The following is a 56,883-nucleotide window of genomic DNA, read 5'->3' on the forward strand; positions in this document are numbered from 1 at the left end:
TTTCCGAGCCGAAGTCCTTGGGAGCGCAGATTGATTCTGGGCACCCATTGATGCAGGCGGGAAGCGGGTATGATCATTTCTATGTGCTGGACGATTCAGCCCGGTGGCCGCAGTATGCGGTTCGCGTCCGGGCACCGGAATCGGGCCGGGTCATGGAGATGCGGACAACGTGTCCGGGTTTTCAGCTGTATTCGGGAAACCACATCCCGAAAGGGCTTTTCGGGCGGGGCGGTGAGGTGTATGGTCCCCGCCTCGGCTTTTGCCTGGAGGCGCAGGGATACCCTGATGCACCCAACAGGCCGGAGTTTCCGTCGGTGGCATTGGCCGCCGGCGAGGGCGTTACGCATGAAACCGAGTATCGTTTCGTATCCGTTGGCGGAGCGGGCGACTCAAACGATCACATGAAGAACAGGTAGAGCACATGGCCAAAGTCGAACTTGCCAACGTGAGCAAACGGTATGGGGACGTCGTCATCGTTCCCGGCGCGGATCTCGAAATCGAAGACAATGAATTCATCGTGCTGGTTGGGCCGTCCGGGTGCGGCAAGTCCACCATACTGCGCATGATCGCCGGTCTGGAACCCATCAGCGGCGGCGAAATTCACATCGGAGACCGGGTGGTCAACAATGTTTCGCCCAAGTCGCGCAACGTGGCCATGGTTTTTCAGAACTATGCGCTGTATCCGCACATGACCGTGCGGGACAACATGGGGTTCAGCCTGAAGATGGCCAAGCGGCCCAAGGCCGAGGTGGACGAGGCCGTGAACCGCGCCGCCGAGGTGCTGGAACTGGGCCAGTTGCTGGACCGCAAGCCCTCGGAGCTTTCCGGCGGCCAGCGCCAGCGCGTTGCCATGGGCCGGGCCATTGTGCGCCAGCCCGACGTATTTCTTTTTGACGAGCCGCTTTCCAACCTTGACGCGCAACTGCGCACCCAGATGCGTCGCGAGCTCAAGAAGCTGCACATGAAGCTTGCCACCACCACCATCTACGTGACCCACGACCAGATCGAGGCCATGACGCTGGCCAGCCGCATCGTCATTCTCAAGGATGGCGAAATTCAGCAGGTGGGCACTCCGGTCGAGGTTTTCGAAAAACCCGCCAACGTATTCGTGGCCCAGTTCATCGGCAATCCGCCCATGAATATTCTTGAAGGCGTGTTCGAGACCTCCGGCGGTTCAGCGTTGGTCCGTGCTGGCGGTTCCGTGTTTCCCGTGCCCGAAGGCCGGGTGCCCGATCTTGCGGACGGCGCGCCCGTGCTGGTGGGCCTGCGGCCCGATTCCATCAAGATGGGCGAAAGCATCGAGCGCCTGCCCAAGGAATGGTGGTGCCGCGGGGAAGTGGTTGTTTCCGAGATTCTCGGCGGCCAATCCCTGTTGGAAATCGTGGTGGACGATAATGAGCTGATTGCCGAGGTTGAGGGCCGCGTTGAAGCCCAGCCCGGCGAGACCGTGCCTATCGGATTCGAGTTCGACCGCATGGTCCTGTTTGATCCCGAAACGACAAAAGCCGTTTCCTGATTCTTCGTTTTTACGGGAAACGGATTGTTCTGTGTGAGGAGTCTGTCATGGGTAAAAGGACAACTAGGAGGTTCCTATGAAAAATTCCCTGGCGAAATTGTTGTTTGTCGTGGCTGCGGTTGCCATGCTGGGCGCCCTGCCTGCGCAGGCCGCATCCAACCTGAGCGGTGACTTGGAGATTTTTTCCTGGTGGGCCGGAGACGAAGGTCCGGCTCTTGAGGCCCTGATCGATATCTACAAGAAGGAAAACCCCAACGTTAACGTCATCAATGCCACGGTTACCGGCGGTTCCGGCGTGAACGCCAAATCCGTGCTCAAGACCCGCATGCTGGGCGGCAATCCCCCGGACAGCTTTCAGGTCCATGCCGGCCAGGAGCTCATCGGCACCTGGGTCAAGGCCGACCGCATGGAAGACCTGACTCCCATCTTCAAGGCCAACGGCTGGATGGAAGCCTTCCCCAAGGGCCTGATCAAGCTCATCGGCACTGACAAGGGCATCTGGTCCGTTCCCGTGAACATCCACCGCTCCAACGTGATGTGGTTTGTCCCGGCCAACCTGAAAAAGTGGGGCGTTGAAGCTCCCAAGACCTGGGACGAATTCTTCACTGTTGCCGAAACCCTGAAGGCCAAGGGCGTGGTTCCCCTGGCTCTGGCCCAGAACTGGACCGCCAACCACCTGTGGGAATCCGTTGCGTTGGCCGCTCTCGGTGCGGACAAGTGGGACGCTCTGTGGTCCGGCGATTTGGCTTTTGACAGCGCCGACGGCGTGAAAGTCTGGGAACTGTTCGGCAAGGTTCTCAAGTACACCAACTCGGACGCCACGTCCCTGTCCTGGCAGCAGGCCACCGACATGGTCGTTGACGGCCGTGCAGCCTTCAACGTCATGGGCGACTGGGCCGCCGGTTACATGGCCACCACCAAGAAGCTGGCTCCGGGCAGCGGCTTTGCATGGTCCGCATCTCCGGACACCACCGGTGAATTCATGTTCCTGGCCGACTCCTTCGGCCTGCCCAAGGGCGCGCCGCATCGCGACAACGCGGTTGCATGGCTCAAGGTTCTGGGTTCCCTCGAGGGCTCCGATACCTTTAACCCCATCAAGGGTTCCATCTCCGCGCGTCTGGACAGCGACCTGTCCAAGTACAACGCCTACGGCCAGTCCGCTGCCGCCGATTTCGGCAAGGACCGCATCGTGGGGTCGCTGGCACACGGCGTGACCGCCAACGAAGGCTTCATGAACGACTTCGCTTCGGTCATGGAAATGTTCCTGAAGTCCAGGAATGCTCAGGCTGCGGCCAAGGCTTCCCAGCAGATCGCTGTCAAGAACGGCATCGCCAAGTAACGATTCAAAACGGTCCGGCCCGCCGGAAATGTTCCGGCGGGCCTTCGGGCCGCAAGTGCAAGAGAGTAACCGATGCGGGAAGTTTCACGGGACAGGATGAAGGCGGTCATTGCACTGCTGCCGTCCGTCATTCTCATCGGGGTGTTCGTATACGGGTTCATCGGCAACACCGTGTGGATATCCCTGACGGACTGGCGCGGAGGAGCTGCGCTTTCCGAAAATCCGGTCAAGAATTTCGTGGGGTTCGAAAACTACGTCGAACTGTTCACCGGTTTTCTGGACGGCCGTTTTCGTCAGGACTTGGTCAATGCCGTCTATTATTCGATTCTGTTGCTGGCCGGAGCCGTGGGCATCGGCATGTTCATTGCCATCCTGCTGGACCGCAAGCCGCGCGGCGAGGATTTTCTGCGCACGGTGTTCCTGTATCCCATGTCCCTGTCCTTCATCGTCACCGGCACCATCTGGCGCTGGCTGCTCGCTCCGCAGGGAGGGGTGAACATCCTGCCCACCTATCTGGGCGGCGAGCCGCTTCATTTCCAGTGGCTTTCGAGCATGAAGACCGTGCTGGTCTTTGACTGGCAGAACCTTTTTCCCATCATTCTGTATGCGGCGGCGTTCGTGTTCATCGTTCTGGGGCTGGGCAAACTGCGTCGCGATCCCGGGCGCGCCTTCAAGCGGTACCTCGTGCCGGGCGTGGTGTTGGGCGCAGTGGTCTGGCTGTTCGGCGACCTGCTGCCCCGTGCGCTGTTCATGGAGGAAACGCACGGCTTCAACCTGGCCACGTTGGGCATCATTCTGGCCACCATCTGGCAGTATTCCGGTTACACCATGGCCCTGTACCTTGCCGGGTTCAACGGCATTTCGCAGGACCTCATGGACGCGGCCCGGCTGGATGGAGCCAGCGATTTCGACTACTACGTGCATGTGGCCATCCCCATGCTCAAGCCCATCACCATCAGCGCGGTGATCATCCTTTCGCATATTTCGCTCAAGATGTTCGACCTGATCTTCGCCATGACCGGGCCGGACAACGCGGCAACCGGGCATCCCGCCCTGAACATGTATCTGACCACGTTCCGCGCCAACGACTTTGCCAAGGGCGCGGCCATTGCCATCGTGCTTTTCCTGGTGGCCGGGACATTCATCATCCCCTATCTGGTCGCTTCGTACAGGCAGAGGAGGAACGCACGATGACCCGCAGGATTTCCTACGGAACAATTCTTCTCTACCTTGTGCTGACCGTGCTGGTGGTGGTTTACCTGCTGCCCGCGTACATGGCGTTGGTCACGGCCCTGAAGCTGCCCGACGAGATTACCCTGCCGCGCGCATGGGAGCTGCCGACCGCCATGAACTGGGGCAGTTTTTCCGAGGCTCTGGCCCTGCTCAAGCCCAATCTGGTCAACAGCGTCATCCTGACCATCTGCGCCACGGCGTTGTCCACGGTGCTCGGCTCGCTCAACGGCTACGTGTTTTCCAAGTGGAAGTTCAAGGGCAGCGAAGTCATCTTCACCCTGTTCCTGTTCGGCATGTTCATTCCCTATCAGGTCATTCTCATTCCCCTGTTCCAGACCTTGCGGGCCATGCACCTCTATGGCGGGCTGCCGGGCCTGATTCTGGCCCACGTGGTCTACGGCCTGCCCATCACGTCGCTCATTTTCCGCAACTTCTATGCCCAGATTCCCACCGCGCTCATCGAATCCGCGCGACTGGACGGTGCGGGCTTCTTTTCCATCTATACCCGCATCGTGTTCCCGCTTTCCATTCCGGGTTTCGTGGTCACCAGCCTGTGGCAGTTCACCCAGATATGGAACGAGTTCCTGTGGGGCATTTGTCTGACGCGCCATTCGGAAAACCCCATCACCGTGGGGCTGGCCCAGTTGGCGGGCGGACAGGCCGTGAGCTGGAACCTGCCCATGGCCGGGTCCATTTTGGCGGCCATTCCGGTGCTGTGCATCTACATCTTCCTCGGGAGGTATTTCATTCGCGGACTGCTGGCAGGATCGGTCAAGGAGTAGTTTGCGCCGGTCCGGTTTTCATTGATTTTCCAAAACAGCAAAAAAAAGATCCCGAAGTCGTTTCGGGATCTTTTCTTGTTGCATGTGTAACGCTTTGTGATATCGTTACGACGTAATCAGTGAAGGCTTCATTGATATTCGTTTGTGCATTTTGCACATGCGGCAGTGACGGAGGTTGCACCTTTTGCACGGATAGATCGAATGCATGATTGTTGATCGATTCTGTGAGTGTGTCGTTTTTATATATATTCAAAGTGCTTGCGAAGCCAGCGGTATGCGAAGGGGGAACGGCACGGGGATTGCTACATCATGGTCAGGAATTCGCTGTTTTGCGAATCAACGTTGTGCCGCATGCGGTTCGGCAATCGTGTCGGAACCGAGCACGGCAGGGATGGTAGGTATGATGAGCATATTGGAAAACGGACGGAACAAGCGCGCGGCGCATCCGGCGACCCCGGGCAGGGGGATTCTGGAGCGTGAGGAAATCCGCGCCCTGCTGGGTGATGCCGGAATCGGTCTCGCCTTTGAAAGCGATGCGCGGGATTCCGGGCGGACATCGTCCGGGAGCGCCCTGTCTTCTGGCTGGGAAGTGATTTCCCGTGAGGTGTACGGCAATGTCGGCCAAAGCGACGGAACCGTAGTGGAAACATCCATCATGCACGTCAATCGGCTTGGTTCGCTGGTGCGTTGCGTAACCTATCCTGACGGCGCCCCCTCCAGAGTATTGAATGTTGTCATGGAATTCGTGCCGGGATCCAATGCCTTGACCTGCGCGGGCAGGGCGTGTCGGCTGGATTGATCCCTCCCCCTTGCCTCCATCCCCAAAACGTGCAATCCCTGCCTTGAACAACAGCAGGGAGTGCGCATGGTTCATGATTTCTGGTTCACTTATCTCGTCACCATGTTCGTGGCATCCATCATCCCCGGACCGAGCATGATGCTGGCCCTGACCCACGGCATGCGCCACGGAACATCGGCCGCTGCGGTTTCCGGCGTGGGCAACGTGGTGGCGTCATTGATTCAGGCCGGTGTTTCCATGGCCGGGCTGGGAATCCTGCTGACCACGTGCGAGCCTCTGTTCATGGCGGTCCGCTATGCCGGGGCCGTCTATCTCGTGTGGCTGGGCATCGGCCTCTGGCGCAGCGCCCCGCCGGACATGGCACCTGCGTCCCTGTCCGGGCCGCGTTCAGCGCCCTTGCGCAAACTCTGGCTGGATGCCTTTCTTGTGGCCATGGGGAACCCCAAGGCCATCGTCTTTTTTACCGCTCTTTTCCCCCAATTCATCCATTCGGACAGCATAACCGTTCGGGAATGCACTTTTCTTGCGGGCGGACTTGCTGTCCCGGCCTTTGCCGCGTGGATGATCTATGCCCTGTGCGGACGGCGCGTTGCGGGCATGTTTTCCGGTTCCGGTATTGGCCGCTGGGCCAACAGGGTTTTGGGCGGAACATTTGTGGGCCTCGGCGTGGGGCTGGCAACGAACAGGGGGTGACGCAAATGGTCAACGTCGAGATCAAGGCTCGTATAACAAATCCCGAACGGATTCGGGATATTCTCATGGCTGCCGGGGCCGAATATCATGGGTTGGACAAGCAGTGCGACACCTATTTCAACTGCCCGCAGGGCCGCCTCAAGCTGCGTGAAGGCAACGTGGAAAATTCCCTGATTTTTTACCGCAGACCCGACACGCCCGAGCCAAAGGTTTCCGAGTACGAATTGGAACGGCTCGTTCCCGGACACGGCATGGTCCCGTTGCTGAGCGCCGCCTTTGGCGTGAAGGTGGTCGTGGAAAAGGAACGCGAAATATACTTCAAGGACAACGTCAAGTTTCACATCGACCGTGTGCGCGGGTTGGGTCGGTTCGTGGAGATCGAGGCCATTGGCGAACATGCCGGGGAACTGGATACCCTGCATGGTCAGTGCAGCGAGTGGCTTGAGTGCCTTGGCATTTCCATGGAACAGTTGGAACCGTCGTCATACAGCGATATGTTCATGGCCCTGGATGTTCCCTAGCCGTTACCGAAAAGTGACGTGCGTGCGTTGATCGGAGTGTGCGCGATTTTGTATCGTAAGGCCGTATGCTGCGATCGAGAGATTTTCTTAAATCCGATATCCCCGTCATTTGCGGGTTTCCCCGCAATCCACAGGAATTGTTTCATATGTTCCCGGCAGCGACTTGGCCGCTCACCCCGTTGCAATTGGCGCGTTCCGCCGATTCCCGGCACGGGTCCACAGTTGTGGATTGTGACGAGGTGGTGGCGGGATACGCGAACTTTGTCCGTTGCGTTCCCGGCGATGTTTGCGTCATCGGCAATGTCATCGTGAATCCGGCCATGCGCAGGCAGGGCGTGGGCACGTTTCTTGTTCGGGCCATGGCGGCCCGTGCGGCCGCGGAATACGGGGCGCACCGCGTGCGCCTGCGTTGTGTTGCCAGCAATGAGGCGGGGCTGCATCTGTATTCGGCCGTGGGATTCCGGCGCGTGGGAGTGCGTACCCGAATGGGGTTGGACGGAGCCGTCTGGCCGGTTCATGTTTTGGAGATGCCCCTTGATCCCGGGATGGTGCGGGATCGGCAGGATATCGTTGAGGCGAGGGCTGTTGCCCTTGTCTGAGAATGGTTTGGCCGCACGCCGTCAGACGATGCCCACCGTGCTGGCCAGCGTCTTGAGCAGGGTGGCCTTGGAAACGGGCTTTGCAAGGTAGAAGGTGCAGCCCGCCTCAATGCAGCGTCCCCTGTCTTCGCTCAGGGCGTTGGCCGTGACCGCGATGATGGGAGTGGGCTGCATGCCCGTTTGTCTTTCGTGTTCCCTGAGCAGCCGGGTGGCCTCGAAACCGTCCATGACCGGCATCTGGATGTCCATCAGGACCACGTCGTAGGTCTTTTCCTTGAATTTGTTCACGGCTTCAAGGCCGTTTTCTGCAAAGTCGATTTCACATCCCGCATGAGCAAGGTAAAATTTCAGCAACTCACGATTGCTGTCCGAGTCCTCGGCCAGAAGAATGGAAACAGGGCGTTGCCGAAGCATGTCGGTCAGGTGCCGTACCTCTTCGCGTGTCGCCTCGGCCCCGGATTCCGGAGCCTGTTCCGGCAACGGAAAACGGAGCGTGAAACTGAAGGTGGTTCCCCGTTTCGGGCTGCTGTTCAGACGCAGGGTTCCGCCCATGATTTCCACGAGACGGCGCGAAATGGACAATCCCAATCCTGTGCCGCCGTATTGGCGTGTCGTGGAGGAATCCGCCTGGGTGAAACGATCGAAAACCCTGCGCTGCGCCTCGGGGGGGATACCGATTCCGGTGTCCGAGACCGAGAAGACGATTTCACCCTCAATGCCCGACGGAGCCGGGTGCGCTTCAATGGAAACACCGCCCTGATGGGTGAATTTGATGGCGTTGTCCACAAGGTTGGTGAGTATCTGGCCGATGCGTATGGGGTCGGCCATGATCCGCTTGGGCGTGCCTTCGCCCACGACCACCTTGAGCGAAAGCCCCTTGTCGTCTGCCTTGGTGCGGTAGAGAAGGTGTATTTTATCCAATACATCGGAAAGCGTGGTGTCGTGTGTTTCAAGGCAAAGCTGTCCGGCCTCGATTTTCGAAATGTCCAGGACATCGTTGATGATGCCCAACAGGTGGTGGCCTGAAGTCTTGAATATTTCGATGTATTTTCGCTGCTCCGGCGTGGGGTCGGTTTCCAGCATGAGCTCGGCCATGCCCAGAATGGTGTTCATGGGGGTTCGTATTTCGTGGCTCATGCCGGCCAGAAAATCGCTTTTGGCCTTGTCCGCGGATTCGGCCGCCTCCTTGGCTCTTCCCAGTTCCCGTTCCGTGCGGATTCGTTCGGCGATTTCCTTTTCGAGCGCGGCATTGGTCTGTTCCAGTTCCTGGGTGCGGTGGGTGATTTCTGCCATCAGCGTGCTGGAGAGTTCCACCGATGTTTGAATTTCGTGCATTTCCCGGAGCCGCGCCTCGGGCAGGTCGATAGGGGCGTGGGAATCGCGCGCCCTTGCCATGGCCTGCACTGTTTTGGAGATCGGCGTGAGCACGTCCCGTCTGACCAGCACGAGCATGAGAATCATGGTGGATATGGCGATGATCAGTCCGGTCAGTCCGCCGTTGAGGCCCGCTGATGCTTCGTCCGCGATGGTGGTGAACCTTTGGGACGCCTCGATTGCCGCGTTTGCCGTGAGCGATGCGGACAGTGTCTCAAGGTCACGGTTCACTTCGTCCCACGTCTTGTTGCAGGCCATGTCCATATTCAGGATTCGGCGTTTGGTATCAATTATCGCGCTTTGGCTGATGGTTGTGCCGTTCCTGGCAAGCCGGGCATCAAGGCGTGCCGTATCAACCTTGTTCGAAAGTTCGTTGACCGTTTTGACGGTCTGCTCCAGCCCCTGATGGGAATTTGAGGAAAGTACGTGGAGCAGATGGATGAGCAGGACGCGTTCGGCGCGGTTCATTGCTCTTTGCCGGGCCGAGGCCTTGGGCGAACAGGGCTGGAGGGATGCGAGATTTTCGCGCAGCAGGGATTCATCTTCATCAAGCCGTTTTTGCAGCACATCCTGTCTGCCGCGTATGATGGCAATGCGTTCCATGGCCTCATAGCAGCGGCTGACCTTGCTGCGGATTTCCGGGTTGGCGTCAAAGGCTGTATCCTGCGACAGGATTTTTGCGGCAAGCCTGAACGCCCGGCGTTTTTTGGGGTCGTCGGCTTTGTGGATGATCAGGGCAAAGCGCCCCAGACGTTCGAGGTTGATGGCCGTTCGCTGCCGGTCGAAGATTTCGGGCAGCACGCTGTCGCGTGTGTTCTCCGCAAGGTCTCCTATGGTGTTCAGCGCCTTGCCGACAATGACCCCCAAACCGCTCAGAAGAATGACCGCAATGACCGCATACATTGACAGAACCGGGATCAGTGCCGGTTTTTTGTGCCCTGTCGGCGGCGGAGCGGGAGGCGATGGGCGGTCTGTTTTTTCGGGCATGAATGTCCTAGTAGACGCTGAAAGGGAAGTACCGGCGATTGATGCGTTCGTATATGCCGTTGAGTCGCAGTGTCTGCAGGGCCCTTTCGAGTTTGTTTTTCAGTTCGTGGTCGCCTTCGCGAACGGCGATGCATGCTTCACTTGATGGATCGTTCGTATTCAGGGGTTGGCCGATATAGTCGAACGGTTGTCCCGGCTCGGTCTGCAGGAATTCGTAACCCACCAGGCTGTCCGTGAGAACGGCGTCGGCCTCGCCGCGGATCAGGGCGTGAAATGATTCGGCAAGGGTATCGAAGAGCACGATTTTTGCCACACTGCCATAGTGTTTTATCAAATAATCGGCCTGAACCGTTTTGTTCTGGGTGGTCAGGATTTTGCCCTCGAGTTGTTCCGGCGAGGATGAGGAAAGGTGGGCAGGATTGCCGATGAAGTTGGTTCGGGAACGATAGTATGGTGTCGTGAAGTCGATGAGTTTGTCTCGTTCTTCGGTTCTGGCCATGCTGGCCACAACGAAGTCGTAGCGTTTGTTTATCAGTCCGGTGATGATATCGTCCCAGGGTACGAGGATGATTTTGCATTCACCCTGCATGGCCTTGCAGAGTTCTTTGGCCAGTTCCACATCGAATCCGGCCGGTTCGCCGTTTTTCACGTAGTTGAAAGGCGGGTATCCTCCTTCGGTGCCGACACGGTAGGTTGTCTGGGCAAAGGCCGGCTGGAAGAGAAGGACCACTGCAATGAAAATGAAAACGAGGCTTGCTGGGCGCATATGATTCCCTGGGTATTGTTGATACTGTGGGGTCTGATGTATGCTTATACTTAATGTCCGATCGTATGCAAGAGCATGCGAGATAAAATCATATGTGCTAACGAGATGGAGAGGCGCGTGGATTATCATGGGCAACAGGGGGTTGCACGTGTTGATATCGCTGCATGCGGGTAGCTCAAGCTGAAAACGGAGTTGAACCGGTGAACAGGAAATCCAGACAGTCCGACAATAGCCGTGGGCATGGCGAGACGCTTGTCCCTTTGCTGCTTTTGGGTGCGGGGCTGCTGCTCGGTCTCCTGTTCCATTCGGTTGCCCGGCAATGGGAGAGGGGAGGAACCGTTCACGCGCTTCAGGCCGAAAGCGAGCTTGTCCGCCATGATGTGATGCAGGCATACCGCCGCATCCGGATTATCGGCGCCGCCATGCATGGCTTCATGAATCAGGACCGCGCCGTGAGCAGCAGCGATTTTGTGTCGTTTGTTCGCCCCCTGCATCTTTTTGCCGATGGCGTGCTGGCCATGGAATGGGTGCCGCGAGTAACAGGCGACGAGCGGGCAGAATTCGAACGGGCCATGCGTGAGCAGGGAAATCCCGAATTCACGATTCGTGAATTGCAGCCGGATGACACCCTGATTCCGGCCAAGGACAGAAGGGAATATTTTCCTGTGTCGTATGTGTATCCGCAGCGGGAAAATCGTGTGGTCAGCGGCCTTGATTTGGCAACGAGCCCGGAAAGAAGGCAGGCCCTGTTACAGGCCAGCATGACGGGCTTGCCGAGCCTGTCGAAACCGATACGGCTTGTTCAGGATACCGGCGTGGGGCGTGGGCTGGTGTTCTTTTCGCCGGTCTTTGAGGAACTCGAAGCCGGCATCGGGGTGGCGGGATTTGAGCGCCTCAAGGGAGTGGTTCTTATTGTCCTGCGCACGGATGCGTTTTTCGGCTCCGCACTCTCCGCGAGTGAACGTCCGGACCTTGGAGTGCTCTTTCATGACGTAAGTCCGTCCGGACAGGAACGTTTTCTGTTCGGGCACAGGGTGTCGCAGGCCGGGTATGCGAACCTGCCCGAAGGCGGATACAGTCAATTCGATCTAGAAGTGGGACAGCGATTGTGGCGGGTCACCTGCGTGCCGCTTCCCGGATTTGTCGAGCGTCTTGATACCCTGCTTCCGGTTGGCGGGGCGATGGGTATTTTCATGGTGGCAAGTCTTGCTGCGCTTTTTTTGTACATGTCTTCATTGCATGGCAACAAGGCCCGGGAACGGCAAAACAGGGAAACGCAGGAGTTGCAACGCACGGCGTTGCAACTGGATTGTCTGTATGCCGTCTTTAACCTGACGGATCGCCCCGGAGCCGATGTCATGACCGTATTGCGGCGGGCGGCGGTGATTGTCAGGCCCGTTTTTGCAGGATTCGAAGGGGTGTCGGTAACCATCCATCACGATGGACATGTTTTCGGCGACAGGCCGCCGGAGGGCGCCGAGCCTTTGCTCGAGGAGACCATTCATGGCCCGGAAGCGATCGGGCGCATCTGTATCTATTGTTCGGAAGAAAATGATGAATCCGTCGGCCGGGAGCAGGAACGGTCCTTTTTGCAGAGCATTGCCGCACATCTCGGGGCTTTTGTCGAGCGCCGCCGCGGCGAGCAGGTTCTTGTTGCCGCTCGTGATCAGGCCCGTAAGGCAGCCCAGGCCAAAAGCGAATTTCTTGCCAATATGAGCCATGAAATCCGCACCCCGCTCAATGCCATTCTCGGGCTTGGGGAATTGGTGGGCAGGACCGGCCTCAGTCCTCGCCAGATGGACTATTTCAACAAGATCACGGGTGCCTCCCAATCCCTGCTGGGCATCGTCAACGATATCCTTGATTTTTCGAGGATTGAGGCGGGCAAGCTGGAATTCGACAGGCAGCCATTTGAATTGTCATCGGTGCTGCTCAAGATTCTGGACATTTATTCGCCGCGCGCTTCGGCCAAGGGCGTGCGTTTCAATGTGGTTGTCGAGCCCGGAGTGCCTGCGCGATTGGTCGGTGACGCCCTGCGTTTGGAGCAGGTTTTTGCCAATCTGGTGACCAACGCGGTGAAATTTACGGAAACCGGCGTGATCGAAATGGGGGTTGCGCCCGTGGCCGTCGGCTCGGAGCATGTTCGCATACGGGCCTGGGTCATGGATACCGGAATAGGCATCAGGCTGGAGGAACAGCCCGGGCTGTTCGAAGCGTTTACCCAGGCGGACGGTTCCTACACGCGGCGTCATGGTGGAACAGGATTGGGGCTGGCCATCTCTCGGCAACTGGTGAATCTCATGGATGGGGATATTGAGCTGACCAGTGATCCGGGTAGGGGAAGTACCTTTGCCTTTGAGGCGCAATTCGATGCGGCAGAGCCCGAGCCTGGTTTGGATTTGTGCGCCGAGTTTGCAGGAAAGACCGCGTTGGTGACACTCCGGGATCCTGAACAGGACAGGGCTGCCCATGCCCTTGAGGAGCTCGGCTTCCGGGTGGAACGTCTGGACACGGCGGGGCGGGCGTGGCGAAGGCTGCGTGATCCCGGACAGGATGCCGTGGATTTGATCTGGCTCGGCTGGGGCCTTCCGGATGAAAACGGTCTGGAGTTGGCCCGGCGCATACGCCGTTCGGATGAACCCTTCAATTCCGTGCCGCTTGTTTTGTGCACTGGAAATTTCAATGAAGAGTTGCGAAGGATTGCACGGCAGATAGCTGATGCCGTGATTTTGCGCCCGGTGAGCGGCAGGGGCGTATTCGATGCCGTGGCCCGTCTTTTCGAAGTGGAGGATTCCATTGCGGGGCCCCGTATGCAGAAGCCGGGAGCCGAACATGATGTCTTGATCATTGTGGTGGAAGACAACTCTGTCAACCGTCAGGTTTTGCAGGAAATACTGGAAGGGATCGGTGTTCGGGTGCATGTTGCCGAACATGGGCGGCAGGCCGTGGACATGGTCCTGCTCGGTGATGATGTGTACGATGCAGTGATCATGGACGTGCAAATGCCCATCATGGACGGATTGAGTGCCACCCGGGCCATTCGGGAACGTTTTTCCGCCGCGGAATTGCCCATTGTTGCGCTCACGGCTCACGCCATGGTCGAGGACCGGCAGAAGTGCCTTGATGCCGGCATGAACGATTATGTGACCAAGCCGCTGAACGTGGACATTTTGCTCACAACACTCGGGCGCTGGGTGCATGGCCCCGCGTGGGTTCTCCCGGCCCGAACCGAGTCGCCCGAACCGGAAAACGTGCCCGCGGACCTTCGCGACCTGCCCGGGCTGGACGTTTTGGACGGGCTGAAACGGTTGGGGGGCAATGCCGATGTGTACAAGCGGCTTTTGCTGGAATTCCTGAATGACCATGCGGATGTTGGTGATCGTGTGCACAAGGCCCTTGACCGCAACGACATTTCCGAAGTCCTGAAGCTCGTGCACACCATCAAGGGAGTTGCGGGCAACATGTCTGCCCTGGAGTTGCACGACGCGGCCATGGAGCTGGAGGACGCCCTGAAGCTGGGTGAGCTCTATGATCGTCCATTGGCCGATTTCGAGTCCCGGCTGAAGCGGGTCATGGAACCCCTGAAGCGTTTGGCCGAGGGCGAAGCGGACAACGGCCCCCATGCCCAGTGCTCCGGTGGCGCCGTGGTTGACGAGGACCATCTTCTGGATTTCAGACAGCTTGTGGAAAATCATGATTTTCGGATAGTGCAGGTTTTCGAGACGTTGAAAAAGAATCTTGAATGCCAGATGGAAAACGAAGATTTCCAGCGACTTGCCAAGGCTGTCAGCAGTTTTGATTTTGAAAATGTGGCAGAGTTGCTGGGTTCCGTGGATATCAAGAATCGCGTGAACACGACGGAGTAAATACATGTACGAAGCCGAACGACGTTCCCGTTTGCTGGTTGTGGATGATTCCGCACTCAATATCAGCGTTCTCGGGGAAGCTCTGGTGGGGGATTACGATCTGACCGTTGCCAAGAGCGGCGAGGAAGCGCTTGAGATCCTTGGCGGAGACAATTTGCCGGATCTTATTTTGCTCGACATCATCATGCCGGGCATGGACGGGTTCGACGTGTTGCGGCACATCAAGGAAGACGATGCCACCAAGGATATCCCCGTGATCTTCATTACGGCCATGACCGGTGAAGATGACGAGGCCCATGGGTTGGCCATGGGTGCCGTGGACTACATAACCAAGCCGTTCAGCATCCCCATTGTCAAGGCCAGGGTGCGCACGCATGTGCAGCTCAAGAGGAAATCCGACATGCTGCAGCGCCTTTCCGACATGGATGCCCTTACCGGCATTCCCAACCGGCGGCGTTTTGACGAATGGTACGACAAGGAATGGCGGCGTGCCATGCGCGAGGGGGCAGCGGTCTCCGTGATCATGATGGATATCGATTATTTCAAGAAATACAACGACAATTATGGCCACGGTGAGGGGGACATCTGCTTGCGCACAGTGGCTCAGGCGCTCCGGGGGTGTCTGAACCGGAGCACGGACATGGTCGCCCGCTACGGCGGGGAAGAATTCATTGCCATGCTGCCTGCCACAGAAGGACCGGGCGCCGCGGTCATGGCCGAGACTATGCGCAAGGCCGTGCTCGGACTGCAGTTGCCGCATGAATTTTCCGAATGCTCCGAATACGTGACGATAAGTGTGGGAGTTGCCACAGTCATGCCCGCCATGGGCATGAGCCGGGACGAATTGGTCCGGACGGCTGATGAAATGCTCTACAAGGCCAAGGAAGCTGGCCGTAACCGGGTGGAACGAACCATCCTCGGCTGATGCTTCTTGCGATAGTATTGGCGGCCCATGTCCGGTTCGGATATGGGCCGTTTTTCAGTTCACGAGGTTTTGACGACGCGCGCGCCGGACCTGCATGATGCTGTCGGCCGAGTAGATGGCCAGACCTGTCCAGATCAGGGCGAATGTGGTCAGGTTGGCCGTAGTGAACGGTTCGCGATAGACGAAGACACCCAGAAGAAACGCTATGCTCGGGGCAATGTACTGGATGATTCCCAGAGTGGTGAGGCGCAGTCTGCGTGCCCCGAACGCAAAGCCGAACAGGGGCATGGATGTGGCCACACCCGCTCCCATGAGAAAAAGGTTGGTGGAAATGGCGGCATGGCCGAACGTGCCCTGTCCCGTGTATTCGAGATAGAGGACGTAGCTCAGTGCCAGCGGTGTGATGATGGCTGTTTCCACGGTCAGCCCGGGCAGGGACTCCATGGGTGCCGTCTTTCTGAGCAGCCCGTAAAGGGCGAATGTCACGGCCAGGGCTAATGCCAGCCACGGGAAATGACCCAGGCTGACAATGGAATTGATTACACCGGCCGCAGCAAAACAGATGGCGAACAGCTGGAGCCGGGACATTTTTTCTCGGAGCAGGGCAAATCCCAGCAGGGCGTTCATGAGCGGGTTGATATAGTATCCGAGACTGGTGGCCAGCACCTGGTCGTGGTTCACGCACCAGATGTACATGAGCCAGTTGCTGCCCAGCAGCAGGCTGCTCATGGTCAGCATCCCCAGCGTCCGTTTTGACGAGAGCGGGGCAATGGTTTCGCGCCAGCGTCCTTGTATGGTGACGAGCAGGCAGGCGAAGACGAGCGACCATATTATTCTGTGGCAGAGGATTTCCATTGCCGGAACATGGTGCAGCTGCTTCCAGTATATGGGCAAAAGCCCCCAACCGATGAAGGCACCAAGCGCGGCCGTGAGCCCGGAGGCGGTTCGGTTGTCTTTTTTATTTGTCATTACAGTTGATTATGTCGCATGTGAAGGTGGGTTGAGGGTCAAAATTACACCTGCGGTGTAGATAGGTAAAGCACTATTTTCGGGGGGATGGCGCATTTTTTTAATGCATCCTTCTGTTTTTTTCTTGACCGAAAACCTTCTGCAGGGCTACCGATCAAGATGGAAGGTCGTAGGGTATGGTTTTGTTCGCAGGCGTGATCTTCCCGGGCGATGCCTGGCTGGCGGGCATTTCAGGGCCTTTTTGACGGATTGCATGGTGGAAATGTCGGAAGATGCTTCCGGTGCGATCCGCGGGCCGGTTTTTCAAGGAGTTGTATTGTGGCTAAGAACATTTATGTGGGGAACCTGCCGTGGAGCTCTTCCGAGGACGAGGTTCGTGATGCCTTTGCCGTGCATGGCGAAGTGATTTCCGTGAAATTGATTTCCGACCGTGAAACCGGACGCCCCCGCGGCTTTGGTTTTGTGGAAATGGAAGACGCAGGAGCAGAAAAGGCCATCGAGGCACTGGATGGCGAGGATTTCGGCGGTCGTCGCCTCAAGGTCAATGAGGCACGCCCCCGGCCCCAGCGCCGCTGGTAGTCATCGTGTCGCCCCGGCCTTTTGTGCCGGGGCTTTTTTTATGCGGTTTCCGCTTCGCCCGGAATTTCGAAAATGAAACTGCTCCCCTGTTCGAGCTGTGATTCCACCCAGATGCGTCCATTGTAGTGGCTGACGATTTCCCGGCAGATGGCCAATCCGAGTCCTGCCCCTTCCCTGATGTCGGCCAGCGTGTCCCCATGTTCCCGTTTGTGGAAGCGTTCGAATATTTGCGTCTGCTCGGTTTCGGGTATGCCGACCCCTGTGTCCGTGACAAAAAAACGCACGGACTTGCCTGCGAGCCGGGCGCCTACGGTGACGGTTCCCTTTCGGGTGAATTTGGCTGCGTTGTGCAACAGGTTGATCAACACCTGCTGTATGCGGTCCGGGTCCACATGAATCGAGGGCAGGCCGTCGTGAATATCCATGTCGAGCCTGAGGTCCGTTGTTGACGCGAATTGTCCGGAAACGGCGTTGTGGGCCAGTTGTACGAGCTTTTCCGGGCGAGTCGACTGGTCATTCCATTGCATGTGTCCGGATTCGATCTTGCTGAGGTCGAGGGAACCGTTGACCAGCCGGGTGAGCCGTTCCCCTTCGCTTTCCACGATCTCGAGATTTTGCACGATGCGTTCGGCACTGCTCTGCCGCTCTGTGGAGCCGTCGTTGTCTTGCGCGAACTGACGCTGGAATTCCTTGCGGATCAGCTTTGCAAAACCGCGGATGGAAGTCAGCGGCGTGCGCAGTTCGTGGGAGATGGACGATATGATGGCCGACTTGAGCTTGTCCAACTCCTGAAGGCGCTTGTTGGCCGTTTCCAGTTCCCGGGCCTTGTCCCTGAGTTGGCGCGTGCGTTTGAGCACGATGGACTCAAGCTGCTCGTTGAGCACAAAGAGTTCGGATTCCGTGGCTTTTCGTTCAATGGCCAGCGCCACCTGTTCGGAAATGGCGGTCATGAGCTTGATGTCGGCGTCCGTGTAGTGTTCCGTGTTGCTGTAATGCTGCACGGCCATGGCGCCGATGGGCTTTCCCTTGATCGAAAGCGGGACCCCCAGCCAGACTGCGGCCGGAGTGCCTATGCTCTGCAATGTTTTTTCCGATTCCTTGCGCTCGATTTTTTGCCGGGTGATGAACAGGGGTTTGCCGGACTGGATGACCTGCAGCGTCAGGCTGGGGGAAGACAGGCTTTTGATTTCGACAGTTTCGAAGTGGACGTCGTATTCATCGCTGAAATACGGGAAGGTCATTTGTGTCCTGTCTTCATTGAGCAGGGCGATATAGAAATTGGTGGCATCGATTTCCTTGTTCAGGATTCCATGGATGGTCGTAAAGAGCTCGTCAAGGTCACGGGTTCTGCTGACCGCATTGGAAATGTCATACAACACGCGCGATGTGCGCTCGTTGGCCTTTCGTTCGGTTATATCCTCCACGAATCCTTCATAGCGGGTGTCTTCCCCAATCCGCATCAGCCGTGAAGATTCCGAGGCCCAGATCACGGTGCCGTCCTTTCGCACCAGCTGGATTTCATGCTTGGTCACCTGGCCGTGTTGCTGCAGTTCATTGCGCAGCCGGGCATATTCTTCCGGAACGGCGTAAAGCTGTGAGCCGACGTCCTGAACCGTGTCCATGAGTTCTTCTGTCGAGCCATATCCCAGTATGTTCGCCAGAGACTGGTTCACCGCCAGAAATTTTCCGTCCGAGGAGGCTTGGAAGATTCCTTCGATGGCGTTTTCAAAAAGGGACTGATAGCGGCTTTCTGCCTCAATGCGGCGCGAGATATCCCGGATACCCGTGACCCGGGTTTTCCTGCCCTTGAATTGGAACACTTTGCCCTGCAGTTGCACATTGAAGGTGCTGCCATCCTTGCGTACACCGACGACCTCATAGGGCTTTTCATAGTCGTTTTTGATGTTTTGACGTACGATTTCACGGTGTTCAGGGATGACGAGGTCGTGCGTATGCTGGCCGATGTATTCGCCGTGTTCATAGCCGAACAGGGCGCTGGCCGCATGGTTGGCAGCCAGGATACAGCCGTTTTCAGAAATGGCTATTCCTTCGAATGCGGCGCGGGAGAGGGCACTGTGCATTTCCTCGCTTTCCCGCAATGCATCTTCGGTTTTCTTGCGTTTGGAAATGTCCGTGTGCGTGCCGGAAATCCTGTACGGCCTGCCGTTCTTGTCCTTGAAGTTGCCACCGCGCGCGAGTATCCAGCGCCATGAGTTGTCCTTGTGGCGAATGCGGTATTCAACCTGAAATTGGTCCACTTCACCCTGTTTGCATTTTCTGACCTCTTCGATAACTGCGCTTTTGTCATCGGGATGGATCATGTCCTGCCATGCTTCCGGGCTTTCGGGGAAATCGTCCTCCCCGTAACCGAGCATGGATTTGTAGCGCGGAGAATAGAAGCGCTCGCCGGTGCGCAGGTCGACGTCCCATATGCCGTCGTTGACTCCCTGGACCACGAATGCGTACCGTTCTTCACTTTTTTTCAGTGCTTCCTGTGCCTCGCGCATTTCGGTGACATCGAGCAGAATGACGCGGATGCGATCGTTTTCCAAGAGTTGCGGAAACGGCCGGTAAAAGAAATGGGACCCGTCCTTGCGAAGCCCCTGAATGATGGTGGTTTTGACCGGGGCGTTGCGGGATGTTTTCTCAAGGCATTTCGTGATGTTCGGCAGGTCGTGCTTGCTCACGAGCTGCGTGATGTCCGCCAGCTTCCGCATTTCATCAGTGGAATATCCGAACAATTCGGCAAAGGCCTTGTTGTAGCGCCAGATCATGCCCTGGATGTTTGTTTCGTACACGGGCAGGGGGGAATTCTCGAATACGCTCCATTCAAGGTCGGGCGAATATTCCGCTGGGTTTGACATGGCCTTGCCGGGGTCCTTTGCGTGTGTTTTGGGACGTGGGGATGATTTCATCTGGTGTCCCTCGATGCATATCGTTTACCGAAAAGGCGTTCAAGCGAGTCCGCATCCTGTGGCTTGGAGACCATTTCTCCCTGAATGTATTCGCATTCGTAACGGATCAGCCTGTCCATCTGTTCACGTGTATTGACCTCCGTGGCGACAACGGGAATATCGAGCGCCTTGCCCATCTGAATGAGCGCCTGCATGAATTCGGGGCGGATTCGGGTTGTATTGTTTGCAGGCGCAGTGAACACGGTGTCCAGCAGGAGCAGCGACGGAGCGGCTCGCTGGATGATTTGAATGGGTGGGCTCTGGTGCCCGAAACCTGTCAGGGCGAATCGAACACCGTATTCGTTCATGCTGTCGCACAGGCGCAGAGCCCTTTCCGGAGCGACGGTAAGGCCGCGTGCGGGGATTGCGAGTATGATTTTCCCGCGGGCCACACCCTGTTCGTGCAGCGTGGCACATGCCTTGTTGACGATGGCGGTGTCTGCAAAGCTGCCGGGAGAGAGCCTGTAGAGGATGGCATCAACGGCGCCTGTGTTTTTTTCGATTTTACGGGCAGTGCGGCATGCCACGCGCAGGGCCTGCAGGTCCAGGGCATGGGACAGGCTTTGTCGCGACGGGGTAATCCGGTTTTGCGGCATGAATTGTTGTTCATTGCCAGTGGGGTGCAGTTCGCAGGAAAAACCGCAGATGCGTTTTTTGCCGGTATGCAGGATGGGCATGAACCAGTTCTTGAGTCGTCCGGTTTCCAGTGCGATTGAAAGGGTTGATTCCTGTTCAAGGTGATTGAGCAGGGACTGGTTGTCCGTATCGGAGTACATGGCAAAGCGCACTGTGTCCGAGGGATGGACTTTGGAAAGAGCCATTTCCGCCTTGCGGATGATTTCCGTGGGATCGGAGCTGTCATGAGGATAGAGCGCCATGCCGAAACGCATGCAGGGGCGTTGCGTGTTCATATCGATGGCAACGGGGTCTTCAAATGCTTCGAGAATGCGGGCGGCCAGAAGGCGAGCGTTGGCCGCGACTTCGATATCTTCGCAGACCATGGCAAGGAGGGTGCTGTCGATGCGGGCCAGCGTGTCGCTGTCGCGCATGATTTCCCTGAGCCGTGCCGCGGCCAGTTGCGTCATGATGTTGATTTGTTTTCTGCCCAGATGAGGCGTGTCCGCCAGGCCGTTTTCCATGGAAATGAGCACTACTGCGGCAATGGACTTCCTTCTGTCCGTTCCGGCAAGGGCATGTTGCAGTCGTTCCTGAAACAGCAGGTGGTTGGGAAGGTTTGTACGGGTGTCGTAAAAGGCTTTCTGGGCCAGCCGTTGTTCCATGCTCTTGTGTTCGGTGATGTCCAGCAGTGAGGCAATACTCATGGAGGTACCCGGGAACATGGACACCATCAGTTCGACGATGCGGATGTTGCCCGATGCGTCGATGAATCTGGTTTCGTATCTCCGGGGAAGTCCGTCTTCGTCCACGCGACGTTGTTGATGGTATTCCAGCATCCATTTGACATCGTCGGGGTGAAAGCATTCGGTCCAGCGCAGGCCGTTTTCGATTTGTTTCCTCGTATATCCCGTCAGCCGGTAGAATTCGTTATTGGCCATGGCCACGGTCGTGTCTTCATTGACGATGACACTGGCCGTGCCCGTGTTGTTGAAAATGGTGCGATACCGCTCTTCGGATTTTTCCAGTTTGGCGCGAGTGGTTTCCAGTTCCGTGATGTCCACAAAGGATTCCAGAAGGTATGAGGTTCCGTCCCGGGTTATGGGGGTAACGGATTTGAGCACGGAAAGCTGTTTTCCGTCGGCACGCAATAATGTTCTGGTTTTCAGGTCGTTCGGTTGTCCCAGATCCAGTACCGGACATGATTTTTCTTTGTTCGGACAGATGAATCCATGGCATTTTTTGCCCACGATGTCCTCGCAGGGCAATCCCACCAATGCGCATGCATGCGGGTTGGCCTCCACAATGATCCGCGTGTCCACAGCGATGAGAAAAATGCCCACCTGAACGGAGCGCATCATGTTGTCCAGAAAGCGTTTTTCTTCTTTGATTTGATGCACCATGCTGTTCACATCCCGGGCAAGGTCCGTGATTTCATCTTGTCCCGGAATGGAGATGTCGTATGCCTCATTGGGCGTTTGGGAGATGGCATTAACCTGTCTGGCCAGCATGAATATGCGTCTTGTGATTTTTGATTGCAGCAACAGGAGCGTGACGCCGCCCATGAGCAGGCAGGCCGCCCCCATGACAGCGAAATTGATCATGATCAGGTTGTCGCCGACCTTGCTGATCGTCATGGACGATTTTGTCGTGAAAAGCATGGCAGGAACATTGTTCATGTCCCTGAGCACACTTCTGGCCTCCACCCCGTCATCCCTCGACAACACCATCGGGAATTCCCTGGTGGCTACGGCTTCGGGCGATTCAACGATGTGGGCGGTCACGTCCAGGCCGTTTGCCGCCGCCCATTGCTCGATCTTGGCCGGGGTCAGGACCATGCCCATGAGCAACCAACCCCGCGCAGGCCCTTCTTTGTCGGAGGTCAGGATCTGTTCACAGGCCAGCAGCAGGGTCATGTCTCCCACCGTCACCAGCCCGTTGAATCCGGTGCCGCTGTAGTCCTTTCCCCATGGGGCGATGCGTTTGAAGACAAAATCTTCAAATATCCATGGCACGGGGGCCAGCTCTTTTGCTTCCCGGAGATGGTACGCGCCCCAGACCGTTTGTCCCATGGTGTCGTAAAAGGCTATGAGGTTCAGTCCGGTGGACGTGAATGTGGACAGTGGCAGATTGGCCTTAATGTATTTCTTGTTGCGGTTCTTCACGAACGCATAGGTGTCGTCCCACCATGCCCAGTCCTTGGTCAAAACCGTGATGGTTTGGATTTTGTCCGCAACAAGTCGCTTTACCTGGTGAACGTCCCTGAGAATTATCTGGCGTTCCAGTGCCTGAAAGCGCGGCTGCAGGGTTTGCACCGAGGTCGTGTATATCAGGAATACGAGAATACCAAAAACGAAGAGGATGATGAGGGACGTGGCTCTTCTCAATGGCATCTGCATGTGGTTCGGTCCGGATTGATGGTGTTCTTGTTCCCATGAATTTACGTTCGGGAAAAGGGAGAAACAATTATTACTGATATATTTTATACTTTTTTCATAATTGATTAGAGCATGGATTGCATGTCAGAAAAGATTTTCTGCTTGTTGAACAGGTCGGGATGGGCATCTTCCAGTTCGGGAAGATAGGCAAGGAATTCCTCCCATCCCACTTTCTCCGCGATTTTGCGTTTGTCCACGAAGACCTTGAACACCGTCCCTCTCGGGCATTTGGTCATGTTCAACTCGATCACGCCGTGGGGGGTGGTTTCCGCCCAGAAAGCGGACCATGCGGTGCGATCTCCCTCGGTTTTCTTGTATTTTTCGAAAAATTGTTCAAATATGACCTGAATTTGATCATGGTTCATGGCCTGCTCCTTTTGATTGTGAGCATTGCATGAATCGGACGGAATACACAAGAACGCCCTTGTTGTTGTCGGCAGTTTCCTGTCCTTTTGCACTGGAGGGAAGATGAAGGACAAGGCTTTCAGATTTGTTTCTCGTTGGACGGTCCCGCCTCGGTCCCGTTTGATAGCATTGGTCAATGCGGGGCTGGAGGCGTATACCCGCATGGAAGGGCAGTCTGTTGAACGCTCGCTGCGCCTGCAGGTTGCCGTGGAAGGCGTGTATGCATATTGTGTCCGAACGTTGCGCGCCCACGAATCCGCAGAAAAAATATCCGTGGAATTGTACCGGGGCAGCGGCCGCCTGCGTGTATGCGTTACGCACTGCGGACCGGGGGGGGAGTTTGACGCCATGCTTGCCGACGGCAGGATCGAGGAAATCCGACGCACGAGTTTCGAGGCCCTGGGACTGGTCATTGCCGGTGAGATGGTAGAATCGTTGACGTTCGATGCTCATTTTGACCTGGGCTTGGGCGAGAATCGAAAAAGGTTCCAGTTGGAGATTGCCGTATAGGGGAGGCGCCTGCTAATGCGCTTGAACTCTGTCGGCGGGTCGAGTATTCGATCAACGCGGGCACCAGTTCGCATCAACGCAGTGCCATGTGAGGGGCAATGGGAGAGAAAAACGAACGGGAGGTGCTTGGGGTCTATTCCCATAGCACCAAATATCAGTATCAGTTCGGTGAGCGCGCGTCGCGATATCGGCACGGCACGTATTGGTTCGTGCGCAAGATCAACGACCGCAACTATGAAGTGCAGCCGCTCAACGGCAACAATATCCCTTCGGGCGTCCGCAAGATCGTGGACAAGGAAACCTTTCTCAAATACTACACGCCGGAACTTGATTTCTACCGCGAATACACCCTGCCCTGTCTGGAAAGTCTGCAAAAGAAGATAAAGCTCGGCAGGCGCTATTTCAATCTCGGTCGTCTTGACGATGCGGAACGGGAGTTTTGCGAGGCAATCCTGCTCAACGATCAGGATGTGGACGCCAACGTGGGCCTTGGCGGCGTGTATGCCGAGCAAAAGGAATTTTCCAAGCTCCGACAGGTGTTGGACAAGCTCATGTCCAACGATGAGATATTTCGCGAAGAACAGCGCCACAAGTTTAACGCGTTCGGCATTGATCTGCGCAAGCGGGAGTTGTACGAGGATGCCGTGCGGTTCTACCGCAAGGCCCTCGAGCTCAATGCACAGGATGAGAATCTCCATTTCAACATTGCCCGTGCCTATCACGGCCGCGGCAGGCTGGAGGCGGCCTGCGAGCACCTGAAGCTGGCCTTGCAGCTCAATCCCCGGCTCAGGGAAGCCGAAGCGTTTCTCGTTGTCATTCGTCGTGAAATGAAAAAGGCTCAGGACGAGCGCGGCAAGGAACGCGAGTGGAACATGGCCAACGAGGATGATTCCTGACACGGGCCTGTCTTGTTGACGGGGCTATTGACCGTCGGTTCCCTTTTCTTTTCCCTCATTCAGAAAATTCATGATTTCCGCCCATGCGCGCTGTTCGGTGCGTGCGCAATAGGCATTGCCTGTTGTCGGGTCCGGCCGGACCGTGCGGTTGCAGAATCCATGTCCGGCATTGCTGTAGATGGTCACGCGGCAGTCGGTTTCGGATCGGCGCATCTCCTCGCAGAATTCATGCACGTCGGTCATGGGCACGACCTTGTCGTGCATGCCGTGCAGCACCAGTATCCGGCCGGGGATAGCCTGCTTTTGGGCGGGATGCGGCGTGTTCAGGTAGCCGTATATGCTGATGGTTCCGTTCAGAGGCGCTCCGGCGCGGGCCAGCTCCAGTGCGCAGCACCCGCCAAAGGACAGCCCCAGCGCGAACATCCGGTGCGCATCCACGAGGTCATGCGCCGCCAATGCGTCCAGTCCGGCCCGTGCACGGGCCGGCATGAATGACCTGTTCGCCTTGAACGGGGCCGTGAGCTGGCTGGCCCGTGCCGCGTTTTGCGGGCGTATTCCCTTGCCGAACATGTCGCAGAGCAATACGGCGAATCCCGCTCGGGCCAACCTGTCCGCATGGGGCATGAGGTAATCGCCGATGCCCATGAACTCGTGGATGAGCAGCACACCCGGGCGCGGACGGTCCGCAGTGCGGTCATGCACCAGCACGCCCTGCAGGGCCGTTTCGTCATGCCGGTATTCCAGCGGGCTGCGGTCGATCACGCAAAGTCCTTTTCGCTGAAGCGGGTGCCGATGATGTGTGCGCTTTTGCCCGGCGAATATCCGGGCTCGTCGCCTGCGCCGTGGTGATACACACAGTAAAATGAACCGTCCGGCAGCGTGACCCAGCCCGAATAGCCGAAGTCGCCGGGATTGGCTTCGCGGTCGTTCTTGAGTTCGAGGATCGAGCGTGCCGCGTCAGCGTCGGGCAGCGGGTCGCCCGCCTTCCATTCCCATTCGTAGGGGGCGGGCCATGCAGGATCGTCCATGCGCAGGCGTATGCTGTGCCATGTGCAGCGCACGCGGTTGTTTTCAAACGGATAGGGGGAGCCCACAATGATGGGACGGGTGTCGGCGTTGTCCGCAGGAACGGGCAGGGCCGCTTTTTCGCGTCCGTTGACCATGAGTCGGCACAGACCGTTTGCATACTTGATGGTGATGGTGTTGGTGCGGTTTGTCGGCAGGGGCACAAAGGACGTTACGGCTTCGTCCGTTTCGTTTTCGGGATTGTGCGGCGCGTCGAACACGATGCGGTCCGCAAGGATGCGCCACCAGACGCCGAGGCGCATGGCCACGCCGTTGGGACCGGCCTCGTCCACGCGGATGTCCGCTTCCAGCCTCGCCTTGGCGCGGCGCGGGTCCGTCATGGGGCGCAGGGCGTAGCGCACCACCTGTTCCGGTCCTTCCTCGCTGTCCACCTTCAGGCCGTCCGCTGTGTTTTCGGGATTGCCCGGCGCGTAGCCGTGCACGCGGAAGCCGTACAATTCATCCTCGCTGCCCAGCCATGCGCAGGTGCCCCGGTCCGGTCCCACGTTGCGGTAGGTGACCAGCAGCTTGCCCGAAGGGGTCAGGTTCATGGTGGGGCGGTGGCCGATGAGCCCGGTGGGAATCGGGTCGGACCACGTTTGGCCGTTGTCCGTGCTTTGGCACACGTACATGGGCTCGTACACAAAGCTGTTTTCGCGCTGAATGGACAGGATGCGACCGTCCGGCATGCGGCACATGGAAGCCTCGCACAGGGTCAGGTTGCGCAGAAAGGTCATGACCGAAAGGGCTTTCCAGGTGCGGCAGCGGTTTTCGGAAATGTAGACCATCTGTTCGGGCGGGGCCTGCCGTATGGCCGGGTGCGAATGGGTTCCCCTGTGCTGGTGCCCGGTGGTCAGGAAGGTGTTCGTGTCCAGCTGTATGAGCCTGTCGATCAGGCCGTGAGCCATGCCGCCCCCTTTGTGGGCCGCCCATGTTTCGCCGTTGTCCGCGCTCCACAGAAAGGTCGGGCCGTGGTCGTCGCCGATGACCAGATGCCCGTCCTCCAGCGCGGTGATGCGCGGGCAGTGGCTCATGTCCGTGCGCAGCAGGCGCACAGGAGACCATGTGTCGCCAAGGTCGTCGCTGGTGCGCACCACCAATGCGCGGCGCGTGGCCACGTGCTGGTCGTATTCGTTGTAGACAACCACGAGACGGCCGGTTTTGGTGATGCAGACGTCCGGAAAGCAGAGATAGTGGCCGGGGCGGCGGTCGATGACCGTGTGGCGCGCGGCGTTGTCGCTGATGCTCGGCATGTGTCCTCCTCGGGCGGCCGCAAGGGGCCGTGTTGCCGGACAGGACCGCACCGCATCGGGCGGGAACGCCTGCGCCGGTCCGTCTAGTCCTCGTTCCTGTCGTCGAGGACCCGTTTGGTCTTGGCAAAGCTGCGCGGCAGTTCGCCGGGGTTGACCACCTGCACTTCGCTGCGCACCAGAATGTGCCTGCGCACGGCATCGCTGACCGCGTGGGCCAGTTGCGTGTCGCTGTCGTAGTTCGCCTCGGGTGCGCGTTCCACCTTGACGGCCATGTGGTCCAGTCCGTCGCGCCGGGTCAGGTTGATCTGGTATTCCGCGGAAAGCTCGGAGAAGCTTTCCAGCACTTCGGCTATCTGGCCGGGGTAGATGTTCACGCCCCGGAAAATGAACATGTCGTCCGAGCGGCCCTGAATCTTTTCGTGCCTCGGCATGGTCACGCCGCAGGGGCACACGCCCGGGATGAGTCGGGTCAGGTCCCGTGTGCGATAGCGGATAAGGGGCGATCCTTCCTTGCACAGGGAGGTCACCACCATTTCCCCGAGTTCGCCCGGAGCAACCGGCTCAAGGGTCACGGGGTCGAGCACTTCCAGTATGTACATGTCCGCCCAGTAGTGGATGCCCTCATGCGCGGTGCATTCCAGTCCCATGCCCGGGCCGTAGAGTTCGGTCATGCCGGTGATGTCGAAGCTGTGCTCCAGTCCGAGGCTTTCCTCGAACTGCTTGCGCATTTTTTCGGAGTGGGCCTCGCCGCCGAAAATGACCCGCTTGAGTGCGATCTTGTCCTGAAGGCCGTGCTTGATGACCTGTTCGCCCATGAGCAGGGCCATGGATGCTGTGGAGCACAGGCAGGTGGGCTTGAGGTCCTCCAGAATCTGCAGCTGGATTTCCAGCAGCCCCGGTCCCACGGGCAGGGTCATGGCACCGAAACGCTCGCTGCCGAGCTGGAATCCGGCTCCGGCAGTCCACAGGCCGTAGCCCACGCAGACCTGAACGCGGTCTTCGCGCGTCAGGCCGGCCAGTTCATAGCAGCGGGCGAACATGTCCTTCCAGACGTCGATGTCCTTCTGGGTGTAGGAAAGAATTTTGCGTTTGCCCGTGGTGCCGCTGGAACCATGGATGCGCACCACGTCGCGTTCGGGCACGGAGAGCAGGGGGAACGGGTAGCCCTGCTTGAGGTGGTCCGCCGTGGTCACGGGGAGCGTGCGCAGGTCGTCGAGGCTCTGAATGCAACCCGGTTCGATACCGGCTTCGCTCAGGTGGTTGCGGTAGAAGGGACTGCCCTTATAGGCATGGTCCACGGTCCAGCGCAGGCCTTCAAGCTGCCGTTCGGCGATCTGCTCCTCGGTCATCTGCGGTATGAAACGATATTGGCGGGACATGTGCACTCCTTGGCGTGGCCGACGCTTGTCTGATCCGGGAAAATGGGATAGCTCTCCCATAATCCGTCAACCGCTTATTCATGCAGGAAAAGTTTCGTTTCTTCAAGTAGCAGGGAAGGGTAATGAATATTTCGAACCTTCTGGTTTTGCAGTTTTCGCCGTACTTTGCCGTGCCGGTGGCCGCGGTGATTGGTCTTGTGCTGGGCAGTTTCTACAACGTGTGCATCTACCGCTACGTTGCCGAAGTGCCCATGAACAAGCCCCGGCGTTCCTTTTGCCCGGCCTGCAGCCATACGCTTTCGTGGTTCGAGAACATTCCCCTGATCAGCTACTGGGTGCTCGGCGGCCGCTGCCGCCATTGCGGCGCGCGCATCAGCCCACGCTATGTGCTGGTGGAGTTCGTTTCCATGGCCTGGGCTGCGGCGCTGGCCTTCAAGATGGGATTGTCCCTGCCGTGGCTGGTGTTCATGGTCTTCGGCGGTCTGTTCATCGTGGGCAGCTTCATTGATTTCGCCATCTACATTCTGCCGGACCGGGTCACCATCGGCGGCACGGTGCTGGCTCTGGTCATCAAGGGGCTGTTCGGCTGGGCCGCGCTCAAGACCGCGCTTCTGGGCGCTCTTCTTGGCGGCGGCATATTCTGGTTGTTGCAGCAGGTGTACCGCATCGTGCGCAAGGAAGAGGGGCTGGGTACCGGCGACGTGAAGCTGTTGTTCTGCATCGGGGCGCTGGTGGGGCCGTTGGGCCTGCCGTTCACCGTGCTCAGCGCGTCCATAACCGCCTTGATGGCCAGCATCATATATATGCGCCTGCCCGGTTCACGCGGCATGCGCACCCGCATTCCCTTTGGCCCGTTTCTCTGTCTCGGGGCCATGCTGCAAATCCTCGTGGGCCGCGAGGTGCTGGCCTGGTACCTGACCTTCTATTAGGCGTGTCGCCATTTGCTTTCCGGCCATGCCCGGCTTGCATGACAACCGGCTGTTCTTTCGGGCAGAGTGAAGCCTGAAACAGCCGCCCTGCGCCTGTCTGTAATTTTCCCCTTGGTTATGAACACTGTTGCAATCAGTTTGTGGACAGTGTTCTTTTCTTTTTTATACTACTGATATAATTGTATTTACTGTGTTCATTTCGTGTCGGTTGAGTGTGCGCAAGACCATGTGGCATGAGTACGGCGTCCACGAATTGTGGAATCGTGCAACCGGAAAATGAACAGGGATGTGTTCTGCGATGTGGATTCGGGGGAATGCTAGGGCGCTATCGTGACGTAGTCCACCACCGAAGTCACGCCCGGCAGGGAGCGGGCCGTGGACAGGGCCAGTTTTTTGACCTGCGGGTCCGGGGTGAGGCCCATGACCAGCGCCGTGGACTGGATCACCCGTGCGCGGATGGCCGCGTTTTTGAGCGTGGCGGACTGCTGGTAGCGTTTTGCCAGTTCGCGGGTCAGGCTCAGGTCGCGGGCCGGGTCCGAGTGTTCCGAGGCCGGAAAAAAATGGGTGGTGAGCCGGTCCACGCCCTTGACCGTGCAGGCTATTTCGGTTGCGTGGGCCGCGTTGTCCCTGTCCGTAACCTCGCCCACCAGATAGACGTGGCGGTCAAACGAATAGGGTTGCAGTTCCGGGTAGCCCTTGATCAGCAGCCGTTCGTCCATCCTGCGTTCCAGAACAGCGTCTTCCCGGTTCGCCGGGCAGTTGAAGTCGATGCGTTCCTTGGGCAGGTATTTGTCGGCCATGGTGGCCGTGTCGTACCCGGTCATGCCCATGCCCGCCACCTGCACCACGGGCGTACCGCAGCCGCCAAGGGCCGACAGGGCAATGAGACACAGGCTGAACAACAGTGAACGGATCATATTTGATGCTTGGTAATTGGTTTGAAAATCACATTTTTTAAACCGTGCCGAACTGGCGGTCAACTCCCTGATACGCGATTCCTGACCACCAGCATGTAGGTGTCCCCGGAAATGATCTGTTCATGGATGGGAATCAGGTCCTGGGGCCGGTTTTTCCAGTCGTCCCAATGCCGTTTGCGGATGGCCAGAACCACCTTGTCGGCCTGCGCCATGCGCTGTTCCAGTTCGTCCATGTGGTTGGTTTCGAACAGGTTGCGCTCGGCATAGTAGGTGAAGATGCCGGAGTATATCTTGTAGGACATGGGTTCATAGCCCTTGTCCGCGTACTGTTTGATCAGCAGAGCCTCGGCCTTGGGGCTCATGGCCGGGTCAAGGGACGGAGCCGTGAGCAGGCCCACCGGGTACAGCCAGATGATGACCGCGAGCCCGAGGCAGAGCAGGTTGGCCGTTGCCGGAGCATTGCGTTGCACAAAGAGCAGTGCCCCGCCGCCGCACAACACGGCCGCGCCCAGCGCCAGCCCGCGCACGGGCGTTTGCAGGGGCGCGAAATCCGCACCAACGAAGATCCCCGCCCCAAGCATGACAAGGAAGCCTGCAACCATGGTCCAGAAGCGCCGCGCATGGCGGCCATCCGTTGTGGTCAGGGCGTGGGCCGAGAGAATGGCCATGGCCGGGAACATGGGCAGGATGTAGATGAGCACCTTGCCGCTCAGGCTGGAAAGCAGCGCGAAGATGCCCAGAAACATGAGCCATAAAAACGAGTTTCTGCCGTTGCCGCTACTGCGTTCGGCCAATGCCGATGCCCAGAACCCGCCCGAGAACAGTTTTTTCAGGGGCAGGGCAAGGGGCAGCAGGGTCCATGGCAGCCATGCCAGGGGCAGGGCGATGAAATAGTATTGCAGAGGTTCGCGGTGGTGGAAGGTGTGGGTGGCCCGCTGCACCACGTGCTTGCCGATGACCGTGTCGATCAGGAACGACGGTCCCTGCGCGATCATGACCCCGGCGATCCACAGGGCCAGCATCGCGACCATGACCAGCAGCCCCTTGAGCATGGGGCGCGAGAAGAATTCGCGTATTCTGCCGCGCCACAGCAGCCAGAGCAGCACGGTCAGCAGTGGGAACAGGAAGCCGAGCGGCCCCTTGATCAGCGTTGCCAGCCCGCCCAGCGCAAACCCGGCAATGGGCCAGCGGCCCTGCGTTTCACCGGCAAAGGCCCGGAAAAAACATGCGTGGGCCGCCGTGATGCAGGCGCCGAAGAGCAGGTCCATGCGCGAATAATGGAACAGCGCGGCCAGAAAGAGCGTGGAAAGCAGGATGGCCGTGGACGCCAGCGCGGTTTTGCGATCAAACCCGAGGGCGCGCGCCAGCCAGTGGGCCGCAAACAGGAACAGCAGTCCGGACAGGGCCGCGCCGATGAAGAATACCGTGGGCATGTCCGCAGGGGTGAGTTTGTCGATGAGCCACAAAAACCAGAAATACACGGGCGGTTTGTCCGGGTAGGGCATGCCGTTGAGCGAGAGCACCATCCAGTCGCCGTGCTGCACGAGATTCTGGTAGGCGTTGCCGTAGCGTACCTCGTCCGAGAACCACAGAGCACGGTTGTTCAGTGTGAACCACGTCTGCGCGATCACGGCAACGGTCATGAACAGCCATGGATGCCGTTCGCAGAAATTCCATATGGAGTCGGTAATTCGTGCGGCCATGTGAGGCATTTCAATCCTTGGGTGCAAAGGTGTTGATGGCGAACCCGGTCACCGAGCCGAGCAGCCAGCCGAAGAATACGTCTGTGGGGTGGTGCCAGCCGAGATAGATGCGCGAAAAGCCCACCAGCCCGATGACCATCCCAATGCCCAGCGACAGCAGCGAGCGCCGGTTGCGCAGGGCAAACGGCAGGGCCGCGCCCGTTATCTCCGTGGTGTGGCCCGAAGGCAGCGAGTGCATGGAGCCGCTGGAGGCAAACGGTTGGAACAGCGTCTCTCCGCCGGGGCGGGGGCGGCCTATGGTGAATTTGAGAAAGCGAACGGCAACCAGCGCGATGAGCAGCTGGGCGACGATGTATACGCCCACGAACCGGGCCAGCTTGCGGTCTTTGGTGCGCCACGCGCGGAACAGCAGGAACAGGTATACTGCGTAAAAGACCGCGTTGCCCCAGTCCGTGATGATTTGGAACAGACCGGTCAGACTCGGATGATGGGGCCTGAGTTGGGCAAAGTGCTCGGCAACGGCTTTTTCGTGGGGGAACCAGATCGCCAGAACGCCCAGTGTCGCCAGCAGGGGCAGGGAGGCCAACAGCCAGTCTATGGTGGTGCGGGAAAATCGCATGGAGGTTTTGTAGGCAGAAACCAAAGTTTGGGCAAGCTAGTCCTGTTTGGCTTCGTCCTTTTTGCGCGGCTCGAATGTATAGCGTTTCCAGACGTCTTCGGGCGCGTCCAGTTCGCGGAGGATGTCCGCAAGGCTGTGGCCTTCCTTTTTCCAGTATTTGTATTCGTGCTCGGAACAGGCAAAGGGGATGATCAGATCGCCCTGCTCGTTGAGGTAGGGTTTGTTGTCGCTCATGAGCGGAAGTTATTTCAGGAAACGCTCCGTTGTTCAAGTGTGTTGTTCATGCCTGTGCGCAAGGGGGGGCACAAAAAAGCCCTGCCGGACAATCCGGCAGGGCCGCGCAACACAGGGACCATGATTCGGCCTCTGAAAATCAGGCTGCCTGTTCCTTGTTCTCGCCGCATACGCAGCGGTCCACCTCGCGCACCTTCTTGAGCACCTTTTTGATGATGCGCTTGTATTCGCCGAGGTCCTGCGGTTCATAGCGCTGTTTGGCGCGGGTCAGTCCGGCCATGTCCAGCGTTTCGTTGAACAGGTAGGGTATGTACAGGGGGTCCTGTTTGATGAATTTTTCCACTTCACCCATGGTCTTGTGGATTTCCTCCTGATTCTTGCCCACCTTGCGGAACAGACGCGAAAGGCGTTTTTCCACGTTGCGGAACGATACGCTCCACTTGTGGCTGCGGGGGACGAGATTCAGGCGTTGGCGCGGATGACAGCAGCTGTTCAATTCCTGCATGAAGCTTTCCACGCTGCCCGGAACCGAAGCGAGCAGCCCCTTGGTGACGCATTGTTTCATGTCCACCATGTGGGTTCCCTCGATGATGGCGCCGCCGCCATAGAGGTTGAATACCGGCAGTTCGGCTTTTTTGATGTCGGCCTCCATTTCGCGTTTGGAGGTCAGGTACTGCACCGTGGAAATGATCTCCTCGCCGTGGGCGTTCTTGATTTTCTGATGGCGCTTGGGGTCGAATTTGATTTTCCGTTCGCCCGCGTGGTGTCCCTTGGCGTGGGAACGGTCCTTGGGCCATGCAAAGTCCTGTCCGGCCAAGACGATGTGGCTCACGCCCATCCAGCGCAGCAGACGCGAGAGCGAAAGGCTCACGTTGCCGCCCGCGTCCAGCACCAGTTCGTGTTTTTGCATCACGAAGGTTCCCATGCCGCCCATGGTCCACAGGGGCAGGGTCGGTCCGGGGTAGCGTTTGACCAGGTCCGGGTTGCATTTGGTGGAATAGATCAGCGGCACATCGTGCGCGAATTCCGGATCCAGTCGGTCATATGTCCGGAGCATGCTGGAGTCGTAGTCGATGGACAGGCAGAAGTGCGGCTTGATGCCGAGGTTTTGCAGGACCGGCATGGTCTGCAACGCCGTGGTGTACAGGGCGTGGCCCGGGGTCTTGCGCAACGCTTCGGCGTGGTCGGAAAGAGAAGGCCCGGCCCCGAGGATCACTGCGGCGACGCCTGTGCCGCGTTCCTTCATGGGCATCAGGCTGCCGTTGTCCATGGCCTGTTGGAAGTTCTGGAGTTCGTTGCCCACCATGATGTCCTGGCGCAGGCGCAGGGTGGCCAGTTCCACGGAAAAGTTTTCCAGCAGATGCTTGGTCTTGCGTGCCCAGACTGCGTATTCCGGGCCGAGCTGCTGGCTGGGGATGTCCAGACGCATGTGGATGCGGCCATAGATGTATTGCAGGTCCAGATTCTTGATGACCTGATACAGGTAGTCCTCGTTGGGCGGGCAGAAATGCAGTTTCTTGTTTTCGATGAACGCCTTGTAGTCGGACTGGCCGAGGCAGGCCATGAGCATTTCCGGGCGCGGCTCGACCACGATGATTTTGTGGGAGTCCGGAGTGTTCATGAGCAGGTGGTTGAGGCCATAGCCCACATTGCAGCCGATGATGACGGAAGCGCTGGTCCGGGCCTTTTCCGGCTCGGGCTTCCACTGCTCGTAAAAACTGAAGGGCGGCATGGCTTCGAACATGCCGTTTCCGTTGTCCATTTTCCAATCAACAAGCCCGAACTTGTTGTCGAAGATGCGTTCCTCGAGCCGGGATTGGTCGAATTGCTGCGTTGAGAGCCACTGATGGATGGGGTGGCCGATCTGTTTCAGGACGTCGATGTTGGGTTCAAGAAACGGGTATCCTGCCATGGCATGGTCCTTCCTGTTTTGGTTCATGTTGCGCTTGCAGTTATGCTTCTGACAAAATGCATGGAGCGTGCCAGTTGCGCAGAAACCTGTTTTGCTCTAGTCTGCAGAACGAGCTAGAAATAAAATGTTCCATGATTTCAAGGAAATGCCATGAGTTCTCATGTTCTTGACCACATTGGCGGCACACCGCTGGTGCAAATACGGCGTCTCAATTCCAATCCGAATGTCAAGATTTTGGCCAAGCTGGAATCCTGCAATCCGGGCGGTTCCATCAAGGACCGCGTGGCATTGGCCATGGTGCGCGCTGCCGAGGAGTCGGGCGAGCTGGTTCCCGGCAAGACGGTCATTGAACCCACCAGCGGCAATACGGGCATCGGCCTGGCCATGGTCTGCGCGGTGCGCGGCTACCGCGTCAAGCTGCTCATGAGCGAAAACGCCAGCGAGGAACGGCGTATGATCCTGCGTGCCTATGGCGCGGAAATCGAGCTTACGCCCGGGCATATGGGCACGGACGGGGCCATTGAACTGGCCTATCGCATGGCGCGGGAAGAGCCGGAAAAATATGTGCTCATGGACCAATACAACAATCCGGCCTGCATCGATGCCCATTATAACGGGACAGGCATGGAAATATGGGAACAGACCAACGGTGCGGTGACCCACGCCGTGTGCACGCTGGGCACCTCGGGCACGGCCATGGGGTGTGCCAAACGGCTGCACGAAATGGGTGACGTGTTCGTGGCCGCCGTGGAACCCTATGCGGGGCATCGCATTCAGGGTCTCAAGAATATGCACGAATCCTATCCGCCGGGCATTTACGACAAGACCGCGCTGGACGAGGTTTTGCGCGTGGAGGACGAGGAGGCCTTTGACCTCTGCCGCAGGCTGGCGCGTGAGGAAGGCCTGTTCGTGGGCATGAGCTCGGGCGCGGCCATGGGCGGGGCCCTCAAGTTGGCCGAGACCATGGACAGCGGCGTGATCGTGGTGATTTTTCCGGACGGGGGCGAGCGGTATCTCAGCACTCCGCTGTTTGCCGTGGACGAGGCGCAGGGCATGTGCCTGACCACGGTGACCGGTGACACGGTCTGCCTTGATTGTGCGGACGGTGCGGGCCTGTATTCCATGGGGCCGAGCCTCGACAATCCTGCCGCACTGGACGCATGGCGGCGGGTGGTTCTGCTGGACGTGATGCTGCGGGATCTGCGGGCGCGCGGAGCGGACGTACGGGCTGCCTGCGGCCTTTCGGACATGGATGACCGCACCCTGGCTGCTGCGCGCGAGGCGGGGATGGATAGGAGCGCGTTCGTGAAACAGGCCCGTGGGCACATCATGGAGCGGGCCGCGCTTTTGGGCGTGGACGATGGCATGGTCTGGCCGCTGGCCGAACAGGGACAGCAGAAGGCGCTTGATGTCTGCCGCTCGTTGCTGGGGCATGGCCTTGCCTACGAAAAGCTGCGCAGCGTGTATTTCGACGTTTTTCGCGATGCCCGGTACGGGGAACTGGGAACGCAGGACATGACCAAGGTTTCCGCCGGGCGCACCGTGGACCTTGACGCCTACGTCAAGGACAACCCCCTGGATTTCACCTTGCTCAAGAGGGCCACGCTCATGGACCTCAAGCGGGGCGACATTCTGGAAACCGAGTGGGGCAATGTGCGGCCCACGTGGTTTTTGCAGCATGCGGCTGCGGCTTTGGCCGGTTTGGACCGCATCGACGTTTTTCTGGGCAGCGAGTCGCATCGCTTCCCGCATCTGGAAAACCTGCGCGCCATCTGGAGCGCGGCCGGTCGGGAATTGCAGGCATGGCTCGTGGGACCACAGGTGGCGGCTGAGTCCGGACAGAATCTTGATACTGTGTTTTCGCAGACGGGCAATGCCCGGGCTGCGCGATTCTGGTTGCTTTCGGCCTCGCATCGCAAGGCCCTGTGCGCCGGGGAGGAGAGCGTTGCCATGTGGGCGCGCAACTGGCGGCGCGTGCAGGACGGTGCGGCCGTATTGAGCCTTGCCGTGGACAACCGGGGCGACGACATCCCCGACGAGGTGCGTCAGGCTGTTTTTGATCTCAAGGCAGGCTTTTCCGAGGCCATGGATGCGGATATCTCATTGCATCGTTTCTGGCCCGTGTTGTTCCGGTTCATCAAGCTTGTCAACGGCTGGTGCACGGCAAATGGCATGAGCGGCGAGGCTGCCCGCCATTGTCTGGAACAGCTGTTGTCGGTGGACGATGTTTTGGGCATCGTGGATCGTGACAGCTTGCCTGTGGCGCTCTCGCTGCTGCCCGAAGATGTGCAGCAGATGGTGGCTGATCGTCAGAAGGCGCGGGCGGCCAGGGATTTTGAGGCGTCCGACCATTTGCGTGATCAGCTGGCCTCGGCCGGATATCAGGTCAAGGACAGTGCGTCCGGTCCGCAGGTGTATCGGGTGTAGTGCCTTTGGCGGCAAGGAATTTTTTGACGCTGCGTCCCGCCCTGTTTTCACGGGACGGGACGCAGTTTTTTGCCAACCAGCACAGGAGGCTGCCTTTGCGTACCCGTTTTGCATTCGAAGAATGCAAAACAGAATAGGGTCAAGGAACACGTCCCTTGCGGGCGCAGGGCAGCGCCCTGCCCGCCGGAGGCGAAGTCTTTTGTCTTCCTCTGTGCCCCCAGGCTTTCAAATTCATTCAAAGAGGTCCGAGTATCGGCCATAGCCCTCTGCTTCGAGTTGGTCCGCAGGGATGAAACGCAATGCCGCCGAGTTGATGCAATAGCGCCTCCCGCTTGGGGCAGGCCCGTCGCCGAACACGTGGCCGAGGTGGGAATCACCATGTCGGCTGCGGACTTCGGTACGCGTGGAAAAGAGCGACCTGTCCTCGTGTTCCTCGATGTTTTCGCTTTCAAGAGGCCGGGTGAAGCTGGGCCAGCCCGTGCCGGAATCGAATTTGTCCCGTGAGCTGAACAAGGGCTCTCCCGAGACTATGTCAACGTAGATGCCCGGTTCATGGTTGTCCCAGTATTCGTTGTCGAACGGCGGTTCGGTTCCTTGCTCCCGCACCACGCGGTATTGCAGCGGAGTGAGTTTTCCCTTCAGTTCGCTGTCGGGAGGCGTGGTATATGCGTCCTGTTTGCCGGTTTCGGGCCGGGTGATAGGGCAGGCCTTTTTCCCCCAATGCCGTTCCTTGAAACGTTCGCGCCCGGAGTGGAGACGGTAGGAATTGTACCGTGCCGGATTCTTTTTCGAGAAATCCTGATGATAGCCTTCCGCCGGGTAAAATGTGGTGAAGGGGAGAATTTCCGTGACGACAGGGCCGGAAAAACGGCCGGAATCATCAAGTTTCGCGCGGGAGCGTTCGGCCTCGATGCGCTGCTCGTCCGAGTGGTAGAAAATGGCCGAAGTATATTGGAAACCACGGTCAGCAAACGATCCGCCCGCATCCGTGGGGTCGATGTGTTTCCAGAACGTACCCAGTATGCGCGAATAATCCACCTGCGAGGGATCAAAGCGTATTTGCACGGCTTCCCTGTGTCCGGTCCTGCCACCGGCCACCTGTTCGTAGCTCGGTTCCGGCTCGGTTCCGCCCGCATAGCCGGAGATAACGTCGACCACGCCGGGTATTTTCTGAAAGTCCGCCTCCACACACCAGAAGCAGCCGCCCGCAAGGGTTGCGGTTTCGATATTGTCAGTAACTTGGGCCATGTTTTTTGCCTCCGCTGTGGTTGCAGACAAAAGTACGAACAGTGACAGGAGCATGCCAAGAAGCATTGACCAATACACCTCCACTGGGGGTGTGCATGGTGCGGCAGCTGTTCGGGGATTGTGTTTGTCCATGAGACCTCACTTTTTGCTAATGATAATTATTATATTTAAGAGCTGGTTCGCCGGAGTCAATGGCGTGTGTGTGGATGCGATGAAAAACTGTGGGGGGGGCGGGGACGTTGCAGAGTAATGCGGCAGCGTCTTATTTTGTGGTGAGGGAACAAATGGCAGGGCAATTCTGAACGGGCCGTTTCATTCGTTGCGATCACAAATGCTGTTGCTGTTACTTGGGGCAGCAAAGCACGGGTGGAATGATGCAGCTGTTGGGTCTGGAACGAACAAGGCCGCCCGGAGGCGGCCTTGTGTTTTATTCAGTACGTTGGGTTTTGCGTTTTCGGCGGGCCGACTTGTGCTGTGAGAAGCGTTTGACGTCGATGCCGTACTTTTTGACCTTGTAGTTCACGATTCGGTAGGAAACGCGCAGATCGCGGGCGGCCTGCAGCATGTTGCCGGACGTTTTCTTCAGGGAATCCACCAGCAGCTCCTGCTCGAACTTGGCAACGGCCTCGCCAAAGGAGAGGTTGGTGCCCGTGGCCGAGCTTTCCGCGGTCTGCAGCGTGGGCGGCAGGTGGTAGGTGCGGATGACCTCTTCCTCGCACACGAGTACGGCACGTTCCACGCAGTTGCGCAGTTCGCGGACGTTGCCGGGCCAGTGGTACATGGTCAGCAGCTCGATGGCCGGAGTGGATATGCGCTTGACTTCCTTTCCGTATTCGCGGGTGAAATCGTCCAGAAAGTGCTCGGCCAGCGGCAGGATGTCCTCGCGCCGTTCCTTGAGCGATGGGATGAATACCGGGAAGACGTTGATGCGATAGAACAGGTCTTCGCGGAACAGCCCCTGCTCCAGCAGTTCTTCAAGGGGCTGGTGTGTGGCGCAGATGAGCCGCACGTCCACGGTGATGGTCTGTTCGGACCCTACGCGCTGGATTTCCTTTTCCTGAATGGCACGCAATACCTTGGCCTGCGCATCCAGCGAAAGCTCGCCTATTTCATCAAGGAAAAGGGTTCCCTGGTCCGCCACCTCGAACAGGCCGCGCTTGGTCTGGAATGCTCCGGTAAACGCACCTTTCTGATGGCCGAACAGTTCGGATTCGATGAGTTCGGAGGGCAGGGCCGCGCAGTTGAGCCGGATGAGCGGCTTGTCTGCACGCGGGCTTGCCGAGTGGATGAACTCCGCCAGCAGTTCCTTGCCTGTCCCGGATTCGCCGCGGAGCAGGACCGTTGCGCGGCTGGGTGATACCTGCCGTGCCTGACGGAGAACCATGCGCATGGCCTTGCTTGCGGCCACGAAGTTGGAAGGGGGCGTCGCTTCCGCGCCGGAGGTGACCACACCCTGGGCCAGCATATGGTTATGCATGGCCATTTCTTCCTGCAACTGTGCCACCTGATGGGCGATGAAACCGGCCACCACTTCCAGAAAACTCTCATGGCCGCGCATGTCGTCCATGGGGATGAGCGGCACGTCGACGCTCAGAGCGCCGATGATGTCGGTTCCGATCTTGCTGCGGTTGATGATGGGCACGCAGATGAAACCGAGCTTGGCCAGCTCTTCCTTGGACCTTCCGAAAGCCTTGTTCAGGAATTCGGGATCGTCGGACATGCGGGGAACGATGATGGGTTCTCCGGCTTCGAACACACGCCCGATGACGCCGCGCCCGGGGGAATAGGTGACTTCGTCGGCTGCTGCCGGGCTGTAGGTCAGCGAGAGTTTGAGGTTCTCTGTCTTGGGGTCCATGATGACCATGAACGCCCGGACATAGCCCATGTCCCGCGCCAGAATTTTCAACAGGTGGTTGAGGCTTTCCTCCAGAGGCACCTGTTTGGAAAGCTCTTCCTGAACCTGTTTGAGCGTCGTCAGGTATGCCGCGTCCGGGGCATCCTGCGTTTGAATCGCCATGTTTGCTCTCTTGTCCTTTAGGTGTTTTCGAGTGCGCCCACACCCAATTCAAGGGCCTTGAGGTTGACGTCCACGATTTTGGCCGGAAGATTTGCCTTGATGGTCTCGGCCAGGGTTTGCGGACTGACGGGAACGGCGTCCGTAGCGGTGAGCGCGCCCAGGAGCGCAAGGTTGCCTGCCTGTACCGCACCTGCTTCGAGCCCGAGGCTTTGGCAGGGGAGGTAGAAGCTGTTGCCCGTACATTGGGCCACGACTTCCTTGACTTGATCAATGCTCACGTTTTCCTGCTTGCCCATGGCAACGGACAGGGGCGGCAGGAACTCGGTGCTGGAAAGCACCAGCCCGTCCTTGCGCAGGTACGGCATGGCGCGCATGGTTTCCAGCGGCTCGAAGCCGAGCAGTACGTCGGCTTCGCCCAGACCGATCTTGGGGCTTTTGCAGCCGATGAGCACCGTGGATTCCACCACGCCGCCGCGCTGGGCCATGCCGTGGATTTCACCGGAGGTCACGGGCAGTCCTTCGGCAAGGACTGCCTTTGCCAGAAGTGTGGTCGCGGTCAGGGTTCCCTGTCCGCCCACACCGGTAAGCATTATGCGAATGGGCTTGGTATTGCTCATTTAGCTGCCCCTCTTCTTGGACTTGATGTGTTTGCAAACCTGCAGACAGAGCATGCAGCCGTTGCACAGGATCGGGTTGATGGCCGCCTTGTCGCCTTCCTTGTAGAAGGCCGGACAGGCGAGTGTGTCCAGACATTCGGCCCGTCCGGTGCACGAATCCGCCACATAGGCCACCATGGGGGCGACCTTCTTGTAGACCCGGCGGGAGTGCAGGGGGCAGGGTTCGCGGGCGATGAGCACGCGGACGCCGGACATCTCCCTGAGTTCCTCGAGAGCGGCGCGCGTCTTTTTCTGGTTCAGCGGATTGACCTTGCGGATGTTGGTCACGCCGAGGCCTTCGCAGGCCTTGGCAATATCCAGCCGGTTTTCGTTTTCGCCGAGAATGGTCATTTCCACGCCCGGGTGGGGCTGGTGGCCTGTCATGGCCGTAGTGTGGTTGTCCAGAATCACCAGCAGCACGTCGTGATTGTTGAATACGGCGCTGGCCAGCCCGGTCAGTCCGGAATGGAAGAAGGTGGAATCGCCGATAAAGGCCACCACGGGCTTGTCGTTGGCCATGGCCGCTCCGCAACCTGCGGAAATGGACGATCCCATGCACACGAGAAAGTCGGCCATGGACAGGGGCGGCAAAAGGCCCAGGGTGTAGCAGCCGATGTCCGAGGAATACACGGCATCGTCGCCGAAGACCTTGCGTGCGGCAAAGTAGGTGGCCCGGTGCGGGCAGCCCGCACAGAGGTTCGGCGGACGCTGGGGCAGTTCCGCGGGGATGCAGGAATCGCAGGCAAAGGTTTTTTCGCCCACCTGTGCGCGCAGCACGTTGGCCACCATGGTCACGGTGAATTCGCCGTTGGGCGGCAGCAGATCCTTGCCTTCGATGCTCAGGTCCAGCCCGTTCTTCTGGGCCAGCACGCGCAGGTCGTTTTCAAGGATCGGCTCAAGCTCTTCGATGACGATGACCTTGTCCACGCTCTTCATGAAGTCCAGCGCCATGTTGCGGGGCAGGGGATGGGCAAAGCCCAGTTCCATGATCTTGAATTTGTCGGCCAGCCCGGTTTCCATGATGGCGTCCGCCAGATAGGCCCGGCTGATGCCGGAAGCCGCGATGCCGATGGTGCCGGTTCCGTGGATCGTGTTGTAGGGGGAATTCTCGGCTTCCTCGCGCAGGGCCTCGATCCGCTCCAGAAGGCGTTCGTGCATGGGGCGGGCAAAGGCCGGAATGGGCACGAATTTCGAAGGGTTGCGCTTGAAACCTTCGGGCTTGCCCGGGTCGGGCATGGGGCCGAACTCCACCGGACCACGCAGATGGTTCACGCGGGTGGTGGTGCGCAGCAGCAGCGGGGTTTCATGTTTTTTGGAAAGCAGCAGGCCGTCGCGGGCCATATCCTTGGCTTCCTGCGCTGTGGCAGGCTCGAATACCGGCAGTCCGGCCAGCCGGCCGTAATAGCGGTTGTCCTGCTCGTTCTGGCTGGAGTGGCAGCCGGGGTCGTCGGCCGAAAGCAGCATCAGGCCGCCGGGCGTTCCCGTGTATGCCAGCGTCAGCAGCGGGTCGGCCGCCACGTTGACCCCCACGTGTTTCATGGTGGTCAGGGTCATGGCGCCGGACATGGATGCGCCGCCGCCCACTTCAAGGGCGACCTTTTCGTTGGCCGAGTATTCGAATTTGAATTTGCCGTCCGGGGATATCCGGTAGAATGTGTCCGGAACCTCGGACGAGGGCGTTCCGGGGTAGCAGGTGACAACCTGAATGCCGGCTTCCAGCGCGCCCCGGACTATGGCTTCGTTGCCGAGCAGCAGGTGGGTGGCACCGCCTTCGGGCGACAGAAGTGGATGGGCCATTTGTTTCTCCGTACGTATGGTCTGACGGTTATTGCTTGAGTTGTGCGAGCTTGTAGTCCACGAACTGTTTGTCCATGACGCCTGCCCCTTCAAGGGTTTCATAGGCCTTGATCGCCGTGGCCGTGTCTCCGGCCTGCTCCGCGGCAAGGGCCAGTTGGCGGTTTATCGGCGTGATCAGGTGCTTGGGGGCGGATTCGGCAAGCGGCTTGATGATATCCAGCGCTTTCTTGGCGTCGCCCGCAAGCAGAGCGGACTTGGCCTGCCCGAGCGAGGCGATGATGGCAGTATCGTCGTCGGCGTTGGCGGCCAGTTCCTTATAATATTGCTCGGCCTTGTCGTACTGGTTCAGTTCAAGGGACAGCGAAGCGGCCTCGAACAGGACGGCGGCTCGCATGTCTCCGGGCGCGTTCTTGGCCAGTTCGGCGACCTTGTCCAGCCGTTCCTGGCCCTGTGCGTTCAGCAGGATTTCACCCATTGCCGCACGCGTCTTGCGGATCTGATTTCCGTTGTACCAGCGTACCCCGCTCCATATGACGGTCACTCCGAGGATGACCGCAATGGCCAACGTGATGTGTTTCTTGTATTTTTCCGCAGCTTTCAGCAGAGGCTTCATGTTGTTGGGAATTCCCTGCTCAATGCTGTCGAGGACGGAATGTTGGTCATGTTCGTGTTCTGCCATGCAAGGCTCTCCTTCATAGCGGCTTGGTGAGATCGGATAGAATGCCCTTTGCGGCGGCCTGTCCACCGTGGCAAAAGTGCATAGTAAGCAAAATTGTAAAAAAGGTCAAAGGCAAAATCCCGAAAGAGGGCTGAAAACCGGGATTTCGACAGCCTCTTTCACTGCGTACAACAGCGTGGTGACAAAAAAGGCAAATTTCTTTTGTTTTCGGGTTGTCAGGCGGATGGTGCGGGCAACATTTTTGCCTGCCGACGTTTTTCTGAATTTGGTGCGTTTTTGCGTGGTTTTTTGTGAATTATCATTTGCGTTGCAGCTTCTGGTCCGAAATAATTGCTTTCGTTGACGTAAAATGATCGGGCGCGGTATAGGGATGGTTGACGTATGGTGTTGCGAAAAAAAGTATTTCAGGAGAAATCGTATGGATATTCGGGAACAGATGGTGGCCATGGGCAAGCGGGCGAAGGTAGCGGCCCGGCAACTGGCCAAGGCCTCCGGCGCAGACAAGCAGAAGGCTCTTCAGGCATTGGCGGACCTGCTGGAAACCAATGCCCAGACCATTGCCGAAGCCAACCGCAAGGATGTGGATGCTGCCGTGGAGCGGGGGCTCGATGCCGCCAAAGTGCAGCGATTGACAATTACGGAAAAGGTACTGGCCTCCATGGTTCAGGGCTGCCGCGAAGTCGCGGCCATGTCCGATCCGGTGGGTGAAATCGAATCCATGAAAAAACGTCCCAACGGCATGTTGGTGGGGCGCATGCGCGTTCCTCTCGGTGTGGTGGCCATGATTTACGAATCGCGTCCCAACGCCACCGTGGACGCGGGTATCCTTTGCCTCAAGGCCGGAAACGCCACGATCCTGCGCGGCGGGTCCGAGGCGTTTCATTCCAACACGGCTCTGGCCGAACTCATGCATCAGGCCCTGGAAAAGGCCGGGCTGCCCCGCGATGCCGTGCAGGTTCCGCCCACCACCGCGCGCGAGGCTGTGGCGGAAATGCTCAAGCTCGACGAATACATCGACGTGGTCATCCCGCGTGGCGGCGAAGGCTTGATTCGCGCCGTCACCGAGCAGGCGTCCATGCCTGTGCTCAAGCACTACAAGGGAGTGTGTCACGTGTTTGCGGATGCCTCCTGCGATGTTGCAAAGACGTTCGACATCGTGGAAAACGCAAAAATGCAGTACCCCAGCGGCTGCAACGCGCTCGAATGCCTGCTGGTGCATCGCGACGTTGCGCGGTCACTCCTGCCCGGTCTGGGCGAAAGGCTCGGTCCCAAGGGCGTCTCTTTCCGGGCCTGCCCCGAGTCCCTGCCTCTTTTGGGTGAGTGGGCCGAACCGGCCGCGGAACAGGATTGGGGCATGGAATACCTCTCCCTGACCATGGCCGTAAAAGTGGTGGACGGACTGGACGAGGCCATGGATTTCATTGCGGAACACGGATCCAATCATACCGAGGCCATTTTGACCGAGGACCATTCCCGGGCCATGCAGTTTATTCGTGAAGTGGATGCCTCGCTGGTGGTGGCCAACGCCACCACGCGCTTCAACGACGGCGGCCAGCTTGGGCTTGGCGCGGAAATCGGTATTTCAACGTCCAAGCTGCACGCCTACGGTCCCATGGGAGTACGCGAGTTGACGTCGGCCAAGTTCGTGTTGGTGGGCGACTGGCAGGTTCGCGAGTAATTTTGTATTCCTGCACGATGGAGAGGCCCGCCCCGACAGATTGTTTCGGGCGGGCCTTTTGTTTTGCGGCTGTTGTCAGCGAACGCTCTCCGTAGTAGTGTTTTCTGCAACGTCAGAAGTATGAATCCTGAAGCGTGAGCGAGGAGCAGTCTGGTGAAAATTGGTCTTTTGGGCGGCAGTTTCAATCCCGTGCATATCGGGCATGTGCGCATGGCCATCGAAGTGCGCGAGGCCCTTGAACTTGACCGTGTGGAGTTGGTGCCGGTCCGGCATCCACCGCACAAGACCGAGGAGGGATTGCTTCCTTTCGATCTGCGAATGGATTTGTGCGGAGCAGCCATAGAGGGCGTTGCCGGGCTCGGGTCCAATCCCATTGAGGACCGCCGTCCCGGGCCTTCGTTTACCTGTGACACCCTGACCTGTTACCGCGAGGAACAGCCCGAAAGTGAGCTGGTGTTCATCATGGGTGCGGCCACGTTTCTGGAACTGGAAAGCTGGCGGCGCGGCCTAGAGCTGCCGGAGCTGTCCTCCTTGGCCGTGGTCAATCGCTGGACCGCCGCGGAAAAGGTTGCGGAAACCATTGCCGGACGCTGGCCGGACGCCGTGCCCGAGAACGAGGGTGTTTGGCGCTTCCCTTCCGGCCATGCCGTGCATCTGATCGAGATTCCCCGGCTGGACGTCAAGGCCGCCATGCTGCGCGAACGTTGGCTGCAACGCCGCGACATCAGTTTTCTGGTGCCTCGCTTCGTGCGTGAAATGCTGGAGGATCGCAGTGATGAGGTGGCCCGCTACTGGGGCGAGCGCGCGTAGGGGCTGAGCCCCTGTTTGATCGTTTCTAGATGGAGGCCACGTCCGCTTCGGAGAGCACGCTGACCAGGCGCATGAACGCGTCCCTGTTGTACATTCCCTTGTCCTGCTTGATGATTTTCAGCGCCTCGTACGGCTTGTACGCCGGGCGGTAGTATTGCTTGCGTGTGAGTTTGTCGTAGTGTTCGCACAGGGCCACGATGCGGGCATACAGGGGGATGTCCTCGCCCTTGACCCGGCCGGGGAAACCCTTGCCGTCTTCGCGTTCATGGTGAAAGAGCACGCAATGGATGCTCTCCGGTGAGAGCGGGATGGTGGCACAGGATTGCACGCCGAGGATGGGATGCGTGTCCCAAATGCGGCGTTGGGCCAGCGGCATGATGTCCGGGTCGGCCTTGAGCAGGTCCGGGTCCAGCGAGAGCTTGCCGTAGTCGTGCAGCATGGCGCCGCCCCCGCAGTCGGCCAGCAGGTCCTCGCCGCCGTCCAGCGTCATGAGCACGCAGGCCGTGAGCACGGCGGTTCCCAGTCCGTGATTGTAGATGTCGTAGCCGTGGGCAATGAGCTTGGAAAGCTCCTTGAGTCCACGCGGCGACCGGAACAGTGTCGCGCTTTCCGTGATGAATCGCTGGAAACGGTTGTATTGTTCCTGCAACTGGCGCGGGGGCAGCTTGGCCTCGAACAGGTCCCGGGCCACGGAGTTTGCCGAGCGGGTCCAAGCCTCGGCCCGTGCACTCATGGGGATGGAGCCGTCCGCAAGCATTCTGGCGATATACCGCTCCACATAGGCGTTCAATTCCTCCTCTTCATCCTTGTGCACGTAGAGGGTGTTCACGTCCTGGATTTCCAGGCGCAACTGGTGCTCTGCGGAAAATTGCTCACCGGACGTGGAGTAGAGTACGTATTTGTCCCCCTGTTTCAGGTAGCTCACGAAGCCCGCTTTGGTGCTGGGCAGGATCAGGCGCGTGGCAATGGGGATGTAGAGGTCGGCCATTCTGGTTCCTGTGCTGGAGTTCCGATGATGGCTGATTTTAGGGGCTGAATCCGCGTTGGTCAATGCGCGGGAGCGTTTTTTCTACCGGTTGTCCAGCACGGTTTGCACAGCGCGCATTGCCTGCTTTGCCGATATCCCGGAGAGACACGCAAGCCCGTTGGCACAGGCCTCGGCCCCGTGCAGTGAGCAGGGACGGCAGTCCATGTCCCGCTCCAGAACCATGTCTCTTGTTCCGGCCGGGTAGAATCCCCATGCCTTTGCCGTGGGGCCGAACAGGGCCACCACCGGCGTGCCCACGCCAGAAGCGAGGTGCATGGGGCCTGAATCGTTGGTGACCATTGCGTTTGCCTCGGCCAGCAGGGCGCAGGTGGTGCGCAGGTTTGTCCGGTTGGTCAGGTCGTTGGGGGATTCGGGAAACAGTGAGGTCTTGCTGCGACCCACCACAATCCAGTCGATCTCCGCCTGTTCGAGAAGTTCTGTCAGCGATCGCCAGTGTGCCTCGGGCCATTGCTTGGACGGGTGCGTGGCATAGGGGTGCAATGCAACCAGCGGTCCGTCGGTGCGTAACGGGGTCAGGGTCGATCGGGCCTGTTCCTGTTCTTCGGGGAAAAGTGTGATCTGCGGGAGCAGGGCGTCGGCGGGAGTATGGTCGCGTTCCAGTGCCATGGCGTAGCGCTGCGGCACGTTGGTGTGTTCCAGCATGGATTGGAAGCGCCGGGCCCCGGTGCGGCTGAATATGCGGCGTTGCAGGCCGAGTTTGGGGTAGCGGCGCACCGTGCCGGGCCAGCGCATGCCCAGAATGCGTGAACGCAGGCTGCCGTGCAGGTCGAGCAGGGGCAGGTGGCCGAATTGCCGGGCCAGTATGGAGCATTCGCGCAGCCATGCCCGGGTGCTGCCAAGGGCCTGCTCGTCCACGGTCCAAACCTGTTCCACGGCAGGATGCCCGTGCAGGATGGGGGCGAACGATTCCCTGGTCACGAACACGAAACGCATGTTTCGGGTTCTGCGCCAATGCTCGAGAACCCCTGTGGTCAGGGCCACGTCGCCCATGTGCCCCAATCGGACCACCACGGCCTTGGCTGTATTGTCTACTTTTTTCATATGATTTTTTCCCGGGTTTGCCGAACCCGCTCAGTGTGCCGAAAACATTCGGCAAGTCAAGCCTTCTGGCCGGTTGCAGTGCGCTTGGGCTTCTGTTATGTTCCAAACACTGGAAAAACGGCTTTTACGGCCTTGTTTTTTCGCGAGGTGACCAACACAAAATCATGTTAGAACTCATCCTTGCCGTCGGGCTGGCGGTTTTTGTTTCCACCTTCTGTTCACTGGCGGAGGCCGCGTTGTATTCCCTGCCCTGGAGTCAGGTGGAAAGGCTCAAGCGTTGCGGAAAGAAATCCGGTGCGATGCTGGAATGCCTGCGCAACAATGTGGAAGAACCCATCACGGCCATCCTGACCCTGAACACGGTGGCTCACACTGCGGGTGCGGCCGTGGCTGGCTGGGCCTGGGCCGATATTTACGGCGAGGACACCCTGTGGCTGTTCACGCTGGTTTTCACGCTGGTTATCCTGATCATTTCCGAGATTTTGCCCAAGACGATCGGCGTGGTCTACAACGATGCCATAGCGCCCCCGCTGGCCTCCACGCTTCGCGTGCTGGTCTGGGTGTTCAAGCCCGCGGTCATGGTGCTCGGCCTTGTTGCCGCTGCGATTCGCGGCAGCCGCAAATCCCCGGAGCACAGCGAGGCGGATATTCTGGCCGTGGCCAGTCTGACCCGGCGCAGCGGGGTGATCAAACCCTACGAGGAACAGTCCATCCGCAACATTCTGCTGCTGGACGACAAGAGCGTGGAGCAGGTCATGACACCGCGTACCGTGGTTTTCAGCCTGTCCGCGGACATGACCGTTGCCGAGGCGCGCGAGTCGCATCCGGTGTGGCCTCACAGCCGGGTGCCGGTTTTTGGTGACGACAACGACGACATCGTGGGCATCGTTTACCGGCGTCAGGTTTTCGAGGCGCTGGCCGACGATCACGACGAACTGAAACTTTCCGATCTCATGCGTCCGGTGCGTTTCGTGCTGGAAAGCCTGACCCTGGACCAGGTGCTGGTCAAGTTCCTGGGCAGCAGGATGCACCTTTTCGTGGTGCTGGACGAATACGGCGGCATGGCCGGGGTCATTTCGCTCGAGGACGTGCTCGAGGAAATACTGGGCAACGAGATCGTGGACGAGACCGACCAGGTGGTGGATATGCGCGAGCTTGCAAGAATGCGTCGCGGCAATCTGGTGCAGGGGCAGGGCGAGGACGACATCCCGCCCGTAAACAATAAGGAATGACGATGTCCAAGAAGACAAACAAGAGCATATATATTGCGGCCATGGTTCTCTTTCTGGGAGGATTGGGATACCTTTTGTGGTCCGGCCTTTCCGAAAACAGCACGTATTTCCTGAACGTGTCCGAGGCTTTGGCCATGAAACAGGAATCCCTTGACCGGGCCCGTCTGTTCGGCAAGGTTTCGCCCGAGAATCTGGAAACCACACCCGGTGCACTGGGCGTGGATTTCGATCTCGTGGACAAGGTGGACGGCGCAAAGATGCTGCGCGTGGAGTATCAGGGCGCGGTGCCGGATACCTTCAAGCCGGGCGTGGAGGTCATTGTGGAAGGGAAATTCGATCACGGGAACAGGGTCTTCACGGCCACTTCGCTGGTCACCAAATGTCCCTCCAAATACCGCGAGCAGAGTGCGGAGATGGAAAAGTCCCAAGGATAGCCCTTTAAACGTCCCAACGGGCTTGCCGTTGTTTTTCGAAACGGGTACATCACGCCGAACCTGAACAACCCGGCCTGCGGCACGGGTCTTTTTCAAGGAGTTTTCATGCAACTGACCGCCTACATCGGGCTCCTTTTTGCACTTCTTGCCAGTCTGGTCACCGCCTCAATGGCCCTGTGGGCGGCCTGGTCCGACAGGGACGATGTCTGCCCGTTTGTGGAGTACGGCAATATCGGCGTGGCCATGGGCGTGGTTTTTTCATCGCTCATTCTGCTCATGGCGCTGGCTGCCCGTAACTATGCATTTCTCTACGTCTATGAAAACGTCGATAATACACTGAATTTCGTCTACACGCTCACCGCGTTCTGGGGTGGCCGCGAGGGATCGCTGCTGTTCTGGGAGCTGATCGTGGCCGTCAGTGGCGTGGCTTTCGTGTACACGCCGTCATATCGGGCACTTGCACCGAAGACGCGGCTGTATTTCTGGGTACTGTTCATGACCATTCAGGGCTTTTTCCTGTTGCTGCTCACCAGCTGGTCCAACCCGTTCATGACTCTGGTACCCACGCCGTCGGATGGGCGCGGCCTGAACCCGTTGCTGCGCAACCCGGGCATGATCTTTCATCCGCCGCTCCTGTTTCTCGGTTTTGCCGGCTTCACCATTCCGGCCGCCTGTGCCCTTGCTGCCAGCATTGCCGGTGAAGCCAAGTCGTGGGTCAAGCTCATGCGCAACTGGAACATCCTGGCGTGGGTGTTCCTGACCGCCGGCATCATCCTCGGCGGGTGGTGGTCCTACATGGAACTCGGCTGGGGCGGCTACTGGGCATGGGACCCGGTGGAGAACGCCTCGCTCATTCCGTGGTTTGCGGCCACGGCCTTTTTGCACACGGCCATCATCGAGCAGCGCCGGGGCGCATTGCAGCGCACCAACGTGTTCCTCATGTCCCTGACGTTCCTGCTCTGTATCTTCAGCACATACCTGACCCGCAGCGGCGTGATCGAGTCTTTGCACACCTTTGGCGAGTCCGGGGTGTCGCTGCCCCTGTTCGTGGCCATGGTTGTCGGGTTTGTCCTGACGCTGGTTTGCGTGACCGTGGGCGAGTTCCACGTCAAGCGTTCGCTGAGCGACATGATGAGCCGTCAGGGCCTGCTTGTGGCTGCAGCATGGTTTTTCCTTGCGCTCGGTTTCGTGGTCACCCTCGGCACCATGTGGCCGGTGATCAGCAAGCTGTGGAGTGCCAACCCCGTGGGGCTGGACCAGCATTTTTACAATCGCGTCTGCCTGCCGTTCATGAGTGTGCTCGTGTTCGTTTTCGCCTTTTGCCCGTGGCTGGGCTGGAAGGGCGGCATTCGCAGTTATGTGGGGATCTACGGAGCTGCCGGGACTCTGGTCGCTTCGGCCATCGTGTTGCTGGCCATGGGCATGACCAAGCCGCTGGCGGTGTTTGCCGCGGCTTCGGCGTGTGCCGCCGTGGTGACCATTGTGCTGCTGTTCGTGCTGTATCCGGGCATGCGCAAGAGTCGGCAGTCGTGGGGGCAGTACGGAATTCATCTCGGTCTTGCCCTGCTGGCCTTGGGCATTGCCTTTTCCGGGCCGTACAAAATCGAGCGCGAAGTCATGCTGGCCAAGGGCGAAAGCGTGCAGGTGGGCGATTACACCATGACGTTCGTGGACTCCAAGCAGGACAGCACTCCGGAGCTGCGTGCCCGGCTTGTGGGGACTCTCAGGGTTTCACTCGGAGAAGAGGAAATCGGGGTTCTGTATCCGGAAAAGCGCATCTACCGCAATTTTCCGCGCCAGCAGTTTGCCGAGGTTTCGCTTATTCCCGGTTTGGGCGACGAGCTGTACGCCACGCTGCTGGGATTGGATGCGAGCGGCAAGTTGAGCTTCAAGATCAGCGTCAATCCGCTGGTGAACTGGATATGGATCGGTGGCACGCTCATGTGCCTGTTCGGGTTCCTGTTGCTCAGGCGTCATCGGCAGGAGGTGGTCTAGCCGCCATGTCCGGTGCTGACGACACTGTCCTGAACGTGCGCCGTTGCGCCAAGTTCTTCGGTTCCAAGCTGGTCTTCAAGGACGTGAGCTGTTCTCTGCGGGCCGGGGAGGTGCTGCTGGTGGCCGGGGCCAACGGCGCGGGCAAGTCCACGCTGGTCAAGATCATGGCCGGGCTGGCGCGGCCCTCTGCCGGAGACGTTTCCCTGAACCTGCCGGACGAACGGGTCGCCTATCTGGGACATTCCACTTTTTTGTATCCGGGCATGACCGCCCGCGCCAACCTGAGCTTCTGGGCCGGCATGTACGGCCTGAAGCCGACTGCGGATGAGCTGGACGCGGTGTTGCAGCGTGTCGGGCTGTTTCGGGCCGCAGAGGAAAAGGCCGGAGGGTTTTCCCGGGGCATGGCCCAGCGTCTGAATTTGGCACGTGTGTATCTGGTGCGACCGTCGCTGGTGTTTCTGGACGAACCCGGCACCGGGCTGGACGTGCGCTCGCTCTCCATGTTGCGTGACGAGATTGTCGCGTATCGGGAGCAGGGCGTTTCCATTGTCTGGATTAGTCACCATTTGGGCGAAGACGTGGCCATGGCCGACACCGTGCTCTGTCTAGCCAAAAAGCGCGTTGACTACTACGGCCCCGCAACGGATTTCGATGCCGGGAGGCTGTTGTGTTGAGACGTGCGCGGCTGGTGGCCGCCAAGGATCTGGCTCTGTCCGTTTCCGGCGGTCAGGGGCTGGTGCAGGCCGTGCTGCTGGGACTGTTGCTGATTTTTCTGTTCAGCCTGTCCAAACCGTTGGGCGGGACCATTTCCCCGCAGGCGGCCGGGGCCATCTTCTGGCTGTCGTCCGCGTTCGGGCTGGTGCTGATCTTCAACGACCTGTTCAGTCTCGAAGAGGCCAACGGCGCACGCATGGGGCTGTTGTCGTCTCCGGTTCCGGTGCACGCGGTCTGGCTGGGCAAGGGCGTGGCCGGTTTGGGCCTGCTTTTGGTAACCCAGCTCGTTTTCCTGCCCGCCACCATTGCGTTTCTCGGACAATCCGTGAACGGCTCCTTGTGGCTTCTGCTCGGCACGCTGTTGGCCGCAGATCTTGGTCTGGTTGTGCTGGGAGCGTTGCTCGGAGCACTTTCGCAGGGGCAGGGTGCGCGTGAATCGTTGCTGTCCGTGATCGTGTTTCCCTTGTTGCTGCCCGTGTTGCTGGCCGGAATCACTCTGTTCGGCATGGTCTTTTCGGGTGAAGACGCGTCCGGAGCCGGGCGTTGGCTGGGAGTTATCGGCGCGTTTGATGGTGTTTTTTCGGGCGCGGGCCTGATTTTGTTCCCCTTCGTGTACGGCGGGGAAGAGTAGTGTTATTCGGAGTTTGTCGCATGGATAAGGTGAAAATACTGGCCCTGCTATCCGTTCCGGCTCTGGTCCTGCACCAGTGGATGATCTGGTTCTATGCGCCTGTGGCGCAGTCCGGCCCGGTCCAGAAGATTTTTTATATGCATCTTCCCTGTTCGTGGTGGGCGCTGGTGAGCTTCTTTTTCGTGTTCTTTGCCAGCGGCATGTACCTGCTGACTCGCAATGACCGCTACGATCGTCTGGCCGCGGCCTCTGCCGAGGTCGGCGTGCTGCTGGCCACGCTGGCGCTCGGCACGGGGTCCACCTGGGCGCGGGCCGAGTGGGGGCATTGGTGGGTATGGGACCCCAAGCTGACCACCACCCTGATCATGTGGTATGTGTATGCCGGGTATCTGGTTTTGCGGGCATCGCCCGTGGGCGGCAACCGCAAGGCCGTTATTTGTGCGGTGCTGGGGGTGGTCGCCTTTTTGGACGTGCCCTTGGTGTTTTTCGCCTCCAAATTGTGGGGCAGCGCGCATCCGGACGGTCTGGCCCGCGAGGGCGGCGGTATGCTGGCCTCCATGTGGTACACGGTTTTTGCCGGGCTGGGCGCGTTCGGTTTCGTGTGGGGCGCGTTGCTTGTCTCGCGCATCCGCCAACTGGGGCTGCGTGCGCGGCTGGACGCCATGCTCGTATGGGACGAAGACTGAACACTGCAGGATTGTTGAACCAATAAACAACACGAAGGCAGGGGCCGGGTGGCGCAGCATTCGCCATCCCCCTGCAACTACCTGACAACGGAGCAATCATGTCTGTGGCAACATATCTTTTTACGGCAAACATCATCGTCTGGACGGGGATCGCCGGGTACGTGGTTTTTCTGGCCTCACGGTCGGCGACCCTTGAGAAACGTGTGCGTCAGCTCGAACTTCTGGGGGCGGACAATGACGAAAGCTAGCAACGTGTTCGGCCGCAAGCTGGTCCTGCTTGTCTGTGGGCTCAGCCTGCTGACCATATTTGGTGTTTCCATTGTCTACCGGGCCAACCATCCGAACATGGCTGTGCACGCCAAGAAGAAAACCAGCGCAATGGGAGCCATGGCCTCGGGCATGGGCGGTCTTCAGGCCATGATGGCCAAGGCCGAGACCGAACCGGACAACGTGGAAAATCTCATGGAACTGGCCAACGCGTTTCTGATGATGCGCGCCTGGGACCGTGCATTGGTGTTTCTGGAGCGCGCCAAGGCGTTGCAGCCGGATAACGTGATCATTCTCAAAAGCGTAGGAATTTGCTATTTTCAGAAGCAGATGCATGAAAAGGCCGTGGAGGTCTATGAGCGGATTCTGGCCCAGCAACCCGATGACGCGTTATCCCATTACAATCTGGGCATAATATTCAAGCATTATCTCAACGACCCCCAAGGAGCCGTCAGGCATTTCCGGGCTGTTGTCGAAATGCCGAACGCCGATGAGGAAATGAAGAAACACGCGCAGGCGGAACTCAACGAGCTTGAAAAAATGTAATTGTCCGAAATAATTGTCTTAATGTAAATGGGTCATTATTGACAAGTTTGGTAATTTCTCTAAAATAAAGAACTTCCGCCACTTGTTCTTTACAATCGATCGTAGCGTGTATGGAAGCAGAAGGCTGTCGCTTTTCCTTCTGATTCACAAACCGTTGGAACCATTACGTTTATAGGAGAGGACCGTTATGAGAGGGAAATGGAGTTTGGTAGTGTTCGCAATGGCGATCATGGCGTTTGCCGTGGCTGGTTGCGGCGGTGGAGAGGAAAAGAAAGCCGAAGAAGCTCCCGCCAAGAAGCTTGTTCTCGGTGTTGCCGGCGCCCACAGTGGCGACCTGGCCTCCTACGGTCTGCCGACCGTCAATGCTGCCAAGCTGGTAGCTGCTGAAATCAATGCCAAGGGCGGCGTGCTGGGCATGCAGGTCGAAGTTCAGGCACAGGATGACCAGTGCAAGCCTGAAATGGCCACCAACGCTGCCACCAAGCTGGTCTCCGACGGCGTGAAAATCGTCCTCGGCCATATCTGCTCCGGCGCCACCAAGGCCGCGCTCGAAATTTACAAGGACGCCAAGGTCGTGTGCATGTCGCCGTCCGCCACCAACCCGCCGCTGACCCAGTCCGGCGATTACCCCAACTTCTTCCGCACCATCGCTTCGGACGATGCCCAGGCGTTGCTCGAAGTTGATTTTGCCAAGAAACTCGGCCTCAAGAACGTGGCCGTGATTCACGACAAGGGTGACTACGGCAAGGGCTTTGCGGAATTCTGCAAGCAGTTTGCCGAAGCCGATCCCGACATGTCCGTGGTCCTGTTCGAGGGTGTGACCCCCGGCGCGGTGGATTACTCTGCCGTGGTTCAGAAAATCAAGAATTCCGGCGCTGACGGCGTGATCTTCGGTGGCTATCATCCCGAAGCTTCCAAGATCGTGACCGGCATGCGCAAGAAGGGACTGGAGATTCCGTTCCTTTCCGACGACGGCGTGAAGGACGATACCTTCATCAAGGTCGCCGGCGAATATGCCGAAGGCGTTTACGCCACCGGTCCCCGCGACATCTCTTCCAACGAACTGTACTCCGTGGCCGAAGCCGCCCACAAGAAGGAATTCGGTTCCGATCCGGGTGCGTTCTTCTATCAGGCCTACGCTGCTGCCCAGGCCCTGCTCAACGCTGTTGAGAAGGCCGGTTCCACCGATTATGACAAGGTTGTCGAAGCTCTGCGCACCCAGTATGTGGTTACCCCCCTGGGCAAGATCAAGTTCGACAAGCGCGGCGATGCCGAAGGTGTCGGATTCTCCGTGTATCAGGTCAAGAACGGCCAGTATGTGGAACTCGCCAACTAGGGCGGCGCTCGGAAACAATGCATGAAACGCAGGGGGCAGGCCGCGGCTTGCCCCCTGATTGTGTATAGAAACTGGATAGGAAAACTGATGGAATATTTCCTTGAACTTTTTTTCGGGGGCCTGACCCGCGGCAGCATCTACGCATTGATCGCTTTGGGCTATACCATGGTCTATGGCATCATCGAGCTGATCAACTTCGCTCATGGCGAGATATACATGATCGGCGCGTTCACCGGGCTGATCGTGGCCGGGGTGCTGGGAGCCATGGGGTTTCCCACATTCGCCATTCTGGTGCTGGCTGTTGTGGTTGCGGTGATTTACTCCGCGGCCTACGGCTTCACCATTGAAAAAATCGCGTACAAGCCCCTGCGCGGCGCTCCGAGGCTCTCGCCTCTGATTTCCGCCATCGGCATGTCCATTTTCCTGCAGAACTACGTCATGCTGGCCCAGACGTCCGACTTCCTGCCGTTCCCGAGCCTGATCCCCGAATTCGAGGTGCCCGGTCTTAACGGCATCATCAGCAGTTCGGAACTGGTCATCGTGGTGACCACGGCGCTCGTCTGCATCGGCCTGACCCTGTTCATCAAGTTCGGCAAGCTGGGCAAGGCCATGCGCGCTACGGCTCAGAACCGGAAAATGGCGCAACTTGTGGGCATCAACGTCAACACCGTGATCTCGGCCACCTTCGTGATCGGTTCGAGCCTTGCCGCCGTGGGCGGCGTGCTCATTGCCTCGCACATCGGCCAGATCAACTATTACATCGGCTTCATTGCGGGCATCAAGGCGTTCACGGCCGCAGTGCTCGGCGGTATCGGCAGCATTCCCGGTGCCATGCTCGGGGCGCTCATCCTCGGTTGGACCGAG

49 protein-coding genes (2 of these 49 only partly in view) are annotated in these 56,883 nt (G+C 58.7%); 28 read left to right on the plus strand and 21 right to left on the minus strand.

Going from position 1 to position 56,883, the window contains the following annotated elements:
- The 9 genes from F8A88_RS02860 to F8A88_RS02900 form a co-directional block, all read left to right on the plus strand.
- Positions 1 to 416, plus strand: partial view of an aldose epimerase family protein gene (locus F8A88_RS02860; protein WP_151149554.1) — the end only. 682 nt of this gene lie to the left of the window's left edge; the window shows 416 of its 1,098 coding nt (coding positions 683-1,098); its start codon lies beyond the left edge, outside the window; it ends in the stop codon at positions 414 to 416.
- A gap of 5 nt (positions 417 to 421) precedes the next feature.
- Positions 422 to 1,516 carry an ABC transporter ATP-binding protein gene (locus tag F8A88_RS02865; RefSeq protein WP_151149555.1) on the plus strand — a complete coding sequence of 365 codons (1,095 nt, stop codon included), beginning with the start codon at positions 422 to 424 and terminating at the stop codon, positions 1,514 to 1,516.
- A 76-nt stretch (positions 1,517 to 1,592) separates the two neighbouring features.
- On the plus strand, positions 1,593 to 2,855 hold the full coding sequence (locus F8A88_RS02870; RefSeq protein ID WP_151149556.1) for an ABC transporter substrate-binding protein: 1,263 nt from the start codon (positions 1,593 to 1,595) through the stop codon (positions 2,853 to 2,855).
- Between the two features lie 72 nt (positions 2,856 to 2,927).
- Entirely contained in the window at positions 2,928 to 4,049 is a 1,122-nt protein-coding gene (locus F8A88_RS02875) for a carbohydrate ABC transporter permease (RefSeq protein ID WP_151149557.1), read from the plus strand.
- Positions 4,046 to 4,870 carry a carbohydrate ABC transporter permease gene (locus F8A88_RS02880; RefSeq protein ID WP_151149558.1) on the plus strand — a complete coding sequence of 275 codons (825 nt, stop codon included), beginning with the start codon at positions 4,046 to 4,048 and terminating at the stop codon, positions 4,868 to 4,870. Before F8A88_RS02875 ends, F8A88_RS02880 begins: the two co-directional genes overlap by 4 nt.
- Positions 4,871 to 5,270: 400 nt before the next feature.
- Complete coding sequence (locus F8A88_RS02885) at positions 5,271 to 5,669, plus strand: hypothetical protein (RefSeq protein WP_151149559.1); 399 nt, start codon at positions 5,271 to 5,273, stop codon at positions 5,667 to 5,669.
- A 66-nt stretch (positions 5,670 to 5,735) separates the two neighbouring features.
- The gene (locus F8A88_RS02890) at positions 5,736 to 6,362 is read left to right on the plus strand and encodes a LysE family translocator (protein ID WP_151149560.1); all 627 of its coding nucleotides are present in this window, start codon (positions 5,736 to 5,738) and stop codon (positions 6,360 to 6,362) included.
- 5 nt (positions 6,363 to 6,367) lie between these two features.
- Complete coding sequence (locus F8A88_RS02895; RefSeq protein ID WP_151149561.1) at positions 6,368 to 6,883, plus strand: class IV adenylate cyclase; 516 nt, start codon at positions 6,368 to 6,370, stop codon at positions 6,881 to 6,883.
- Positions 6,884 to 7,029: 146 nt separating this feature from the next.
- The gene (locus F8A88_RS02900; protein WP_161598323.1) at positions 7,030 to 7,482 is read left to right on the plus strand and encodes a GNAT family N-acetyltransferase; all 453 of its coding nucleotides are present in this window, start codon (positions 7,030 to 7,032) and stop codon (positions 7,480 to 7,482) included.
- A 21-nt stretch (positions 7,483 to 7,503) separates the two neighbouring features.
- Here F8A88_RS02900 and F8A88_RS02905 read toward each other — a convergent pair whose 3' ends face one another.
- The gene (locus tag F8A88_RS02905) at positions 7,504 to 9,759 is read right to left on the minus strand and encodes an ATP-binding protein (RefSeq protein WP_161598324.1); all 2,256 of its coding nucleotides are present in this window, start codon (positions 9,757 to 9,759) and stop codon (positions 7,504 to 7,506) included.
- 91 nt (positions 9,760 to 9,850) lie between these two features.
- On the minus strand, positions 9,851 to 10,609 hold the full coding sequence (locus F8A88_RS02910; protein WP_161598325.1) for a transporter substrate-binding domain-containing protein: 759 nt from the start codon (positions 10,607 to 10,609) through the stop codon (positions 9,851 to 9,853).
- A 200-nt stretch (positions 10,610 to 10,809) separates the two neighbouring features.
- Between F8A88_RS02910 and F8A88_RS02915 the strand changes: the two genes are divergently transcribed.
- Complete coding sequence (locus F8A88_RS02915; protein ID WP_161598326.1) at positions 10,810 to 14,475, plus strand: CHASE domain-containing protein; 3,666 nt, start codon at positions 10,810 to 10,812, stop codon at positions 14,473 to 14,475.
- A gap of 4 nt (positions 14,476 to 14,479) precedes the next feature.
- Positions 14,480 to 15,400, plus strand: a complete 921-nt coding sequence (locus F8A88_RS02920) for a diguanylate cyclase domain-containing protein (protein WP_151149566.1) — start codon at positions 14,480 to 14,482, stop codon at positions 15,398 to 15,400.
- Positions 15,401 to 15,454: 54 nt separating this feature from the next.
- Here the strand turns inward: F8A88_RS02920 and rarD are convergent, their stop codons facing one another.
- Positions 15,455 to 16,369: an EamA family transporter RarD gene (rarD, locus tag F8A88_RS02925; protein ID WP_151149567.1), complete on the minus strand. Its 915-nt coding sequence runs from the start codon at positions 16,367 to 16,369 to the stop codon at positions 15,455 to 15,457.
- 318 nt (positions 16,370 to 16,687) lie between these two features.
- On the opposite strand from rarD, the gene F8A88_RS02930 reads away from it, so the two are divergent.
- Positions 16,688 to 16,948, plus strand: a complete 261-nt coding sequence (locus tag F8A88_RS02930) for an RNA recognition motif domain-containing protein (RefSeq protein WP_151149568.1) — start codon at positions 16,688 to 16,690, stop codon at positions 16,946 to 16,948.
- A 38-nt stretch (positions 16,949 to 16,986) separates the two neighbouring features.
- Here F8A88_RS02930 and F8A88_RS02935 read toward each other — a convergent pair whose 3' ends face one another.
- From F8A88_RS02935 to F8A88_RS02945, 3 genes are all read right to left on the minus strand, one after another.
- Entirely contained in the window at positions 16,987 to 19,812 is a 2,826-nt protein-coding gene (locus tag F8A88_RS02935; protein WP_161598327.1) for a sensor histidine kinase, read from the minus strand.
- 47 nt (positions 19,813 to 19,859) lie between these two features.
- The gene (locus F8A88_RS02940) at positions 19,860 to 22,916 is read right to left on the minus strand and encodes a sensor domain-containing diguanylate cyclase (protein ID WP_151149570.1); all 3,057 of its coding nucleotides are present in this window, start codon (positions 22,914 to 22,916) and stop codon (positions 19,860 to 19,862) included.
- A gap of 104 nt (positions 22,917 to 23,020) precedes the next feature.
- A complete protein-coding gene (locus tag F8A88_RS02945; protein ID WP_151149571.1) occupies positions 23,021 to 23,320 on the minus strand; it encodes a hypothetical protein in 300 nt (99 codons plus the stop codon).
- A 202-nt stretch (positions 23,321 to 23,522) separates the two neighbouring features.
- On the opposite strand from F8A88_RS02945, the gene F8A88_RS02950 reads away from it, so the two are divergent.
- Both F8A88_RS02950 and F8A88_RS02955 read left to right on the plus strand, forming a co-directional pair.
- Positions 23,523 to 23,870 carry a hypothetical protein gene (locus F8A88_RS02950; RefSeq protein ID WP_151149572.1) on the plus strand — a complete coding sequence of 116 codons (348 nt, stop codon included), beginning with the start codon at positions 23,523 to 23,525 and terminating at the stop codon, positions 23,868 to 23,870.
- A gap of 98 nt (positions 23,871 to 23,968) precedes the next feature.
- Positions 23,969 to 24,766, plus strand: coding sequence for a tetratricopeptide repeat protein (locus F8A88_RS02955; protein ID WP_151149573.1), 798 nt, complete (start codon positions 23,969 to 23,971; stop codon positions 24,764 to 24,766).
- Between the two features lie 24 nt (positions 24,767 to 24,790).
- Here the strand turns inward: F8A88_RS02955 and F8A88_RS02960 are convergent, their stop codons facing one another.
- The 3 genes from F8A88_RS02960 to F8A88_RS02970 form a co-directional block, all read right to left on the minus strand.
- Positions 24,791 to 25,528 (minus strand): dienelactone hydrolase family protein, encoded by a 738-nt coding sequence (locus F8A88_RS02960; protein WP_151149574.1) that lies wholly within the window; start codon positions 25,526 to 25,528, stop codon positions 24,791 to 24,793.
- Positions 25,525 to 27,084: a sialidase family protein gene (locus tag F8A88_RS02965; protein WP_151149575.1), complete on the minus strand. Its 1,560-nt coding sequence runs from the start codon at positions 27,082 to 27,084 to the stop codon at positions 25,525 to 25,527. Before F8A88_RS02965 ends, F8A88_RS02960 begins: the two co-directional genes overlap by 4 nt.
- An 83-nt stretch (positions 27,085 to 27,167) precedes the next feature.
- Positions 27,168 to 28,463 (minus strand): phenylacetate--CoA ligase family protein, encoded by a 1,296-nt coding sequence (locus F8A88_RS02970; RefSeq protein ID WP_151149576.1) that lies wholly within the window; start codon positions 28,461 to 28,463, stop codon positions 27,168 to 27,170.
- A 122-nt stretch (positions 28,464 to 28,585) separates the two neighbouring features.
- Between F8A88_RS02970 and F8A88_RS02975 the strand changes: the two genes are divergently transcribed.
- On the plus strand, positions 28,586 to 29,392 hold the full coding sequence (locus tag F8A88_RS02975) for a prepilin peptidase (RefSeq protein ID WP_151149577.1): 807 nt from the start codon (positions 28,586 to 28,588) through the stop codon (positions 29,390 to 29,392).
- Positions 29,393 to 29,709: 317 nt separating this feature from the next.
- Here the strand turns inward: F8A88_RS02975 and F8A88_RS02980 are convergent, their stop codons facing one another.
- The 5 genes from F8A88_RS02980 to F8A88_RS03000 form a co-directional block, all read right to left on the minus strand.
- On the minus strand, positions 29,710 to 30,309 hold the full coding sequence (locus F8A88_RS02980) for a BON domain-containing protein (protein WP_151149578.1): 600 nt from the start codon (positions 30,307 to 30,309) through the stop codon (positions 29,710 to 29,712).
- 59 nt (positions 30,310 to 30,368) lie between these two features.
- Positions 30,369 to 32,012 carry an ArnT family glycosyltransferase gene (locus tag F8A88_RS02985; protein WP_151149579.1) on the minus strand — a complete coding sequence of 548 codons (1,644 nt, stop codon included), beginning with the start codon at positions 32,010 to 32,012 and terminating at the stop codon, positions 30,369 to 30,371.
- 10 nt (positions 32,013 to 32,022) lie between these two features.
- On the minus strand, positions 32,023 to 32,631 hold the full coding sequence (locus F8A88_RS02990; protein ID WP_151149580.1) for a phosphatase PAP2 family protein: 609 nt from the start codon (positions 32,629 to 32,631) through the stop codon (positions 32,023 to 32,025).
- Between the two features lie 36 nt (positions 32,632 to 32,667).
- Positions 32,668 to 32,865 carry a hypothetical protein gene (locus F8A88_RS02995; RefSeq protein ID WP_151149581.1) on the minus strand — a complete coding sequence of 66 codons (198 nt, stop codon included), beginning with the start codon at positions 32,863 to 32,865 and terminating at the stop codon, positions 32,668 to 32,670.
- Positions 32,866 to 33,004: 139 nt separating this feature from the next.
- On the minus strand, positions 33,005 to 34,804 hold the full coding sequence (locus tag F8A88_RS03000; RefSeq protein WP_241667320.1) for a motility associated factor glycosyltransferase family protein: 1,800 nt from the start codon (positions 34,802 to 34,804) through the stop codon (positions 33,005 to 33,007).
- A gap of 123 nt (positions 34,805 to 34,927) precedes the next feature.
- Between F8A88_RS03000 and F8A88_RS03005 the strand changes: the two genes are divergently transcribed.
- Positions 34,928 to 37,204, plus strand: coding sequence for a cysteine synthase (locus F8A88_RS03005; RefSeq protein WP_151149582.1), 2,277 nt, complete (start codon positions 34,928 to 34,930; stop codon positions 37,202 to 37,204).
- Positions 37,205 to 37,435: 231 nt separating this feature from the next.
- Here F8A88_RS03005 and msrB read toward each other — a convergent pair whose 3' ends face one another.
- From msrB to F8A88_RS03030, 5 genes are all read right to left on the minus strand, one after another.
- Positions 37,436 to 38,452 carry a peptide-methionine (R)-S-oxide reductase MsrB gene (gene msrB / locus F8A88_RS03010; RefSeq protein WP_241667321.1) on the minus strand — a complete coding sequence of 339 codons (1,017 nt, stop codon included), beginning with the start codon at positions 38,450 to 38,452 and terminating at the stop codon, positions 37,436 to 37,438.
- A gap of 427 nt (positions 38,453 to 38,879) precedes the next feature.
- Positions 38,880 to 40,469 (minus strand): sigma-54-dependent Fis family transcriptional regulator, encoded by a 1,590-nt coding sequence (locus F8A88_RS03015; protein WP_151149584.1) that lies wholly within the window; start codon positions 40,467 to 40,469, stop codon positions 38,880 to 38,882.
- A 17-nt stretch (positions 40,470 to 40,486) separates the two neighbouring features.
- Positions 40,487 to 41,086: an indolepyruvate oxidoreductase subunit beta gene (locus F8A88_RS03020; protein WP_151149585.1), complete on the minus strand. Its 600-nt coding sequence runs from the start codon at positions 41,084 to 41,086 to the stop codon at positions 40,487 to 40,489.
- Positions 41,087 to 42,922 carry an indolepyruvate ferredoxin oxidoreductase subunit alpha gene (gene iorA / locus F8A88_RS03025; protein WP_151149586.1) on the minus strand — a complete coding sequence of 612 codons (1,836 nt, stop codon included), beginning with the start codon at positions 42,920 to 42,922 and terminating at the stop codon, positions 41,087 to 41,089. It abuts the gene before it with no gap.
- Between the two features lie 28 nt (positions 42,923 to 42,950).
- On the minus strand, positions 42,951 to 43,601 hold the full coding sequence (locus F8A88_RS03030; RefSeq protein ID WP_151149587.1) for a hypothetical protein: 651 nt from the start codon (positions 43,599 to 43,601) through the stop codon (positions 42,951 to 42,953).
- Between the two features lie 418 nt (positions 43,602 to 44,019).
- Between F8A88_RS03030 and F8A88_RS03035 the strand changes: the two genes are divergently transcribed.
- The gene (locus F8A88_RS03035) at positions 44,020 to 45,279 is read left to right on the plus strand and encodes a glutamate-5-semialdehyde dehydrogenase (RefSeq protein WP_151149588.1); all 1,260 of its coding nucleotides are present in this window, start codon (positions 44,020 to 44,022) and stop codon (positions 45,277 to 45,279) included.
- A gap of 153 nt (positions 45,280 to 45,432) precedes the next feature.
- Entirely contained in the window at positions 45,433 to 46,089 is a 657-nt protein-coding gene (gene nadD / locus F8A88_RS03040; RefSeq protein WP_151149589.1) for a nicotinate (nicotinamide) nucleotide adenylyltransferase, read from the plus strand.
- A 25-nt stretch (positions 46,090 to 46,114) separates the two neighbouring features.
- Here the strand turns inward: nadD and F8A88_RS03045 are convergent, their stop codons facing one another.
- On the minus strand, positions 46,115 to 47,077 hold the full coding sequence (locus F8A88_RS03045) for an HD-GYP domain-containing protein (RefSeq protein ID WP_151149590.1): 963 nt from the start codon (positions 47,075 to 47,077) through the stop codon (positions 46,115 to 46,117).
- An 81-nt stretch (positions 47,078 to 47,158) separates the two neighbouring features.
- A complete protein-coding gene (locus F8A88_RS03050; protein WP_194163265.1) occupies positions 47,159 to 48,178 on the minus strand; it encodes a glycosyltransferase family 9 protein in 1,020 nt (339 codons plus the stop codon).
- Between the two features lie 164 nt (positions 48,179 to 48,342).
- Here F8A88_RS03050 and F8A88_RS03055 point away from each other — a divergent pair, with 164 nt between their 5' ends.
- From F8A88_RS03055 to F8A88_RS03100, 10 genes are all read left to right on the plus strand, one after another.
- Positions 48,343 to 49,410, plus strand: a complete 1,068-nt coding sequence (locus F8A88_RS03055) for a hemolysin family protein (RefSeq protein ID WP_151149591.1) — start codon at positions 48,343 to 48,345, stop codon at positions 49,408 to 49,410.
- A gap of 2 nt (positions 49,411 to 49,412) precedes the next feature.
- On the plus strand, positions 49,413 to 49,844 hold the full coding sequence (locus F8A88_RS03060) for a cytochrome c maturation protein CcmE (RefSeq protein WP_151149592.1): 432 nt from the start codon (positions 49,413 to 49,415) through the stop codon (positions 49,842 to 49,844).
- 105 nt (positions 49,845 to 49,949) lie between these two features.
- The gene (locus F8A88_RS03065; protein ID WP_151149593.1) at positions 49,950 to 51,839 is read left to right on the plus strand and encodes a heme lyase CcmF/NrfE family subunit; all 1,890 of its coding nucleotides are present in this window, start codon (positions 49,950 to 49,952) and stop codon (positions 51,837 to 51,839) included.
- 5 nt (positions 51,840 to 51,844) lie between these two features.
- Positions 51,845 to 52,513 (plus strand): ABC transporter ATP-binding protein, encoded by a 669-nt coding sequence (locus F8A88_RS03070; protein WP_151149594.1) that lies wholly within the window; start codon positions 51,845 to 51,847, stop codon positions 52,511 to 52,513.
- The gene (locus tag F8A88_RS03075; protein ID WP_151149595.1) at positions 52,507 to 53,184 is read left to right on the plus strand and encodes a heme exporter protein CcmB; all 678 of its coding nucleotides are present in this window, start codon (positions 52,507 to 52,509) and stop codon (positions 53,182 to 53,184) included. Before F8A88_RS03070 ends, F8A88_RS03075 begins: the two co-directional genes overlap by 7 nt.
- A 20-nt stretch (positions 53,185 to 53,204) precedes the next feature.
- Entirely contained in the window at positions 53,205 to 53,870 is a 666-nt protein-coding gene (gene ccsA / locus F8A88_RS03080) for a cytochrome c biogenesis protein CcsA (RefSeq protein WP_151149596.1), read from the plus strand.
- Between the two features lie 98 nt (positions 53,871 to 53,968).
- Positions 53,969 to 54,118 carry a CcmD family protein gene (locus F8A88_RS03085; protein WP_151149597.1) on the plus strand — a complete coding sequence of 50 codons (150 nt, stop codon included), beginning with the start codon at positions 53,969 to 53,971 and terminating at the stop codon, positions 54,116 to 54,118.
- Positions 54,105 to 54,683 carry a tetratricopeptide repeat protein gene (locus F8A88_RS03090; RefSeq protein WP_151149598.1) on the plus strand — a complete coding sequence of 193 codons (579 nt, stop codon included), beginning with the start codon at positions 54,105 to 54,107 and terminating at the stop codon, positions 54,681 to 54,683. Before F8A88_RS03085 ends, F8A88_RS03090 begins: the two co-directional genes overlap by 14 nt.
- A 187-nt stretch (positions 54,684 to 54,870) precedes the next feature.
- Positions 54,871 to 56,019, plus strand: coding sequence for a branched-chain amino acid ABC transporter substrate-binding protein (locus tag F8A88_RS03095; RefSeq protein WP_151149599.1), 1,149 nt, complete (start codon positions 54,871 to 54,873; stop codon positions 56,017 to 56,019).
- An 87-nt stretch (positions 56,020 to 56,106) separates the two neighbouring features.
- A protein-coding gene (locus tag F8A88_RS03100) for a branched-chain amino acid ABC transporter permease (RefSeq protein WP_151149600.1) crosses the window boundary here: on the plus strand, positions 56,107 to 56,883 show its 5' portion. 123 nt of this gene lie beyond the right edge of the window; 777 of the gene's 900 nt are visible here — the first part of the coding sequence; it begins with the start codon at positions 56,107 to 56,109; the stop codon falls past the right edge of the window.

Origin of the sequence: Pseudodesulfovibrio senegalensis (genome assembly GCF_008830225.1) — a bacterium.
Taxonomy (GTDB): domain Bacteria; phylum Desulfobacterota; class Desulfovibrionia; order Desulfovibrionales; family Desulfovibrionaceae; genus Pseudodesulfovibrio; species Pseudodesulfovibrio senegalensis.

What these genes read in the sequence shown, in the direction of transcription:
- F8A88_RS02865 (WP_151149555.1), top strand. Translation starts at nt 422, where the DNA reads ATGGCCAAAGTCGAACTTGCCAACGTGAGCAAACGGTATGGGGACGTC.
- F8A88_RS02870 (WP_151149556.1), top strand. Translation starts at nt 1,593, where the DNA reads ATGAAAAATTCCCTGGCGAAATTGTTGTTTGTCGTGGCTGCGGTTGCC.
- F8A88_RS02875 (WP_151149557.1), top strand. Translation starts at nt 2,928, where the DNA reads ATGCGGGAAGTTTCACGGGACAGGATGAAGGCGGTCATTGCACTGCTG.
- F8A88_RS02880 (WP_151149558.1), top strand. Translation starts at nt 4,046, where the DNA reads ATGACCCGCAGGATTTCCTACGGAACAATTCTTCTCTACCTTGTGCTG.
- F8A88_RS02885 (WP_151149559.1), top strand. Translation starts at nt 5,271, where the DNA reads ATGATGAGCATATTGGAAAACGGACGGAACAAGCGCGCGGCGCATCCG.
- F8A88_RS02890 (WP_151149560.1), top strand. Translation starts at nt 5,736, where the DNA reads ATGGTTCATGATTTCTGGTTCACTTATCTCGTCACCATGTTCGTGGCA.
- F8A88_RS02895 (WP_151149561.1), top strand. Translation starts at nt 6,368, where the DNA reads ATGGTCAACGTCGAGATCAAGGCTCGTATAACAAATCCCGAACGGATT.
- F8A88_RS02900 (WP_161598323.1), top strand. Translation starts at nt 7,030, where the DNA reads ATGTTCCCGGCAGCGACTTGGCCGCTCACCCCGTTGCAATTGGCGCGT.
- F8A88_RS02905 (WP_161598324.1), bottom strand. Translation starts at nt 9,759, where the DNA reads ATGTATGCGGTCATTGCGGTCATTCTTCTGAGCGGTTTGGGGGTCATT.
- F8A88_RS02910 (WP_161598325.1), bottom strand. Translation starts at nt 10,609, where the DNA reads ATGCGCCCAGCAAGCCTCGTTTTCATTTTCATTGCAGTGGTCCTTCTC.
- F8A88_RS02920 (WP_151149566.1), top strand. Translation starts at nt 14,480, where the DNA reads ATGTACGAAGCCGAACGACGTTCCCGTTTGCTGGTTGTGGATGATTCC.
- rarD (WP_151149567.1), bottom strand. Translation starts at nt 16,369, where the DNA reads ATGACAAATAAAAAAGACAACCGAACCGCCTCCGGGCTCACGGCCGCG.
- F8A88_RS02935 (WP_161598327.1), bottom strand. Translation starts at nt 19,812, where the DNA reads ATGTCAAACCCAGCGGAATATTCGCCCGACCTTGAATGGAGCGTATTC.
- F8A88_RS02940 (WP_151149570.1), bottom strand. Translation starts at nt 22,916, where the DNA reads ATGCAGATGCCATTGAGAAGAGCCACGTCCCTCATCATCCTCTTCGTT.
- F8A88_RS02945 (WP_151149571.1), bottom strand. Translation starts at nt 23,320, where the DNA reads ATGAACCATGATCAAATTCAGGTCATATTTGAACAATTTTTCGAAAAA.
- F8A88_RS02950 (WP_151149572.1), top strand. Translation starts at nt 23,523, where the DNA reads ATGGAAGGGCAGTCTGTTGAACGCTCGCTGCGCCTGCAGGTTGCCGTG.
- F8A88_RS02955 (WP_151149573.1), top strand. Translation starts at nt 23,969, where the DNA reads ATGGGAGAGAAAAACGAACGGGAGGTGCTTGGGGTCTATTCCCATAGC.
- F8A88_RS02965 (WP_151149575.1), bottom strand. Translation starts at nt 27,084, where the DNA reads ATGCCGAGCATCAGCGACAACGCCGCGCGCCACACGGTCATCGACCGC.
- F8A88_RS02970 (WP_151149576.1), bottom strand. Translation starts at nt 28,463, where the DNA reads ATGTCCCGCCAATATCGTTTCATACCGCAGATGACCGAGGAGCAGATC.
- F8A88_RS02975 (WP_151149577.1), top strand. Translation starts at nt 28,586, where the DNA reads ATGAATATTTCGAACCTTCTGGTTTTGCAGTTTTCGCCGTACTTTGCC.
- F8A88_RS02980 (WP_151149578.1), bottom strand. Translation starts at nt 30,309, where the DNA reads ATGATCCGTTCACTGTTGTTCAGCCTGTGTCTCATTGCCCTGTCGGCC.
- F8A88_RS02985 (WP_151149579.1), bottom strand. Translation starts at nt 32,012, where the DNA reads ATGGCCGCACGAATTACCGACTCCATATGGAATTTCTGCGAACGGCAT.
- F8A88_RS02990 (WP_151149580.1), bottom strand. Translation starts at nt 32,631, where the DNA reads ATGCGATTTTCCCGCACCACCATAGACTGGCTGTTGGCCTCCCTGCCC.
- F8A88_RS02995 (WP_151149581.1), bottom strand. Translation starts at nt 32,865, where the DNA reads ATGAGCGACAACAAACCCTACCTCAACGAGCAGGGCGATCTGATCATC.
- F8A88_RS03000 (WP_241667320.1), bottom strand. Translation starts at nt 34,804, where the DNA reads ATGAACCAAAACAGGAAGGACCATGCCATGGCAGGATACCCGTTTCTT.
- F8A88_RS03005 (WP_151149582.1), top strand. Translation starts at nt 34,928, where the DNA reads ATGAGTTCTCATGTTCTTGACCACATTGGCGGCACACCGCTGGTGCAA.
- msrB (WP_241667321.1), bottom strand. Translation starts at nt 38,452, where the DNA reads ATGGCCCAAGTTACTGACAATATCGAAACCGCAACCCTTGCGGGCGGC.
- F8A88_RS03015 (WP_151149584.1), bottom strand. Translation starts at nt 40,469, where the DNA reads ATGGCGATTCAAACGCAGGATGCCCCGGACGCGGCATACCTGACGACG.
- F8A88_RS03020 (WP_151149585.1), bottom strand. Translation starts at nt 41,086, where the DNA reads ATGAGCAATACCAAGCCCATTCGCATAATGCTTACCGGTGTGGGCGGA.
- iorA (WP_151149586.1), bottom strand. Translation starts at nt 42,922, where the DNA reads ATGGCCCATCCACTTCTGTCGCCCGAAGGCGGTGCCACCCACCTGCTG.
- F8A88_RS03030 (WP_151149587.1), bottom strand. Translation starts at nt 43,601, where the DNA reads ATGGCAGAACACGAACATGACCAACATTCCGTCCTCGACAGCATTGAG.
- F8A88_RS03035 (WP_151149588.1), top strand. Translation starts at nt 44,020, where the DNA reads ATGGATATTCGGGAACAGATGGTGGCCATGGGCAAGCGGGCGAAGGTA.
- F8A88_RS03045 (WP_151149590.1), bottom strand. Translation starts at nt 47,077, where the DNA reads ATGGCCGACCTCTACATCCCCATTGCCACGCGCCTGATCCTGCCCAGC.
- F8A88_RS03050 (WP_194163265.1), bottom strand. Translation starts at nt 48,178, where the DNA reads ATGAAAAAAGTAGACAATACAGCCAAGGCCGTGGTGGTCCGATTGGGG.
- F8A88_RS03055 (WP_151149591.1), top strand. Translation starts at nt 48,343, where the DNA reads ATGTTAGAACTCATCCTTGCCGTCGGGCTGGCGGTTTTTGTTTCCACC.
- F8A88_RS03060 (WP_151149592.1), top strand. Translation starts at nt 49,413, where the DNA reads ATGTCCAAGAAGACAAACAAGAGCATATATATTGCGGCCATGGTTCTC.
- F8A88_RS03065 (WP_151149593.1), top strand. Translation starts at nt 49,950, where the DNA reads ATGCAACTGACCGCCTACATCGGGCTCCTTTTTGCACTTCTTGCCAGT.
- F8A88_RS03070 (WP_151149594.1), top strand. Translation starts at nt 51,845, where the DNA reads ATGTCCGGTGCTGACGACACTGTCCTGAACGTGCGCCGTTGCGCCAAG.
- ccsA (WP_151149596.1), top strand. Translation starts at nt 53,205, where the DNA reads ATGGATAAGGTGAAAATACTGGCCCTGCTATCCGTTCCGGCTCTGGTC.
- F8A88_RS03085 (WP_151149597.1), top strand. Translation starts at nt 53,969, where the DNA reads ATGTCTGTGGCAACATATCTTTTTACGGCAAACATCATCGTCTGGACG.
- F8A88_RS03090 (WP_151149598.1), top strand. Translation starts at nt 54,105, where the DNA reads ATGACGAAAGCTAGCAACGTGTTCGGCCGCAAGCTGGTCCTGCTTGTC.
- F8A88_RS03095 (WP_151149599.1), top strand. Translation starts at nt 54,871, where the DNA reads ATGAGAGGGAAATGGAGTTTGGTAGTGTTCGCAATGGCGATCATGGCG.